Here is a 57671-nt window from a genome sequence, read left to right on the forward strand (position 1 = left end):
CCACGCCCGCCTGCAGCGCCTGCGCGGCGGCGACGGCGTCGGCCTCCGTCCTGCCGCGCAGGGAGCGGGCCATGCCCATCATTCCGAAGCTGAGGATGGTTCCCAGCGACGACGGCGCCGCACCGTTGAATGCCTTGGCCGCTCCGCGCAGCAGCTGGCCGAGGTCGGTCTGCTCCTGTGCGGCCAGGTACTCGGCCAGCGCCCTGAAGCCGTCGTCCATGGAGATGCCCAGGTCGCCGTCGCCGTTGACCTGGTCGAGGGAGACCAGGTAATCCCGGTTGGCCGCCATCAGGGCGCTGATCTGTTCGGCGATTGCCGCCAGTGATTCGCGGTCGAGCATGGCGGCCTCACTTGTTAGCGTTGGTGTAGAAGGGCGTGGAGGCGGGGGCCCGCAGCAGCTCCTTCAGCTCGGCGTCGAGCTTGAAGACGCTCACGGACAGGCCGGACATCTCCATTGAGGTGGCGAACTCGCCCACGTGCGGCATGACCACCAACACACCGCGCTCGGCCAGCAGCGCGTGCACGGAGCGGTAGACGATCAGCTGCTCCTCAAGCGGGGTGGCGCCCAGGCCGTTGACCATGACGGAGACCTCGTCCCCGGCCGCCAGCGGCATGTCGGCCGTGATGGTCTCCAGGACCAGGGCGGCGATCTCCGCCGCCGTCATCATGGGGCGCGCCTCGATACCGGCCTCCCCGTGGATGCCCATACCGACCTCGATCCGCCCCTCCTCGATATTGAAGGTCGGCTCGCCGACCTTGGGGACGATGCACGGGGAGGTGGCCACCCCCATGGTGCGGATGTTGTCCAGGGCGCGGCGGGTGACGGCGGTGACCTCGTCCAGGTTCAGCATCCGCTCCGCGGCCGCGCCGGCGATCTTGAAGGCGTAGATCAGTCCGGCCACGCCCCGCCGCTTTTCGGAGCGCTCCTTCGGGGAGCTGGCCACGTCGTCGCGGCCCAGCAGCTGGCGGGTCTCGATGTCGTCGAACTCGACGTCCTCGCAGGCCATGCGGAAGTTGAACACGTCGCCGTTGTAGTTGCCGTACAGGCACAGCACGCCGGCGCCGCGGTCGCAGGCGCGGATCATGTCGGCCATCTTCTCGGCGGCCGGGGAGGCGAACACCTCGCCGACGGCGCAGCCGTCCAGCATGCCCTGGCCAACGTAGCCGAGGAACAGGGGCAGGTGCCCGCTGCCGCCGGCGGTGACGACGCCGACCTTGCCCTGCGCCGCCGGGTAGCGCGAGACGAGTACCCGCGGGTCGCCGTCGAGCAGGCCCACGCGGTCGCCGTAGGCCGCCTGGATACCCTCCATGGTGTCGCGGACGAAGGTGTCGGGGGTGTTGAGTATCTTCTTCATTGCTTGTCTCCTTGAGGTTGCCCGGCGTTCAGGACTTCGCCGCGAAGGTGATCTCGGAGGGGTAGGCCCACTTCTGGAGCTCCTCGGTGGCGAAGGACTCGGGCTCGACGCCGCCGCTGGCCGCTAGCGCGTGGTGGTACAACTCGGCCAACTCCTCGATGTAGGCGGCCTTGAGGTAGGCCTCGTAGAGGTTGCGGGAGTCGACGGCGACGGCACCGTGCTTCTCCAGCAGCACGCAGTCGGACTCGCGCACCGCTCGGCGCACCGATGCGGCCAGTTCGGGGGTGCCGGGGCGGCCGTAGGGGGCCACGGGGATGCGCGCCCGGGTGAGTCCCAGGTTGGCGACCTCGTAGACGATGGCTGGGATCGGCTTGTTCAGCAGCGCGAAGGAGGTGGCGTAGGCGGAGTGGGTGTGCACGATCGCGACCACCTCGGGGCGCTCCTTGTAGACCTCCAGGTGCATGAGCACCTCACTGGTGGGCCGCAGCCCCGATTCGTTCTCGACCACGCGGGCGTCCAGGTCCATGACGACGACGTCGCGCGGGGTCATCAGGTCCCTATCCAGGCTGGTGGGGGAGGCGACCAGCAGGCCGGTGTCGGCGTCGCGGATGGAGAAGTTGCCGGACTTGTGCTTGCACAGGCCGTCGTGCTGGGCCCGCTTGGCGATCTCGCACAATTCCTTCTTCAGGGTTTCAAGCATGGGTGTCTCCTAACTGGGTGGGGTTCTCAGGTGCTTTCTGGGCAGGCGTCGGCGTGCGACCGCCCGCCGCGCGGATGGGCGTCAGGCGGTGGTCACCGCCGCGGACTCGACGGATGCGGCGCGGGCCCGGTTGCGCTCGGCGATGAGGCTGCGGGAGTACAGGATGAAGCAGATCAGCCAGGCGACGAAGACGATCAAAGGGATGAAGTTCCCGTCCAGGAACTGCATGAGGTGGGACAGCGCGTAGGTGAAGATGGGCGCGTCGATGGAGGAGTTGGAGATCATCTGCCCGGCGGACAGCTCCACGGCCTTGGTGGAGTTGGCCAGCTCGGTCATGAAGGGGGCGAAGGCGGTGCCCACCCACAGGAACACGGGCGCGAAGATCGTGCACTGGATGAGCATCCGGATGATGTTCCCCCTACTGGCGAAGTAGGCGCCCACCGCGATGCAGATGTTGACGATGCCCGCGAAGGGGAGGATGCCGTTTCCGGGCAGGAAGAAGGCGTAGGCCAGCGTCACCGGGATCGTCCAGATGACGGCGATCCAGATCTCGTTGGAGCCGCCGAGAAAGGGCCAGTCCAGGCCCACGAACAACTGCCGGTCGTTGAAGCGCTTCTGCATGAACTCGGAGATGGCGTTGGAGATGGGTTCCAGCGCCTGCATGAAGTACTTGGAGATGACCGGGAACAGGGTCAGCGCCGTCGCCGCCTGGATGCCGAGCGTCAGGATGCCGGCCACGTCGAAGCGGGCCAGGATGCCGAACAGGATGCCGAGGATGAAGCCCAGGACGTGGTTCTCGGCGAAGATGCCCAGCCTGTCGCGCAGGTCGGCGGCGTTGAAGGACCGGTTCAGCCCGGGGATCTTGCGCAGCAGCCAGTCGATCGGATACATGGGCGCGGCCAGGAACACCATGCGGTGGGTGATGGTCACCCCCGGGATGCCGGTCATGGTCTCCACCCGGTGCTGGTGGAAGTCGGCGGCCTTGAGCTCGAAGACCACCTGGATGGCCGCGATGACGAAGGCCAGCCAGACCGCGCCGGTGATGTAGTAGACGGCGACGGCGGTGAAGATCTTGCCCCACACGTTCCACAGGTCCGCGTTGAAGGTCTCGGTCTGCTTCAGCAGGATCAGCACGATGTTGATGCCGATCACCAGCGGGAACATCAGGAATGCGTAGGGCCACGACCAGGAGATGGTGGACATGGTGGTCCACCCGCCGTCGGTGATGGGCAGGTCGACGCCGATGGTCTCCGACATGGCCTGGGCGGCCGGGGTGATTGCCTCGGTCATGTAGGTGATGAGCATGGTCATGCCGGAGAAGGCCACGCCCAGGGTGATGCCCGCGGAGAGGGCGTCCTTGACCTTCATGCGGACGATCAGTCCGGCGATGATGATGATTATGGGGACGAAGATGGCGGCCCCGAGCGATAGCAGGAAGTTGACGGAGTTCTGGAGGACCTGCATGTCATGCCCTCCCGGAGGCCTTGATCGCCTCGATGAGCTTGGCCAGCTCCTGGTCCTGCCCCATGCCGGTCAGGAAGGCGATCCCGTTGATCACCGGGACGGAGCGGGGCTTGTTCTCCCGGACGATGGTGATGTAGGCGGCGGCGTTGGTCAGGTGACGGTCGACGGACTTGAGGTCGACCGCCTGGACGTCGGCGTCCACGCGTGCCTCCTTCAGCAGCCGGCTGACCTTGCTGGCCACGGTCTGGGAGGTGGCGACGCCGCTGCCGCAGGCGACGATTACCTTCGCGGTCATGATGTGTTCTCCTTTGAATGGATGAGCGAATGGGTGAAGGGTGGGCGTGGCTGGTGCCGGGTCATGGGGCCTGGATGTCCGCCATGCCGGAAAGCACCCGGTAGTACTCGTCCGGGGTGCGCGCCCGGTCCAACTGCTCCATGAAGGCCGGATCCTGGAGGTCCTGCAGCAGGACCTGCAGGACCTCCACGTGCCCGTCCTCCTGCACGAAGCCGAGGACGAAGATGAATCGGACCGGGTGGACGACGTCGTCGTTGCCCATCTCGTGCCAGTCGATGGGAGTGGCCAGACGCACCGGCGCGATGAAGGGCTCGACTATGTGCTCCGCGTCCGAGTGCGGGATCGCCACCGCCTCCGGGGCGGTGGGCAGCGCGGTCGGGTACTTGCGCTCGCGGGCGGCCAGGGCGTCGCGGAAGGACTCCCTGATGTAGCCGTCGTGCAAGAGCTCGGCCGAGATCCGGTCGAAGAAGTCGTCCCGGTCGCGTACCTCCCAGTCGAGGCGGACCAGATCGCGCTTGAGCAGATCCAGCTGCATGTGAGCCAACCCCTTGATTCTCGTCATCGAGTACCGGAGCCCGGATGCGCTCCGGACACCCCGGAAGGTAGTGCCTAAGCCCGACGCAGAACACCCCCTCTGCAAACATCCGTTCACCGATAGGCAGGGAGCGACGTTCACAGTCCAGAGAATCAGTTGTGATTCTCATGAATACCCGCGGCCAACACACCGCAACCTGATCTATATAATGAACATCCGTTCATCGTTCATGCGGCTTTCACGGCCCGCCCCGACTCGCAAGCCCGGCACCGACGACGCGCACACTCGCCCCCGCACCGGCGGGCACGCGTGGGGCCCCGGCGATGCGGGCCGACCCCGCCGAGCAGCGCGCGCAACATCACCTACCGCCGTTTGTCTAGCCGTGATACATTTACCTTGATGCAGGACCAGCCGCGAGCGCTTCGCCGGGACACACCACCCCGGCCTCGCCTCACTCGTCGCCGCTGCCCGGGGCGCACCTTCACCACCCGGCACACACGCACCTATGTGCAGCCGGCCGTCTTGCTCGCCCGCCCCGGCAACGTAGATGATGCGTTCAGCACCTCCGGCGGGTTCACCCACCGGCCGGGCGCACACTGACTAAAGCGCCTACCGCACAGACAACCGACAAAGGAGTTTGCCCATGACCACCGAGCCCCTCGCACTCACCGACCTCGACCTCAGGGCCGTCAACGTCGCCAAGGCCCTTGCAGCCGACGCCGTGGAGGCGGCGGGCTCCGGCCACCCCGGTGCCGCGATCTCGCTCGCACCGGTGGCCCACCTGCTCTACCAGCACGAGCTGCGCCACGACCCGGCCGACCCGAACTGGCTGGGCCGCGACCGCTTCGTCCTGTCCGCCGGCCACGCCTCCCTGCTGCAGTACTGCCAGCTGTTCCTGACCGGCTACGACATCCCGATCGAGGGCTTCACCCACTTCCGCTCCTCAGCCGGCCTGCCCGGCCACCCCGAGTACGGCCACACCCCAGGCATTGAGACCACCACCGGCCCGCTAGGTGCCGGCTTCTCCAACGCCGTCGGCCTGGCGATGGCGGCCCGCCGCGAGCACGGCCTGTTCGAGCCAGACGCCGCCAACGGCACCTCCCTGTTCGACCACTTCGTCTACACGATCATGGGCGACGGCTGCATGCAGGAGGGCGTCGCCTCCGAGGCCGCCTCCCTGGCCGGCACCCTGCAGCTGGGCAACCTCATCGCCATCTATGACGACAACGACATCTCCATCGAGGGGGACACCGACATCTCCTTCACCGAGGACCCCTCCGCCCGCTTCGAGGCCTACGGCTGGCAGGTGCTCGACGTCGACTGGAAGGCCGGCGGCACCTACCGGGAGGACCTGCAGGCCCTGCACGAGGCGCTAGTGGCCGCCCGCGCCGAGACCAAGCGCCCCACCATGATCCGCCTGCACACCATCATCGCCTGGCCCTCCCCCACCAAGCAGGGATCGGAGGACTCCCACGGCGCCAAGCTGGGCACCGATGAGGTGGTCGGGCTGAAGGAGGCCCTGGGCCTGGACCCGCAGGCATCCTTCCAGCTGCCCGACGACGTCGTGGCCTTCACCCGCGCTCACGCCGCCGAGCGCGCCGCGGCCGCCCGTGCCGACTGGGACGCCCGCTTCGCCGCCTGGCAGCAGGCCTCCCCCGAGCAGGCCGCCCTGCTGGAGCGCCTGCGCTCCGGAGAGCCGGACGCGGGCCTGGACGCCGCCCTGCCGGTGTGGGAGGTCGGGGACGCCCTGGCCACCCGCGCCGCCTCCGGCAAGACGCTGGCCGCCCTGGCGCCGGTCGCCCCGGAGCTGTGGGGCGGCTCCGCCGACCTCGCTGGCTCCAACAACACCACCATGGCCGGCGAGCCCTCCTTCCTGCCCGCCGACCTGGCCCGTTCCGACGCCGACGGCCCCTACGGGCGCACGCTGCACTTCGGCATTCGCGAGCACGCCATGGGCGGGATCCTCAACGGCATCGCCCTGGACCGCCTCACCCGCCCGTACGGGGGCACCTTCATGGTGTTCTCCGACTACATGCGCCCGGCCGTGCGCCTGGCGGCGCTGATGGGCCTGGGCTCCATCTTCGTGTGGACGCACGACTCCATCGGCGTGGGCGAGGACGGCCCCACCCACCAGCCGGTCGAGCACCTTGCAGCCCTGCGCGCCATCCCCGGGCTCGCCGTCGTCCGGCCGGCCGACGCCAATGAGACGGCAGCTGCCTGGGCACAGATCCTGCGGCGTCCGGAGGGCCCGGCTGGGATCGTGCTGTCACGGCAGAAGCTGACCGTGCAGGCCGACGCCGCCACCGCCCGTGCCGGCGTGCACCGGGGCGCCTACGTGCTGGCCGAGGCCACCGACTCCTCCGGCGCCGAGGTCGCCCCGGCGGTAACCATCATCGCCACCGGCTCCGAGGTGGGGGTGGCCGTGGACGCCCGCGAGGCGCTGCAGGCCGAGGGCACCCCCACCCGCGTGGTCTCCGCCCCCTGCCTGGAGTGGTTCGCCCAGCAGGACGAGGCCTACCGCGCCTCGGTGCTGCCCGAGGCGGGCCTGCGTGTATCCGTTGAGGCGGGTGTCGCCATGGGCTGGCGCGAGATCGTCGGCGACGACGGCGTGATCGTCTCCCTGGACCACTTCGGCGCCTCCGCACCCGGCACGCAGCTGTTCAAGGAGTACGGCTTCACCGGCGAGGCGGTGGCGGCGCGGGTGCGTGACGCCCTCGCTCAAGCCTGACGAGTGCCAGCCAAGGCGCGGGCGGGCTGACACTGTGCCCGCCCGCGCCTGAGCGGAACGTCAGCCCGCCCGCGCGTGACTTGCGCGCCCGCCCGCACTCGCCTGCGCGTCTGCCCCACCGCATCCGCCACCACTCCGGCCGCACACGTCGATTTACGACCTTGGGGTACGTTGCACGACCACCCCGGGGTCGTGCAACGTACCCCAAGGTCGTGTACTGCGGCCCAGGGTCGTGGAATGCGCTCCGCAACGCCGCGCCTCGGGGCGTCGGGGCTTCCCGGAACCCCCCTCAGTAGCAGGCGAGCGGGCCGACGCCGCACATCGTCCTCACGGCGCAGTGATTCTGACACGCCCTAAGCGGTTCACGACGCCGCGGCGGAGGCACCAGCGGTGGCCGTGGCGGCGGCCGAGGCCGTGGCCGCAGCCCGGCCCGCCTCTATCGCGGCGACGATCTCGGGCACGTGGTTCTCGCAGCACCAGGGCAGCGACAGAGGGGAGGCGGCCGCCAGGCTCATGGCGGCGACCTCGTCGGTGACGAACAGGGCCGTGCCCGCGGCAACCGCCGGAATCCGGGACAGTCTGCCCTCGTCCCCGATGGCCTCCACGGCAGCGGCGTCCTCGACCTGGAGCCACAGCAGATCGGCGTTGAGCTGTTCGGCCTCCTCGAGCGGGAGATCCACGGACAGCGCATCCTCTGTGTCCACGCCCGCCGCGATGACGGCCGGCGCCGGAGTCAATCCCAGCTGACCCAGAACCTGCGAACGAGAGTCGGTGGTCGTGTACAAGGCGATGGACGGACCGCTGATGTCGATCTGCGCGGCCGCGTAGGTCGCCCCGGAAAGGACCGGGTTGGCCGTGGCCGTGGAGGTGACGAGGTAGGTGGTTGCCTTGACCAGGGCCTCGGCCGCGGCGGAGCGCCCCAGCGCCCTGCCGACGGCGACCGTCACCGTCTCCCAGGAGGCGCCGTAGGCGATGGCGCCTGTGGGATGGGCCAGCGTGGGGGCGACGGCGGACAACCGCTGGTAGTCCTTCTCGCTCATGCCCGAGTGCACGCCCAGGATCAGATCGGGTTCCAGGGCGGCGATCTCCTCGACGTCGACTCCGTCCGCCGCGGAGTACACCGCCGGGGCGCTCCCGGTATCCCAACCGGCGCCGAGCGCCTCAAGGGCCTCGGTGGTCCAGGGATGGGCGTCCGTGCCGTCATCGCCCGCAGAGACTGCAGGCATACCGATGGGGACCACCCCCAGGGAGATGACCACATCAGCGTCCACCCAGGAGACTGCGGCTACGCGGGTCGGTTCGGCCTCAATGGTGGTGGAGCCGTAGGTGTGCTCGACAGTGAAAGGGAACGATTCCGTGGCACGCTGTGAGGCATTGCCTGCCGCGGCGGAAGATCCCGCAGTGCCGCTGCCTCCGGATGCGCATGCCGACAGCAGCGCGGCGGAGCCCGCGGCAACGGCACCCGCCAGAAGGCTGCGACGGCTCAGATGGCGCGCTCGGGCGGCGGCGCGGCGATGCTCAACGCCGCGAGCGCGGTCGGCGAGGTCCACAGAATCGACTGAATCGGCCAAAGACGGTCTCCCCTTCGGTCGGCGGCCCCGGAGCCGGGCGCCCGGGCCTCGGTCAGGGGCATTTTCCTATGCGATGCGGCCGCCCGGCAAGGTTGTCCTGCAGCGCTGCGGCACCCACAGCATGACCCGTAAGCCCCCACGGAGCGCACCACTATTGACAACAGACTCTTCCGGTTCAGGGGTGGTGGCGTGTGCGCGGTCGGTGGTGCGCGTGGCCTGACGTGCCGGTTCGCGGTCTACCAGACAACCTCACCCAAGACCCCTGCCCCGGGTCCGCACACCCCAGAAACAGCCCCAAAGACAGAAACCGCAAGCTGGCGCCGATTCCACCCGCGACCCGAGTGTCATGACAGGGCTCCCGTGTGCAATGCGGGGCCGGCCGCACACGGGAGCGGCACCACCCACTCCGGACCACGCAGCCATTTCCGCATGCTTCCAATGAAAAACAAGGATCAGCCAAACCCGCTCGGACGGCTCCCGTGTGCAACCACCAAGCGACGCACCCACCCGCACCGACCAACGTACAACACCGAGCCAGGTCTGATGCCACCAACCTCGGCACGCGACTACTGCCGACCTCGACGTGGGCCGTTGGCTGTGGCCGAAACCACCCACCACACCCCCATACCCGAAGAGCCTGATAACAAATCACACACTGCTCGCGCATGTTCCTCTCTTGCAGGACACGGCACCGCGGCGAATACTGGGGAAAGCCCCATCATTACAGTTCAGGAGCTACTTCATATGGCCAGCAAGAAGAACGAGCCCACTCCTCATTCAAAGTTCTACGGGCTCCTCCTCACTATCGCGATCATCCTGGGCGTGCCGGGCGTGGTCGGGATCTACCTGTGGATCTCAAACCACGTCGAGGGATCGGTGCGGATCCCCGTAATACTGCTGATCTTCCCGGTTCTGCTCTTCGTCGCCATCGCCGGCGTCATCGATGACAGCATCCTCAATAGGTCCCCGCGCCTGGTGCGGAACAAGGACCGATACCTGCTGGCCCAGAAGCTCGGGCACGACCCCATAACCGGGGCGCCCCTCAGCGCCGACGGCTACGCCCCGGCGCAGGGTTACCCCGCCCCCGGCGCAGCACCGTATGGCTCCGGCCCGCAGCCGCAGGCCCAGGCCGCCCAGGTGTCCCAGTACGGCTACGGGCAGGCTCAGGCCACCCAGGCCTTGCAGGGGTACGGTCAGGTGCCGGCGGGCTCGCAATCGACCGCACCGGGTCACGGGTACGCCCAGCCTCCGTCGGCGCAGCGGGGCACCCAGGGGTACGCGGGTCAGGGCTATGGCGGTCAGGGGTATGGGCAGGCCCCGCCCCAGGGGCAGCCGGGCACTTACGGCTCCTACGGCTCCGGCGCCCCCACGGCATAGCACCTCAGCGCGACTACGGCGTCGCCTGGGTAGCACTACCCAGGCGACGCCGTTGCCCGTTATCAGACGGAGATCAATACTGGAGAGGTAAGCGACACCCTCACTTCCAGGAGTTCCCTCATGAGCGCCAAGCAGCGCGTCCCCCATTCCAAGTACTACTGGGCCCTGATGACCGCGGCGATAGTCATCGGCATCGCGGGCATCTACATCATCCTCGGAGTGCTCGTAGGCATGCTCGAATTCAGATTCGGCCTGCGCGCGCTGGCGTTCGCCCTGATGTTCTTCACCATTGGTGCCGCCCGCGCCATCGACGAGAAGATCCTCGCCAAGTCCCCGCACCTGGTCCGCTCCAAGGACCGGCAGCTGCTCGCCGCCAAACTCGGGTACGACCCCGTTGCCGGCACGCCGCTGGGCACCGGTAACGGGCAGACGCCCGGGTACACCGCCCCCGGCGCAACGGCTCCCGCTGCCTACGGCTCTGTCGCACCCTCACAGGCACCGGCCGGCAGCGGATACGGTCAGATGCCGGAGTATGGCCAGACCCCGAGCTACTCACAGGGCCAGGCGCCCGCCCAGCCGCAGGCGCCCGCCCAGCCGTAAGACTCCACTCACGCCCGCGGCTCCACGGCACCCCAGCCGGGGACCGCTGCCGCCCGAATTCATGTCGGTGCGCCCCGGTAGCCTGCCTTCATGTCCACCACGAAGACCGCCAAGGCACGCACCTCCTACGTGTGCACCGACTGCGGCTGGACCAGCCCCAAGTGGCTCGGCCAGTGCCGCGAGTGCCGCGCCTGGGGCACGCTGGAGGAGTTCGTCGAGTCCGCCGCGGGCGGCGCCTCTCCGGGACGCCCGCCCGTGCCGGCCGCGGCGATTCGCCCCGCAGTCGCCGCACGCCCGATCGCGGAGGTCAGCGCGGAGGAGGCCCGCGCCCGCCCCACCGGGGTGGGCGAGCTGGACCGGGTACTCGGCAGCGGCGTCGTCCCCGGGGCGGTCGTACTACTGGCCGGGGAGCCCGGCGTCGGCAAGTCCACGCTCCTGCTGGACGTCGCCGCCAAGGCCGCTGCCACCTCCCGCGAGCGTGGGCAGGGCCCGGTGCTGTACGTGACCGGTGAGGAGTCGGCCGGCCAGGTACGGCTGCGCGCAGAGCGCATCGGCGCCATCGACCCGGCGCTGCTGCTGGCCGCCGAGACCGAACTCGGCGCAGTTCTCGGCCACGTCCAGGACGCCGCGCCGTCGCTGCTGATCGTGGACTCGATTCAGACAATCGCCTCCGCACAGGTCGAGGGCGGCGCTGGTGGAGTCACACAGGTGCGTGCGGTCGCGAGCGCGCTCATCCAGGTGGCCAAGGAGCATGCCATCCCCGTGCTGCTGGTGGGCCATGTGACCAAGGACGGCGGCATCGCGGGCCCCCGGGTGCTGGAGCACCTGGTGGACGTCGTCTGCCAGTTCGAGGGTGATCGGCACGCCCGGCTGCGGCTGCTGCGCGCGGTGAAGAACCGCTACGGCCCCACCGACGAGGTGGGCTGCTTCGATCTGGGCGAGCGCGGCATCGTCGGCCTGGCCGATCCGTCGGGACTGTTCCTGTCGGCCGCGCGCAGCGAGGTGCCAGGCACCTGCGCCACGGTGACACTGGAGGGGCGCCGCCCCATGCCGGTGGAGATCCAGGCGCTGGTGGCCGGAACCGCCGCCGGCTCACCGCGCCGCACCACCTCGGGCGTGGATCACTCCCGGGTGGCGATGTCGCTGGCCGTGCTAGCGGCGCGCCTGCGGCTGGACACCTCGAGTGCGGACGTGTACGTCTCCACCGTGGGCGGGGCGCGGGCGGTCGAGCCCGCCACGGACCTGGCGGTGGCGATCGCCGTCGTCTCCGCCGCGCAGAACCTGCCCACTCCCCCGGGACTGGTGGCCTTCGGCGAGGTCGGGCTGACCGGGGAGGTGCGGGCCACGGTCGGTGTGCAACGGCGTCTGGCCGAGGCGGCGCGTCTCGGCTTCGATCGGGCTATCGTGCCGCTGGCCGGGTCCCAGGAGCTGCGGAGCGTCGACGGCGTCCAGGTGCTGCCGGTGGCGCATGTCAGTGAGGCCGTCGGGGCGGCCCTGCCGCGCGGCTGAGAGGCCCCGCAGGGAGCGGTTGCCGGTCCGCCCGCCCGTCGACGACGAGCGGCGCGACCCGTTTCACGGCGTCGGCCCGCCCCATGCGGTTAGCATGTTGCGGCAGCGGTCCGGCGCCCGCGCCAGTGGGCACAGCCAGACCACCCCCAGGAGAGACCCATGACCGATACCCCCGTCAACCTGCTGCGTGAGACGCTCGCGCTCGTCGCCCCCGGTACCGTCCTGCGCGACGGCCTGGAGCGCATTCTGCGTGGGCGCACCGGCGCGATCATCGTGCTTGGCTTCGACGAGACGGTCGAGGCGATCTCCTCGGGCGGATTCCGGCTGGACGTGGAGCTGACCGCCGCCCAGCTGCGGGAGCTGGCCAAGATGGACGGCGCGGTGATCGTGGATCGAGCGAACAATCGTATTCGCCGGGCGAATGTACAGCTGCTGCCCAACGCATCCATCGAGACCTCCGAGGCGGGCATGCGCCACCGCACCGCCGAGCGCGTGGCCCGGCAGACCGGGCACCCGGTGATCTCGGTGAGTCAGTCGATGCGGATCATCTCCCTGTACGTGGACGGGCGCCGGCACGTCATCGAGCCGAGCGAGGCGATCCTGGCGCGCGCCAATCAGGCGCTGGCCACCCTGGAGCGCTACAAGGCGCGCCTGGACAAGATCTCCGGCGGCCTGGACGCCCTGGAGATTGAGGACCTGGTCACCGTCCGGGACGTCACCGCCGCACTCCAGCTGCTGGAGATGGTCAGCCGCATCGCCTCCGACATCGACGGCTACGTAGTCGAGCTGGGCACCGACGGGCGGCTGCTCGCCCTGCAGGTGGAGGAGCTGACCCGGGGGCTGATGGCCGAGCGGGACTTCCTACTGACCGACTACCTGCCACAGGGACTGGATACCGCCACGGTGGACGCCCGCCTTAAGTGGGTGGGTTCTCCGGCCCTGCTGGACCTGGCGATGGTGGCCCGGTCGATGGGGCTGGGCGGGGCCGATGGGCAGGACCTGGACGCCTCAGTCTCGCCAAGGGGGCTGCGGATTCTCGCCAAGATCCCGCGGCTGCCGCTGGTGACGGCGCGCGCCGTGGTAGACAACTGGGGCTCGCTGCAGGCGGTGCTGGGGGCGACAGTCGAGGAGCTGCAGGCGATCGAAGGCGTCAGTGTGCGCCAGGCCCGCACCCTGCGCGATGGTCTGTCGCGCCTGGCAGAGGTGTCTATCGCCGACCGCTACGCGTGAGAGCGGGGCCGTGAGCGCGGGATACAGCGGCCGATGCTAAGCTGAGACCGTTTGGAAACGGTTCGCCCTCGGCCCGCTCGCCTGCCAGCAAGCCGAGCGGGTTTCCACGGGAGGTGTTGAAGGTGACTCTGCAGGTTGTGCCGGAGGAGCTTGCCGCCGCTCGAGCGCGCCTGGATGACGGACGCTACACGCTGTCGCAGTTCCAGGTGGAGTCCGGCAGCGAGGACGTGTTCGGCTCGGCCGTGCTCGCATCGGCTGCGGCGCGGTTCGCCGCTAGCCATGAACAGCAAGTCGACAGCATGGCCACCCGGGCGAATAAGGATGCTGACGGATTGCTATCCGTACAGCAAGGCTACGCGAATACCGACCAAGAGGCTGCCGACGGCGCGCACCGGCTCGAAGCATCGCTCAGCGGGCTGCGTAACCTCGGTGGCGCAGCTGCGGGCGGCGCCGTCACTGGAGCCGAGGCGAAGACCGTCAGTTACCACGGCCTAACCAGCTGAACTGCGGCACCCGTTTCATTCCGCTCACGGGTAGAAGCGTGTTGGCAATGACATCAGTAACCGGCGATCGTGGCGAGGAATCGGCTCCGCAGCCAGAGTCTTCTACCACGGGAACGAGCGCCGGAGCGCAACCCGCCGAACTCGCTCAATCCTCCGGAAAAGAGCACGAAGACGAGGCCATGGCGGTGGCGCTGTTCCGGCGGCGCGTGTTGCGGGTTCTGGCGGGTTGCCTCGTGGTGGCGCTCTTGGCGGCAGCAGGTATCGGCGGCTGGCTGTGGTGGACCAGACCGCTGACGCGAGAGGTGCCGCTGCCCGATGGGATCGAACCCGGGCGTGTCTGGCAGGTCGGCACGAGTGTTGAGCCGGCGAGGACCGAAGCAGGCACGTTGAGAGAAGGACCGCTGCGTTCTGAAAGACATCACTGGATCGGTTCGTTGGAGTGGACCCGTAGTGACGGAGTCGTGGAGATCTTCGAGCTACGCCTGGGGGATACTGTTCACATCGACGGCCTAGGAACCGTGACGCTACTGCGCGTCCGCCCCGAACCACTCCTCCCCGACTGCCGCGCAGGATTCTGGACCTACACGGTGAATGTCACGCTCGACCCCGGAGTAGAACGAATAAGGTAAAAGCTCGCGGATCTACGATTCTGCTCATGGGATTCATCCACCGATGTCGGTGCGGGGCTATGTGGATCGGGGCCTGTCACCCGCGCGTAAGTCGGCGTAGGATCGGGGGCGCATCAGGTTCGGTGGAGGGCAAGGAGCGTGTTGGCGGTGGCATCAGCAACCGGCGAAAGCGACGAGCGGGCGGACGGACAGAGCGCAGTGGACCGGACCGGAGTGGGCAACGAGGTGGCGCCTGCTGGGCGTAATACGGCGAGTTCAGCAGGCGGGGCCGTCTCGGCAGCCCCGCCAAGGCGACGGCTCATGCGGCGCGCCCTGACCGGCTGCCTCGTGGTAGCACTGTTGGCGGCAGCAGGTATCGGCGGCTGGCTGTGGTGGACCAGGCCACCAACACGCTCGGTACCGCTGCCCGACGGTGTTGAAGTCGGACGTCTTTGGCAGCTCGGTCCAAGCATCCCTTCAGTTCGAACTAAGGCAGGCGCGTTAAGAGAAGGACCCCTGCGTTCTGAAAGACATCAGTGGATCGGCTCGCTACAGTGGACCCACAGTGATGGAGTTGCGGAAATCATTGAGTTACGCCTAGGGGAAAGCGTTCACATCAACGGCCTGGGAGTAATAACCTTACTTACCGTCAATCCCGAGCCACTACTCCCCAACGGGGAGGACGGCAAGTGGACATACGAAGTAAACGTTGTTCTTGACAGTGAAGTGACACTTGATCGGTAAATGACAAATTTAGAGGCAGCACAATACACGCAACGTTCACCCCTGCCCAAAAGGACGATCAAGACTCGCCCGGAATTTCCCCAATATCGGTATGTTGAAAATATTTCTCGTAGTCTTCACGAGTAATGCGAATTAACCCATCTTCTTCATCTTCTTCAGGGGGAACATAGCCTCCAGAAGTGTCGTTCCGCGCCCATGGGTTGCGCAGAGTCACATATTTGTCATCTATGGCGACCACGCTGTAGGCATGACCTTCCGCAATCGTGTAGACGCCTTTCTCGTCGCTATCGTCAACCCGCCCGTTATCGTCCGTGTCTGCCCACGCCTCGACAGAGGATCCATCGTCAAAATCGCCATCAGAGGTACCTCCGACAACAGGGCAGCCCGCTTCAACAGCGTCCTCAATTTCCTTCCATTCGGAATCAGTATACTTGTGATCCTCCCTCCACCATCCCAGAAAGCCAGGCGCCCCCTTAGTTTCGACTCTGTGCGCATCTCGCCCGGAGAGATCTTCCATGGCTTCGTTGGCTTTACCGCCCGGAAGGTCGTGATCGCCCAAGTACTGGCCGTAGGCGCGCTCATACACGCTAATCAGGTTGGGCATCTGACGGTCACGAACCTGATCGCCCTGGTTACCGTCGGTGTAGTAGTCGGTTACCTTCACATACACCGGCTTGCCATCATCGTCGTACAGGGTGACTATGAACGCCTGATCCTTCTCACTCCACCGCACATGATCCCGCAGGAACTGCTCCCCATCCTCGGTCCGCGAGTACGCATCCAGGGTCGCCAACAGGTAGCAATCACCAATGTCCCCCTGATGGGCTGAATCCCAGTCGGCTCGTCCGTCAGCCTGCTGCCGCAACCGCCGAATATCCTCAGCACTGAAAGCCGTCTTGGCGCCAGTGTGGTCATCTACTTTCCCCTTGCTGTCATCAGCCACACTGTCCCCAGACGCGCCCACGCCAACACCTGAACCAGCACCATCACCACCAACACCAACCGCGTTCAGGGCCGCCGCGGTACGCATGGCCGCGATACTCACCCGCGCCCGAATCCCCACCGCCGCACCCGCAGCCGCATAGCGCACACCCGCCACCAGCACCGCCGGCGCACCAGCATCCACCGCCTCCAACAGCGCCGCACCCACCAGAGCGCGCAGCCGCTCCAACGCCTCCTGCGCATCAGCCAGCACCTGGGCGTAGGCCTCCAAATGACGCGCCCCATCCAGCAGACCCATGATCGAGGCATCCAGGTCACCCTCCAAACCCCGGGAGGAAGAGCGGAACGCCTCCGCGCTGATCCCCTGCCAGGAAGGCACCGCCAAACGTGAGGACACCACACTGCTGGCCGCCTCATCCAGCACCCGCGCACCAGCCCTCCAGGAGTCCGCCACCGCCAGCACCCCACCGGGCGAGCCCGGAACCTCACCAACCACACCACCCGCAACCGCATCCAGGCTCAAACCCATGCTCACGCCCGCCCCCTCACGGCCCAGCACCCAGGCAGGCCACCAGCACGGCGTTCACCCAGCGCAGCATCACAGCTCACAAACACGCACTGTAACCCCACCGACACCAAAACTCCACCTCCAGCCACAGCACGGACACCGCAGGCAGAAGTCAATACGCGGCGCGGGCCCGGCGTGAAAAACGAGGCCGCGCCGCTACTCGATCACGAAGACACGGTCCTCGGTCAGGTCGGCGCCGTCCAGTTGGATACGCACCCGGTAAGTGCCGGCGGTGGCGACGTTGCCGGACGCGGCGGCCGTGGGCGTCTCCTCGGCGGGAGCGTCCCCGGTCCCCTCAGTCTCCTGCGCGTCCCCGGTCCCCTCCGTCGCGGCACCGTCGGTCGTCTCGGCAGTCGCCTCCGCCGTCGCAGTGGCGGTGGCCGACGCCGTCGCGGTGCCGGCCTGCACGGCGGCGGGCGCGCAGTCCGAGGAGGCGACGTTGCCGTCCCAGATGATGGTGGCGGCGGCGTCGTCACCGGGGGCGACGAGCAGGCGCCGGCTGGTGGGGGTGAAGGGGCAGACCGTCGACTCCCAGATCGTCTGGGTGCCGGAGGTGACGACGGCGCCGATGTGCTCGCCGCCCAGATCAAGCAGGCAGGCCTCGGAGCCGGTGTTGTTCACGGTGATGCTCAGAGTCATCCCAGACCCGGCGGAGACCGAGTCGGGTGAGGTGAGGGTGACGTCCAGGTCGTCGGCGGTGCAGTCCACGGGGTTGGGGTAGGTGGTGGCGGTCTGGGCGGCGGCCCGATCATCCTGGGCGCGGATCGTGTTGCGCGCCCAGACGGCGGCCGACAGGATGCCGCCGGAGACCCCGGCGAGCAGCGCAATACCGAGCACCAGCACCACCAGGCGGCGCAGCCAGTAGCGCGGGCGCCGGGGCGGCGTCGGCCGGTGCCCGGCGGCGCCCGGCCTCCCCCGCCCCTGAGAGCGTGTACGGGCGGCGGAGCGGGCGGCCTGCCCGCGGACGGAACGCGCCGTGCGGGCGGGGCGCCGTCCCGGACGGCCATCCTGGGTGGTGACGGTGCGCTGCGCACGTGCCTGGCCGCGAGGCGCCTGCCGCGCATTGGCACGAGCAGCGCCGGAACGCGCCGAGGTTGAGCGAGCAGAGCCGCCGCGGCCGGAGGCAGGGCCCGATGCGCTCGAGCGGGCGGCACCGCCGCGACCCCGAGCAGCACCGGCGTCCTTCGCCCGTGAAGCGCCACCTCGCCCGGATACGGAAGGAGCGCTGCCCGAGCGCGTTGCACCGCCGCCGGAGGATTTAGGCCTGGCCCCCGACGACGGCGTTCGCCGGGCGCTGCCGGAGCGCCCGGAGGAGGCCCTGCCGCCCGTGCCGCGGCCGCGTCCACCGCCGGAGCCGTCGCCCGCCTTCCGTCCCTGCGCCATGAGACCGACTGTACCGGCGTCCGGCCCTCACCCCGGTCAGCGCCCCGCCCGGGCTGGTCACGCTGGGACGCGAGTCACCGGTTGTGGGCGGCCGGGCTCCGCCGCTTTCACGTCGTCGGCGGGGACCACGCCAACTGAATGGATTGAATGGAGTCGCGGGTGATCAGACTGGCTCGGCCCGCAGGCCCCGGCTTGGGACGCTGACGGTTGAGCAGCGGCCCCTCCTCCGGGTTGCCCGGCAGCATGATGCCGGGGGTGGACAGGTCGGTCAGCGTCTGCATGATCGGCTCGAACAGGGCCCGGCTGGCTCCACCGCTGCGCCGGGTCAGGACCAGGTGCAGGCCGACGTCCTGCCCCTGCGGCAGCAGGGCCTGCAGCGGCAGCAGCGGGTTCATCTGGCCGGTGGTCAGCAGGTCGTAGTCGTCCACCAGCACATACACCTCGGGGCCGTTCCACCAGCTGCGGGTGCGCAGCTGCTCCGGAGTCACCTCCGGCCCGGGCAGGCGCCCCTTCAGGAAGTCCACCAGGCGCGTCATCTCGTTGGCCGCCTGATCGCGCAGGGTCACGTAGGTGAGCATGAACTCCTCGGGGATGTCCCCGAGCAGGGAGCGGCGCGGGTCGATGGGGAGGATGCGCAGGTCAGCGGGGGTGCGGTCGCGGGTCAGCTCGGCCATCAGGGCGCGCAGGAATGACGACTTGCCCTTCTTGGCGTCACCCAGGACGATCAGGTGCGGTTCATGCCGCATGTCAAGGGTGACGGGCTCCAGACGGGCCTCGTTGATGCCGATGACGGGACCATCCGCCGTCGGCACCTGGGCCTGCAGCTCGGCCAGGTCGATGCGGGTGGGCAGCAGCCGCAGCTTCGGCCCGGGCGCGCCCCGGTAGGAGTCCGCAATCGTGCGGCAGGCGTTTCCGACCCCTTCGGAGAGGGTGGCGGGATCGTGTTCGCCGTCCAGGCGCGGGAGGGTGAGCAGCATGTGCCGCCCGGCGGGGTCCAGGCCACGACCCGGACGCCCGGTCGGCACCGACTTGGCGGCGGCGCGGTTGAGCTCGGACTCCGCCGGGTCGCCCAGGCGCAGCTCGATCCGGGTGCCGAGCGCATCCTTGATCGCTGCACGCATCTCCGCCCACCGGGCCGAGGAGATCACCAGGTGCACACCGAATGCGAGCGCGCGCGTCATGATCGCCTGCACACGCTCGGCGATGGTGTCGAAATCCGTCTTGAGGACAGACCAGCCATCGATCACGAGGAACACGTCCCCGTAGCCGTCGTCCGCCTGCCCGGCCGCGCGCCGACGCCGGTAGGTCTGGATGGAGTCGATCCGGTTGGCTTTGAAGTAGCTCTCCCGATCAGCCAGCAGCGCCTCGATCTCCGCGATGATGCGAGCGATGACGTCGGGATCGTCGCGGGTGCCGACGCCGGCCAGGTGCGGCAGGTCCATCATGGTGGAGAAGGTCCCGCCACCCAGGTCAACCACATAGAACTGCACCTCGGTGGGCGCGTGGGTCAGCGCCAGCCCCATCACCAGGGAGCGCAGGGCCGTGGACTTGCCGGACAGCGGGCCGCCGACGACGCCGACGTGACCGCCCGCCGCGGACAGGTCCACGCTGTACTGGTCGCGCCGTTGCTCCATCGGGATGTCGGTGATGCCCAGCGGCACCACCAGGTCCCCGCGAGCGCGCCACGAGGGAGAGATGAGCCCGAGCTGGGGGTCGACTGTGAGATCGTCGATCAGCGAGTCGAAGGTCTCGGGGACGTCCAGCGGGGGCAGCCAGATCCGGTGCGCCGGGTTGCCGTGACCGGTCATGCGCGCCACCGCGATGTCCATGGTGGACATGTCCGCGTATGCGGCATCCCGGGCGGAGACCTCCGGGGCCTCCTCCGGTTCCGGTGCCACGTCGAGCTCCACCTGAGCCTGAGGGGGCAGCGGAATCTCCGCAGTGGTGAAGGGCAGCACCAGCGGGGCGGCGGCCGCGCCGGGGGCCGGCGTCTCGGGCGCCGGGAGCGCAGGCCGGTCCTGGGCGCGTCCGGCGCCGGTGCGCTCCGGCGGCGGCCCCGCCACATAGGCGGCCCGGAAGCGGGTCATGGTGCGGGTATCGCTCTTGAGATAGCCGACCCCGGGGTAGGGCGGCAGGTCGTAGGCGTCGGTCACGCCCAGGACTGTGCGCGACTCCGAGGCGGAAAAGGTGCGCAGGCCGATCCGGTAGGACAGGTGCGACTCCAGGCCGTGCAGCCTCCCCTCCTCCAGACGCTGCGAGGACAGCAGCAGGTGGATCTGCATGGAGCGACCCAGGCGGCCAATAGCGACGAAAATCTCGATGAAGTCAGGTTTTGCGGCAAGCAGCTCGGAGAACTCGTCGAGGATGACGAACAGCGCCGGCAGCGGCTCGCCATTGTGCTTGCCCGCGCGGCGGGCCGCCTCGTAGTCGGAGACGTTGGCGTAGTTGCCCGTGTTCAGCAGGATCTCCTGCCGGCGGTTCATCTCCCCGCGCAGCGCCTCCTCCATGCGATCCACCAGCCCCAGTTCGTTCTCCAGGTTGGAGATCATGGCGGACACGTGCGGCAGTTCGGACATGCCCGCGAAGGTGGCGCCGCCCTTGAAGTCCACCAGCACGAAGTTGAGCTGGTCCGGGGAGTGTGTAAGTGCGAGCGCCAGCACCAGGGTGCGCAGTACCTCCGACTTACCGGAACCGGTCGCCCCCACCAGCAGCCCATGCGGGCCCATGCCCCCCTGCGCCGACTCCTTGATGTCCAGGACCACCGGCGTGCCCTCGGGGGTGACCCCGAAGGGAACCCGCAGGCGGTCGTCGCCCAGCCGCGGCGTCCAGCAGCGCTCCGGTTCGATGTCACGCACGTCTCCCAGCCCCAGCAGGTCCAGCAGGTCCGCGGAGCGCTTGGGGTCGGAGATGCCCACGGGGACGGCCACCGAGTCCTCCCCGACCTCGGTGAACCTGGCCGCCAGGCGGCGAGTCACGGCCTCGGCTGTGACCGCGTCGAGCGTGTCTGCCACGAGCGGTATGGGATCGTTGCCGACAGTGGCGATCTCCATCGGCACACTCATTGGCGCGCCGGAGTCGCCCGCAACGTCCGGCTGTGGCGGGTAAACCACCAGGCGGGCCGTCGTCGGGGAGGTCAACAGCCCCCACTCCGTCGGCAGGTTAATCACGGTGACGCCGCGCACTCCGGCCGTGGAGCCCAGCGGCGAGGTATCGGGCAGCCGCCCGCCGTCGACGACGATGAGAACATGCGGCGTGGGCGCCTCGGCCGCGCCGGCGGTGAAGGTGCCGCGGTGCTCAAGCCCGTCGGGGAGTTTGTCTATGAGCTGCTCCAGGTCGGTGGCTATCAGTCGTGCCGGGCCGACGGCGTCCCGCACCGAGTCGGACCAGGCATGCGGGGCCCATTTGAGCCAGTCCCATTCCGGCAGGTTCTCCTCGCCGGCGAGCACCGCCACCCGCAGCAGACTCGGCGGGGTGAGGGCCAGCAGGTGAGTGAGCAGCGCCCGGGTGTGGGCGCGGGCCACGGCACCCTCCCCCACCACCTCCAGGTGGGAGAGGTTGTTCAGCGAGATCGCCCACGGCACCCCGTCCACCTCCGCATGTGTGGACACGAACCGGGTCATCGCCGACAGGCACACCGGGTCCGGCTTCGCCAGCGCGTCGAGCTTCTCGGCCTTGAGCTCGGCGGCCAACTTGACCGTTCCCCGCCCCAGGCGCGCCGCCAGTGGATCGTCGGCCGCCTCACTGCGTTCCCAGACGCGTTGGCCCTGCTGCACGAAGTAGGGAAGGGAGACGGGGTCGGGAAAGTCGCGCACGGAGTCGCTGCGTTGCTGCCGGGCGGCGTTGCGCACGGTTTCGCGCATTTCTGAGAGGTAGGCCAGATACTCACGGCGCTGGTCGGTGACGTTGTTGCGATGCTGGCGGATCTGCCGGTAGATGTTGGCGGCCACCATCGACAGCATTGCCACCACCATGCCCCCGCCCATGAACAGCATCCTGGTGTTGGAGCTGTTGGAGATCGCCATGAACACCATCACGCCCATGGAGCCGGTCAGCGGCAGGACGGAGGCGAGAACACTGGTGGCATCCTGCGGGGTGACGGCGTCCGGCGGCGCCTTGACCTCAATGGTCCCGCCGGGAAGCTCGGGAGTCTGGCTGTTGGCATTCATGGGACGGGCGGGCACCTTCCAGTCGTGATCCGGTGCCCGGCCTGAGGACCGTTGAGTTCAGGACTGCGCATCCCAGACCTCGGTCAGGCACTGTTGGGGCCTCGTCACAGGACCCACATCATCGCGTCGTTATACTATCTGCATCTAGAGTAGCCCTGTCATCAACGTACCGCCGGGCGGTCGTAGCGGGCCGTCCCGTACCCGGAGCAGCGAAGCGGCATGAACTCAACGGCCATTCACGTCACCCTTGTCCACGAGGGCGGCACCGTTGACGTCGCGGCCCCGCCGGGCATGAGCATCGACGAACTACTGGCCTCCCAGGACCTCCTCCCGGATGCGCGGGGGACGTCCGTCTCCACGCCGTCGGGAGCCCCGATCGGAACGGGTGGCCGACTCGGACGGGAGGTGGCCGAGGGCGCGGTGCTGGTCATCACCGGTGCCGCCGCTGAACATCACGACCCGGCCGGCGCCCGCGCAGCGTCCCGAGCCACCCGGCGGGCCCCCTTCTGGCTGGCCGAGGCGACGGCGGTTCTGCTCGCCCTGCTGATGCTCGTCTTGGTCCTGTCCGCGGCCGTCACCGGCGCTCATGCGCTGCCGCTGCCCGCGCGAGCGGCCGCTGCCGTTATACTGCTCGCCCTGCTCCTCGCGCTCGGGCTGCCGCAACGGATGCCGCGTCCACCGACTGCGGCGGCCCTGCTCGCGCTGTCGCTTCCGCTACTGGGGGCGGGAGTCGGCGCCCTGCTGGTCCCTCCCACCAACCCGGACTGGGCGCTGCTCGCGATTCTCGTCGCACTGTGGAGCGCCGCGGCTGCGGCGGTGGCGCTGTGGCTGCTGCACCGGCTCCCCAGCGACTCCGTCGGCGCTGTGGTCTGGTCCGGCGCGGCGGCGGTGGTTACAGCGAGCGTGGCACTGGGGATATCGGGCACCACGCTGGGGCTGTTCGTGCTTGCGCTCGCGGCGCTCGGCGGCCTGCTGGTTCCGGGGGCCGCGTTGGCGTCGGTGCCGGACCGCCAGCTGCTGGACATGACCGGGCAGCGGGCGGCGGGTCAGTCGGTGCGGGCTCCTATCACGGCACCCGCGGTTCGCGTCACCCGGGCGCGCACCCGGCGCACGGTGGAGGACGCCGAAGCCGTCTCCATCACGCTTGAGATCGCCCTGGGCACGCTGGCCGCGATGTGCCTCCCGATCGTCACCCGGGTGGCGGCGGGGCCGGGGCTGGAGGCCTGGGGGGCGCGGGCGGAAATCTCCTTCGCGCTGGGGCTGCTCATGCTTCGCCCACGCACAGCGCGCTCGCATGCCGCCCGCATCATTCCGCGATTGTTCGCCGGCACCGCCGTCTGCGTCAGTGCGTTGACCGCAGCGGCGACGGGGGCGGTTGCGCCGTGGCTGGCGGCGTGCATGGTGCTGGCGCTGGCGGGGGTCTCGATCTGCGTGGGCGGGTTCACCCTGCTCCGGCGCTCGGCGTGGTGGGGGCGCCTGGGTGACATGTTCGAGCGGGTTTCCGCCTTCCTGGTACTCCCGGCGGCGGTGATCGCCGCCGGACTGATAGAAGTGATGAGGCATCTGTGAGTCAATTCGCCATAGTCGGCCAGCCGCAGGCCGAGCCGCCAAGTGTGGATCGGCCGCAGTCCGATCGCGGTGAGGGACGCCCGCTCGACCTCGCAGAGTCTGCGGTGGCCGCGCTCGTGGACCTGCTTCTGGTGGTGGTCCCGGCGGCGCTGACGCACCTCCTGCTGGATTGGACCGTGCTGGCGTGGATAGTCGCCGGCGAGATCGTGGTGGTGTTGGCGCTCCTGCTGGCCGCGGTGGGCCGCACGCCGGGCCTGGCAGTCGTCTCCGCGGCCACGGCCGCCTCCTTGACGGGCACCACGCCACCCGTCGGCCGGTCCCTGCTGCGGGTGGTGCTGACGCCCCTGCTGCCGTTCGGGCGGCGGACGCCCGGCGCCACGGGCGCCGTCGCGGGCAGAGAATCCCTGCTCGACTCGCTGACCCGCACCACCACGAGGACCAGCCGCCCGTGGAGGCACACTCCCGCGCAACTCGGCGACATCAGTGGGCAGAGCACGCCGACGGCGCTCGCAGCGTCAGGGCACGCCATGACCGCTGCACCTTCCGTGCCCGCCGCGCCCACGCTGTCGGCGGCACCCGCCGCAACCGCATACGGGCTGCAGCCCGTCAGCACCGGAGCCGCCACGCCCCCGCCGACCACGCCGCCCGCTCCAGGTGCTTTCTCCGCCCCGGCTCCGGCGGCGTACACCCAACCGCCCTACTCAGCGGCTGCCGAGCCTCCCTCCAGCAGCAGGCCCGCCACGCCTCAGCTGCACCCGATCCCCGCGAGTCCCGCGCCGCCCCCGCCCGCGGAGGAGCTGCCGCAGTCCTTCCCACCCGGTGCCGTCACGGCTCCGCAAGAGCCCGCCGCAAGTCCGGCACTCGCCCCTGCGGACACCGGCCGGATTCCCGCCCCACCGCTGCCGACCATCGTCGTCCCGGGCGACGACGCCGTCGGCACTGCCAGCACCCATACTCCCCCGCTGTACCGCATCGTCATCGACTCGACTCGGCGCCTGCCGCTCGAGGGGCAGTGCGTGCTGGGGCGGGCCCCGCAGCGACTGGCCGCAGCCGACGTGCAACTCGTTGAGCTGGACGCGTCCACCGCCGTATCCCGCTCGCACCTGCGCATTGGCGTCGCGGGCGCCGGCGCCTGGGCGGAGGACCTCGGCTCCGCCAACGGCAGTGTGCTGGTGCGCGCGAATGGCACCCGAACCCCGCTGGAACCCGGAGTGCGCACTCCGCTGGGACCGGGCGGAGTCGTGGTGCTGGCGGAGGGGGTAACGGTTGCCGTAGAGGCAAGTCGACGGGCCCGGCGCGCACAGGCGCGCTAGGCCGGAGGGAACGGCCCTGAGCACGACCGGCCCGCCCCGTGTCTGCACCATCACCGCATGAAACCCCGCGGGCCCGCCCAGGATCCTGAGATCCCGGGCGGGCCCGCGAGTGCGTGCGGCGCGCTTCAGGCGCCGAAGTTGCTGCTGCTGCGCGTGTCGGTCGCGCTGTAGTTCTGCGAGGAGGACGTCACGTGCGAACTGAGCTGAGAGAGCAGCGCGTTCATGTCCGCCAGCGACTGGCTCCACTCGGCCTTGGCGGCCGTGTACTGCGCCTGCGCCTCACCGCTCCAGTCGGACTGGGTGGGACGCAGCTCCGCGTCCATGTCCTCAAGGTCGGAGCTCATCGCCGCGGACGCCTGGGACAGTGCCTCGGCCGCGGCCGACATGGATCCGTAGTTCACCAGCATGTCGCTCATTTTTTTCTCTCCTAAGTCGTAAGCGTGGTGTGAGCCGGTTGTGGTCTGCGCCCGCGGCGTCAGGCCATCATCCCGTGGTAGCCCTGGGAGCTCGCAGCGAGGTTCTGGACGTTCGACGCCGTCTCCTCCTCGGTGTTCTGGTATGCGGAGTCGGTGTTCCGCAGCCCGGACTCGAAGCTGCTGAGCACCCGCACGATGCTGCGCGCATCCTCCAGCCACCGGTTGGTGGCCGAGGTGAAGGCGGCGCCGCCGGTCCCCTTCCAGCCAGGGCTGAGCTCCTGCACGGCGTTCTCGACGTTGCGCAGGATGCTCTCCTGCTGTCCGCGATGGGTAGCCACGACGTTCGCGGCATTGACTAGGGTGCCGCTCCCGGCGGCGAGGTTGGTACTCATGGTCGATGACCTTTCGTAGGGTGGTTGTGCAGTGTCGGGTTGTCGTGCGTGGCGCCGGGGAGGGAACCGCGAGCGCCGTCCCGCCCTCCGCCCGGGAGACTCGTCCCGGAAGAGGTTCGGTAACGAATCAAGACTAACCCCTTCACGCCGTCCGCCGTCTACAGCATTGACGAATCTCGCACTAAAACCACATGATTCCGGATGGGGAGAAGTCCCCACCCAATCCGAAAGCACACAGTTCAACGGCCGTGACACGCGCAGCCGGATGTGCCACGATGGCACGGTCTTACCCCGCGGCAGGCGGGAACCCCGCCATCCCCTCCCGGTTACCCCATCGGGTGCCACCGGCATGGGCCCTCCCGCCTGGACCGCGGATCGTTCCCGTTGCAGGAGAGTGAGCTTGAGTCCGTCGAGCAGTTCCGTACGCGCCGTAGGCACGGTGCCCCTCACCGTCCTGTATCGCAGCGTCCCCGCGGACGTAGCGTTGCCCGCATGCCTGCCTCTGGCCGAGATCCTGCCCGCTCTCGCGCAGCGCCTGGACGCACTGGGGCCAGACGGCGCGGTCCACGGCATGCGCCTGGTGACGGCCAGCGGCGTCGGCCTGGAGGATTCGCGTTCCTTGGCGGACCAGCACGTGGCTGCCGGTAGCGTGCTGACCCTGGAGGTGCGCGACACGGACAGCAGCGAGGATCGCCATGACGATCTCGTTGAGGCGGTCGCGACTGCGGTTGAGCGGCAGGAGGTCGCGTGGCGGCCCGCGGACTCCACCACGATGTCCGTCATGTCCACCTGCGCGCTGTTCCTAGTGGCCGGGCTGCTGTTACTGCGCCAGGGCGGTCCCGCCCTGTTCGCCCCGGCGGCCGCGGGGACGGCGACGCTCGTGCTGGTACTGGCCGCATACGCGCTCAGGCGGCTGGGCAGGGACTACGGCTGGGCGCTGGTGCTCACCGCCGGGGCGCTGGCGGCGGTAGCCGCCTACACGGCCCTGTCCAATGCCTCCGGCTCGCCCATGGGCCTGCGACTTGCCGCCGCGGGCGCAGCCCTGGCCGCGACCGTGCTCGGGGGCATGCCGCTGCTCGGAGACGAGAGGCAGCTTGTCGCCGGGCCGTTGCTGGTCGCCGTCGCACTGGCCAGTACCGGGGCCGGCCTTGGGCTGGCGCACCAGGAGCTGCACCACCTGCTGGCGATGGTGTCCGCCGGCGCCGCCATCGTCTCCCTGCTGGCACCGTGGCTCGCCCTCGCCTCCATACCGATCGACGTGAGCCTGCCCGACCGCACTGAGACGATCAGGCCGGAGCCGGACACAAAGGTCGCGCCGTCCCTGACGGCTCGGGTGATGAGCGCGCGCGGGCTGGTGCTGTCCTCGCGAATCGCCTGCTCGCTGATCGTCCTGGCATGCGTCCCGACGCTCGTGTCTCACGGGTGGGCCGGCACGGCCCTGGCCGCAGCGATCGCGATCGCCTCGTTGCTGGGCACGCGGGCGGTGCGCTCCCGCGCCGACGTCGTGGCGGGGATCGTCGGCGGGATGGCGATCCTGGCGGCGTTGGTGACGTCGGTCGCATTCATCCGCACCGACCTGGTCGCGCCGGTCGCTGGGATGGTCGCAGTGGCGGGCATCGTCGTGCTGTTGCTGAATGTGCTCGGGCCGACGTACCGGCCGCGGCTGGCACGGGTGGCCGACGCCGCCGAGATTGTCGTGCTGCTGACCATCCTGCCGCTGGCGGCACTTGCCTGCGAGGTGCTGTAGGTGGCTTCCAACAAGGACATCCTGGACGCACAGCGGTTCAATCGCCGTCGCCTGGTCACGGTGTTCGTGGCCGGGGCGCCCGGTGGCCGCGAGCTCGAGCCGCGCAGCATGACGCGCCCGCTCATCGGCGGGATCGCCCTGTCTCTGGTCATCGTGCTGGTGTCATGGGTCTCAGGCCTGTTCGTCAGTTCCCTGCCGGACAACTGGGAGAACAACACCCTGGTGGTGGTCAAGGACGAGGGCGCCCGCTACCTGACGATCAACGGCAGGCTGCGGCCGGTCAAGAACCTGGCCAGCGCCATGCTGCTGTCCGAGGCCGGCTCGTTCCAGCAGGTCTCCGTGGATGCCTCCGTCCTTGACGGCATCGAGCGTGGCTCCGAGGTGGGCCTGGACGACGCCCCCGAGCACCTGCCCGAGTCGGATCGGCTGGTGGCCGACGGCTGGTCCGCCTGCTCCGCCGCAGACGGAAGCACTATGACCTACCTGGGCTCCTCCCCCGCAGGCCTGAGCAGCGTGCAGCATGCGCTGGTCTCGGTCGGCGAGACCACCTACCTGGTGGCCGACGGCGTCACCCACGAGATACCGGCCGATCAGCTGAGCACCACCCTGCTGGCGCTGGGACTGGAGTCTGAGCCCGTGGTCGCCGCCGACGCCGCCTGGCTCAACCTGTTCGCCCGCGGCAGCAAGCTGGAGCCCTTCTCCGTCCCGGGTGCGGGCACCCCCGTGGACGGGCTGTCGGCGGCGATAACCGATCCGGTCGCGGGCATGCTGCTGTCGGTGACTGACGCGTCCGGCTCAGAGCGGTACTACGTGGTGCAGCAGGACGGGAGCCTGAGTCGCCTCAGCGACGTGGCGGTGACCATGTACCAACTCGGCCAGGGCGCGGACACCGCTATCCAGGAGGTCAGCGTCTCCGACCTGACGAGCGTTTCCCCCAGCGGTGGCGCACCATCGGACTGGCCCGACTCCCTGACGACTGGCCTGTCGGACGACGACTCCGTGTGCGCCGTATTGGGCGCCGATGCCGCGGGAGCAACGCAGCCAACCGCCCTGGCCGCGGCCGACACGATCGCGACGGGCGGGGTGAGCGTTGACGGAGGCGCGGGGGCGCTGGTGCGCTCCGTATCCGGCGGCACGATGGGGCCGGTGTTCCTCATCACCGACGCGGGCCGCGCCTGGGGCCTGGGCGGGGACCTGAGCGACACGGTGCAGCGACTGGGATACACGGAGGAGCAGATCACCGCGGTCCCCTCGCCGTGGCTGGCGCTGTTCCCCACCGGCCAGGAGCTCTCCAAGGACGCGGTCTGGCAGGGGGTCGCGGAGGAGTGACCCGCACCGACGCTTTGAGCGGACCCAACGCGCCCGCGGGCTCACACCGGTTCCGTGGCCCCTTACGTAGCCTCGGTACGCTGCTCGGCCTGTTCGCCACCGCGACGATTGCGTTGGCGACAGGTCTGCCGGCGGGCGAAACGGCCTCCGCCGACGAAACGCCCGCGCCGGTGCAGACCGGCGCCTACACCGCCCGCACCACGGCCCCCCAGGGCAAGCAGATGGAGACGCCGACGCCGCTGCCGGAGCCCGCGACTGAGGCGCCGGTGGAGGAGCCGGTGGAGCAGGAGACTGCCGCCCCGGAGCCGACGCCGGAGCCGACCGAGGCGTTTGTGCCGGAGCCGGAACCTACCACCGAGCCGGACCCGACCACCGCCGCCGAGGTCTCCGACTGCGAGCGCGGACAGGATGCGCTGGTGCAGACGGTCCCGTCGGTGATAGCGCAGATAGGCATGGAGCGGGCGTGGGCGGTGTCCACCGGACAGGGAGTCATCGTCGCCGTCGTCGACTCCGGTGTCGATGCGACCAACCCGCATCTGACACATGCGCTGGTCGACGGCGTGGACCTGACCGGCGTCGGCGAGGCGACCGCAGACGTGGACGGACTGGGGACCGCCGTCGCCGGGGTCATAAGTGCACGCGCCGTCTCCGGTTCCGGGCTGACCGGACTGGCGCGCGACGCCGCGATCATGCCGGTGCGAGTGCTTACGGACACCTCGGACGGCGCCGTCGAAGCCGGTACGGGCCCGCGCGCCGACCGCACCGCCACCGGCATCAACTGGGCGGCGGACCACGGGGCGCGGATCATCGTGGTGCCGCGTGCGCTTAGCGAGGGCTCCGCAGAGCTGGCCGCCGCCGTGGAGCACGCCACCGCCGCCGGAGCGCTCGTCGTCGCCTCCACCGGCGACCGGCCGCAGGAGACCTCCGCTGCCACGGCATCGGCGCCGCCCACCGCAGCGGGCACCGGGACCGTCGGGGCCGACGACGGTGAGGGCCAGGATGATTCGCAGACCCGCTATCCCGCCGCCTACGAGGGCGTGCTCGGAGTCACCGCCCTGGATTCTCAGGGCGCCGTCTCTGACGCCCTGTTGCATGGCGACGCCGTAGACCTCGCCGTTCCGGCGCAGTCGGTGCTGACCGCCTTCTTCGGCGACGGCGACTGCGTGGTGTCCCAACAGGCGCCGTCATCGGCGCTGGCCACCGGATACGCCGGTGCGGTCGCGGCGCTGGTGGCATCGGCGCACAACAAGGAGTCGCCGGCGGACTGGGCCTACCGACTCACCGTCACTGCCCTGCGTACTTCTCCCGCGGCGCACAGCGCCACCACCGGCTGGGGGCTGGTGGCGCCCTACGCCGCCATCGAGTTCATCAACGACGGCACGGCGCTCGGACCGGCCAACCCGCGGGGCAGCCGCACGGCCGCATCCCCGGCAGTAGCCCTGGCCGTGCCGCCGACCACCGACCCGGCCCCCGCTCGGCGCCGACGGCTGGCCGCAAGCGTTGGAGCAGTGGGCGCCACCGTGCTGGTGACTGCCCTGGTGGCGTCCAAGGCGGGCGGTAGAGCACGGCGGACGGCGACGCGCAAGTGAAGAAGTACCCATGCAGTCCCCTGGCCACTGTGTTGCGGTTTTGGTATGTTCCATTTCAGTTACACACATCAGGAGGAGTTTTGATGGCCGACGACATCGATGACGCCGCGGCGCGGGCGCATGCGGATATTGATGGCTGGGTGCGTCAGGCGCAGGAGCGGGCGGAGGCGTCACAGCGTCTGGCGAAGCAGGTGGAGGCTTTGCGTGAGACCGAGGTGAGTCGGGATCGGGCGATCAGTGTGACGGTGGATGCGGCCGGCAGGCTGGTGGACCTGAAGCTGCGCGAGCCGGCAATGGACTTCACGCCCGGTGATCTGGCGGCGGCGATTATGCGGGCGGTCCAGAGGGCGTCCGGGCGTGCGGGCGAGAGGACGGCGCGGATGGCCGCGGAGGTGTGGGGTGAGGACTCGGCGGTTGCGCAGCGGGTTCGGCAGGCCTACACCGGCGGTGAGGACGGCGCGGCGCCGCAGTCGCAATCGGGGTCGGGGTCGGGCCGGCGGCCTGGGGCCTCCCCGCGGCGGCCTGGGCGTGGGGGCCTGATCGACCCGACCGGTTCGCTGGGGAGCTTTGGGCAGAGCGGTGACGGACGTGGTTCAAGGGGTGGTTGGTGATGGCCGACCTGGAGGTCTCCCCGGAGGTGTGGCGCACCCACGCCGCGCACGTTGCCTCGGTAGGCGACGGACTGGACACCATCGACCAGGCGTCGGACGCCGCCCTGAGTGGCCTGCCCTTCGGGGTGATATGCACGCCGCTGTTCGCCCCCGCCTACACGGTCGCCAAGCTGGCCTTCGACTTGGGAACCTCATTGCTCAGTGGGCAGCTGGACGACGACGCGCAGTCCCTGCGTAGCGTGGCCACCGACTTCGAGGAGACCGACTCCCAGGCCGCCACCGACGCCAACAGCACCTACCCGGCGGGCTGAACCCGCCCCACCCCGCACACCCGCCGTTTCGCTCGTATTAGCTCACCCCTGGAGGTCTCTCGTGACTGTCGCTAACCCACTGGTCGCCGCACAGCAGGAGTCGGAGTCGTCGTTTTGGGCCGGTACCGGTGTCGGTGAGGACATCTCCGATTTGAGCCAGGCCATTGGCGAAGGCTCCTGGAGACAGGGGGCCTTGGCCGGCGTGGGGCTGGCCGGGGACGTGCTCTTTACCGTCACCAACCCGATCGCCGCCGGGGTCAGCGTGGTTGTCGGGTGGATCATTGAGCACATCTACCCGCTGGACGAGATGCTGGAGCAGCTCACCGGTGACGCGGACGCGGTGATGGCCGGGTCGCAGACCTGGACGAACATCTCCAACGCATACACCCAGCAGGCCACAGACCTGCAGGACTACCTCACCGCGGACATGGCGGATCAGGCGGGGTTGGCCGCCGATGCTTGGCGGGCCCGGGCTGGCAAGCTCACCGGCGGTATGAATGCTATGTCAAGTGTGGCGGCGAACATCGCCAAAGGGCTAGAAATTGCCGCGGCGATCGTGCAGTTCGTGCACGACATGGTGCGCGACGCCATCTCCGAGGCGATCGGCATGTTCTTCCAGGCTGCCGCGGAGGAGATCTTCTCCCTGGGCCTGGCTACCCCGCTGGTAGTGGGCCAGATCAGCACCTGGGTGGCGGACAAGGTGAGCATGCTGGCTTCCAAGGCCAAGGACCTGATCAACTCCTTCGAAGCGCTGTCCGGGCTGCTGAAGAAGATCGAGCCGGGCATCACCAAGCTCATGGAGGGCCTGAAGAAGCTCGATCTTTCCGACTGGGCTGAGAACAAGGGCACCCAGGTGGGCCGCAACATCAAGAACCGCATGGGCGGCTCCACACCCAAGCACCACGCCACCACCCTGTCCGCCAGTCACACCAGCACCTCGGGTGGCGGAGCCACCAACGCCTCAACTACCAGCAGCCACTCCACCACCAGTACGAGCTCCAGCCACTCCACCAGCAGCAGCCACTCCACCACCAGTTCCGCCAGCAGCACCGGCGGACACTCCACCACCAGCACCAGCAGTTCCGGCGGCGCGGGCAGCGGTCCCGGCGGATCCGATGCCAGCTATCACGGTATCGACCCCATCCACGGCGACACCACCGGTACAACGCCCTCGTCTTCCGCTCACAGCTCTACGAGCTCCTCGGCAGGCTCGACGCACGCGTCCTCGTCGTCCCCAGCAGCATCGACGTCCTCGACCCCGGCGTCCGCGAGCATGACTGATGCCACTGGTAGTAACCACACCCGGGCCGGCACCGCTACCCCGCAGGCCGATACCCCCGCCGCAACCCCGGCGGCCCCGACGACCGATGCCAGCTACCACGGCATCGACCCGATCCACGGCGACACCACCAGCACCCCCTCCACCCACAACACCACACACGCCGACGCCGGTAGTGGCGCTGACTCCCCACGTACAGGCAACAGTGGCTCGGAGGGCGCTCGCACCAGCAGTCCCGACACGGACACCGGCCGGGCCGAGGCTGGCGCCCCTGACGCCGGGCCCAGCCGCACAAACGACACCGACACTGGACGCGCCGACTCTGGTAGTGCTCCGGCCGAGGCCGACGGCACCCACGCCGGCGACGGCGCCGGTGCGGACGCCTCCCGACCGGCGCACGACACCACCGACGCCCCGGACGCCAAGCCCGCCCGGGCCGATGCCGACCGCCCTGACGGCAGTGCTCGCGACGGGTCCAGACCGGAGGCCGACCAGGACGCCGGTGGCCGTGGTGGCCGGGCCGATGCCGACCAGCAAACCGGTAACGGCACCGGCAGCCGTGACGGCTCCGGCCGGCCCTCCGAATCTGGCCAGGACACCGGCCAGCCCGAGCGCCCGGGCCAGCCCGCACCCACGGGCGACAGCACAGGCCCACACTCCTCCCGCACCCACGCTCCCGACGGCGAGGCACCGGACACCAACAACCCGCACTCCGACCGCGCCCCCGAGGGCCACCAGCCCGACGCCCGACGCACCAGCGACAACGGCAACGGCAAGACCAACCCTGACGGCGAGCCCGAGCCCACCAGCCGCAACGACTCCGACACTGATACAGAGCCCCGCGGCCGGTCCGGTACCGGCGGCGACCCGGATGCCCGAGACCGGTCAGGCCACGACGATGCAGAGCAGCCCGATCAGCACCGCAAGGACGTTCCCGACGAGCACCCCCGGAACACCGACACACCGGACCCCGAGCACCCCAAGAGCCAGGAGCCCGAGCCCGAGTCCGTTCCTGCTCGCAGAGACCCAGAAGACAATTCCCACCCAACTACCGCGGCAACTGACAGCACAACCCCACACAACAAGACCGACGACACACCAGACCCCACCAACCACAACAGCGACGACGGGGACACCGGCAACGAGCACGCACACGACGACAAGGCTGAAGGCGGTGATGATCGGGGTCATGATGACGGTCACCACCACGACCAGGACGAGGACGGCCCCGATCATGAGCGAGACCAACACGATAATGACGCCGCTGACTCCCACAACGGCGACGTCGACACAAGCGATGACGGCGACGGGTTCGACGTTCACGACAGCAGGGATATTCCCGCCCTGTTTGAGCACCGCGAAGAGCTGATTGACCATCGCAACGCTCTTGAGCAACAGCTGGATGAGCAGATGCCCGAGGGCCTCACCAGCAAGGACTTCAACGCCGTCAACCGCAAGAATACGATTCGTGATCTCAGCAGTAGCGGGTATGACCCCGACGATCTAGACGATCTGCAGACAACCGCCAAGGATCTCACAGACACGCGTCGTGAGATTCGGGATACGTCTGCTCGCATTGGTGAGGTCGGGGGTGAGAAGTATTTGGCGGAGCAGGGTACGCCGGTGCTCGATGAGTGGGCGATCGACAACAACAAGGATCTCAACAACGGTACGGTGCCGGGCGGTTACACCGATGGCGCCTCCCGCTCCGCGCCCGACAAAGACGGACACAGCAGCGACTTCTATATTGAAGAGTACAAGGGCGCCGACGCCAGGACCTCAAGCAGAGAAGTGCAGACGCACCACGAGAAAATGGCGAAGCAGGGCAGTGACGCGTATGCGCGTGACCACCTGCTCACCGATCCCAGGTTCGCCCAGTACTTCCACGACCACCCCAGGTTGTGGGAGGACATCAAGACTGGTGACACGCAGTTGCACTACCGGGTGATCTCCACCCGCACCCCGGACGGTCCACCCCACGTGACAGACAAGATCTTCAAGCTCGTCGACCCGGAGAACAACGTAGGCCCGGAAGTACGCGACCACCTACAGCGGATGATCGACGAGATCCGCACCCAGGGTCAGCAGCCGCCCACGCCGTAGAGCGAGCAACTCCCCACGGCGCGCGGATTGACGTCACACACCCCGCCTACCATGTACACGAACAGGCCAACGATCACGACCCCGCACCAGTCAGGAGGACACGATGACCGACAGCACCGGCAACCAACACACAGACCCCACCTACGAGCGCCGACTGCCCGACGGCACCGTCTACCGGGTCGTCCCACCACAGGTCGGAGTACCTGTCATACGCAAGTGGCTCGAACACGACTGGCCCATGACCGCCCAGCAGGCGCTCGCCCTACGCGACGAACTCGGATGGACACCCTCACCGAGAAAGGAAACACTGGTCACCACCAACCTCGGCTCCGGCAGACCCAAGGACGCATCAATCACAATCATCAAGAACAAACTCGACTCTTTCCATATGTTTCTTGCATCATTTGCACCCAGCACATTTGACCATTCCACCGCACCGCTGGCTCGCGAGACATACGATGAGTATGTCAGACTGCTGTCGCACATTTACGGGAAGGGAAAGGTGGAGCGGACCAAGGTTCGGAACGGCATTGTAGATGCTGTGACATGGACTTTACCAAACCGCTCGTCACTGAACATCGGCGTGCTCGGCAGTGTTCTTGATGTAAACATTGATTCTCCTGCTGCTAATTATGCTGCTGCGGCTGAGGCTGAGTTGTTGGAGTGGGAGGCCACGGAGGAAGATGAGGATGAGTGACCGCCCCAAGTCGTCCGGTGTTGTAGAGGAGCTGACAGCTATCTACTAGCGATAAGCGCCAGGTCGGCGGGTGCCGGATCGTTCCCGGATGATGGCGCCACGGGCTCGTCGGCCGGTTCTGGGGCGGCCGTGTCAGCTCCGTCCTCCCCGGTGGTGTTGCCGGAGAGGGTGATGTCGGTCCCGGTGGCGCCGGCGCCGCCCCCGGCGGGTCATCGGCCTCCGGCGGGTCCGGTACCAGCTATCACGGCATCGACCCGATCCACGGCGATACCCGCGCACCTTCTTCGGCCCACAGTGCCGCGCACGCCAACACCGGTACTACCGCTGACTCCCCGCATGCGCGCAGTGGCTCGGACGGCAGTCGCACCAGCACCCCGGATGCGAGCACCGCCCGGACCGACGGCGGCGGCTCTGACGCTGGCACCAGCCGGGCCGGCAGTGGCAGCGTCCCGGCCGAGGGCGGCGATGCGGGCTCCGCGAGCGGCACCCACGCCGACGACGGCACCGGTACGAACGCCTCCCGACCGGCGCACGAGACCACCGACGCCCCGGACGCCAAGCCCGCCCGGGCCGATGCCGACCGCCCTGACAGCAGTGCTCGCGACGGGTCCAGACCGGAGGCCGACCAGGACGCCGGTGGCCGTGATGGCTCCGGCCGGTCCTCCGAGTCCGGCCAGGACACCGGTCGCTCCGAGCGCCCGGGCCAGCCCGCACCCACGGGCGACAGCGCCGGCCCGCACTCCTCGCGCACCAGCAGTCCCGATGCAGACGCCCCGGACGCCAACAGCCCGCGCTCCGAGCACGTCCTTGAGGGCGACCGGTCCGACGCCGAACGCGCCAGCGACACCGGTGATGGCAAGGCCAACCGTGATGGTGAGCCTGAGCCCACCAGCCGCAACGGCTCCGATACCGACACCCACGGCCGGTCAGACTCCGACGCGGACACTCACGGCCGCTCCGGCGCTGACGCCGACCCGGACAGCAACCGGCCTGCCGACCATAACCCAGAGCGGCATCAACCTGATGAGCACGGCAAACAGGCTCCCGACCAGCGACCCAAGGATCCGGAGTCGCCGGACCCCGAGCACCCCAAGGGACAGGAGCCCGAATCCGTGTCTGCTCGCAGGGACCCAGAAGACAACAGCTCCCACTCGACTACCGCGGCGGCTGACAGCACAACCCCACACAACAAGACCGACGACGCACCCGACCCGGCCACCAGCCACAAGGACGGGCCAGACGGCGACTCCACATCCAGGCACTCGAACGACGACGGGGACGCCGACTCTCACCGCACCCGTGATGGCGAATCGACCTCGGATGCTGATTCTCCAGATGCGAAGGACTCGCCTGACGCCGGGGACGGCAAGCAGCACTATGACCCGGATCAGGATGCCTTTAACCAGGAGCACCGGCCCGACATCAAGCACAACGTCACGGTTGGCGCCGACAGCCCCTTGGCGCCTAAGACGACCAAGCCCTTCGGCGACGGCGTCGACCTGCAACCGAACACCTGCTACGACGTGGCCGAACGCGGCAAGTTCTACACCAACGAGCATGGCGAGATCGTGCACGTGGAGACCGAGTCCGCGGCTCTGCGCCAGACGTGGTGGCACCATGATGGTTCCCCGTTGAACCCGGACCTGATGGATCCGTTGCCGAACGCCACCTATACGGTGGACGGCAAGTTCCACTACACCACCGATGACTGGGGCCGTACCGTGCGCGTCCAGGTGGACCGCTTGGATGTGGTGGAAGACGGCCTGCGCTATCGGTCTCAGTCCGTTCAGGAGCGGATCGGGCATTACGGGGACGGAATCGCCGAGCACACCTACGATGGCGGACACACCATCGCCTCGAAGAACGGAGGCCCGCCCGAGGACATCAACGAGGCTCCCATGCACAAGGACCTCAACCGCGGAATCAACGGCACCTACCCGAGGAGCTACAAGAGGTTCGAGGACCAGATCGCCGGCAGCCCCGGCAACTACAGGGACATCGACATCCGCATCGAGTACGACGGCCCGCCAGCCAACGCCGACTCCGTCAACCGCCTAAGCGACGTCAACCCCACAGACAGAGTACCAACCAAGTACAGGGCTGAATGGACGGACGGCAGCGGAATGCCGCGGTCTCAACGATTCGATAATAGAAACCCCCAACAGCATGATGTAGACATCGAGGAGAGTTGACACTATGAGACATGTAGATGCAGACGAGTTGTGGCAGCGCGTTGAGCGGCAGTTTCAGGTTTGGCTCGCTGACACCGGCGCGGACAGCGCCACAATCGAAACCATAGGGATCGGCCGCGTGCAGCGTGACATCGCCTGGCTCATGCGTAACGGTGTCAAGGAGTGGGTGAGGATCCCGTGGGAGTTGAGCTCACCTCAGGGTGATCTTCGGCAAGCGCAGGCTACGCCTGCTCGTGGTGCGTGGACGTGGTGCCAACTGTGGATGAATGCCTCCGACGGGGTATTGCATCAGGAGAGCGACTGGATGCGCGAGCCGATCTTCGACGAACCTGGTGGTGGCCCCCCGGGATCGCGGGAGTGTTGGATTGAGCTGGATCTGTATCCGCGTGACGATGAGTTCATCCCGGACTGGCTGCGCAAGGGCTACGAGGCCGAGCTCAAGCGCCAGCAGCGCAACGCTCGTCGCCGCGAGAACTACCGCCGCAAGCGCGAGCAGGAGCGCGGCGACTGACCGCAGCCGTTTTGTGGGCGTCGACCTATATCACTGATTGAGATTAGGAAGCCCAGAATCGGCAACGTCCGGGAATACGGACGTGCCCGAGCGATACACACGGCATCGGCGACGTCCCACCGCCACCCAGCCCGACAACGACAACGCCACCTCGCACCTAAATACGACCACACATCGCAACCCCGCGCAGGAACCGCTGCGCCCTCAAACCGGGAGAGCCGCACAGCCATGTTTGATTTGATTGGCGACGACGGAGTGCGTCGTCCGTTCACCGGCGATATCCGTGACCTCCGCCCAGGCGTCGTGCAACACCGTTTGCGTATTGATCAGGAGGAGGCCACGCGCCTGGGGCTGGGGCAGATCCCTGACGATCTTGAGGACCAGTACTGGGACCGACGCTGGTACCCCATCCGCCCTGAGGACGGCACCATCGACTACGACTGTATAACCAAAGACGAGTTCTTTGAACGCGACGCGGAGAATCTTCGCCGCAACCGGCTGCGCCACGCACAGTTGCATTACACGGTCACCGAGGACGAGCGCGGCAGGACCCGTGCACGCCAGGTCCCGCCGAAAAGACCCCGCTGGGCGGATGACCCGACGGGGCTGAAGATGCTCCCGCCCACCTGCAGCTTCCGGTTGCGACGGGGCTTTCTGACCAGCATCCGGCTCGACGCCGACCAGCCAGAGCCCGACGTCAACCAGTGGTATGACAGGCTTAACCGTCAGGAGCAGGATGCCTGGATCGTGGGACTGTTCCATACTGACGCTCCTGAAGGCCAGACCACGTTGGTGCTGGAGTACTACGGGCAGGCATGGGCGGCAGCCCGCACCGACGGCGTCCCCTGGCCCACCGACCTGAACTCCACCGAGCTCAGCATTCCGACACTGTGGCTGCCCGTGACCCTGACACCGCTGCCCGCCATCCCCAACGACCCGGGCAGCCCAGTATCCATCCCCCCATCCGCCGAGACCGTCGCCGCCCAGGTCGCCACCGACCACGCCATATTCGGCCCCTGGTGGAGTGATGGAGACCCTATCCTGCCGTACCGGCCCCAACCATGGATCAAGCCCGCACCAAACCGTGAACACTTCCGACAAGCACTGGGCCACAAAGCCGAGCGCTCCTACCGGAAGGCCCAGGAACACAAACACGACGAGTCCCATAACCAGGAGGAAACTGGCCAATGACGACACCCGACCAGCCCGTTCCCGATCAGCTCACGCCCGAGGAGCGCTTCGAGCGCGCCGTCGCGGGACTGCGCGAGCTGCCGCCCACCGGGGCGGTCACCTTCCGGGGCATCACCAGCCCCTCCGGCACCCAGCCAGGAGTGGTAGTGCCCCGGGGCATCACCGCCACCAGCCGTGACCTCGTGGTAGCCACCGCGGGAATGACCAGCCCCGGCATCGCCGTCTTTGTCGTACATACCGGAAGGGATGTGGGGCCGGTGTCGGCCGTTCCCCAGGCCCAGGAGGTCGCGCTCCTGCCGGGTACCGTCTTGTACACCGGCCGCTTCCTCCAGGTCGCCGGGCACACCGTCGAACTGGTTGAGCAGCTAATGCCCACCGACGACCAACAGTGGGCCAGCCAACTCACCAACGACGCCGTCGCCCGGCTCATGCGCGCCGTAGCCACCACCATCACCAACGCCCAGGGACAAACACCCCCGGTCGACCCCGCCTACTGCGCCCGCTTCGCCGCACCAATCGCATGAGCGACAGTCCAGCACATGCCGGAGTGCCGCTTTGACGGGTTGACCAGCCGACTGCCAAGCCGAACCCGCACATGCTGCCCGGCTCGTAGCAGCAGTCGATCACCGCAGCCCGAAGCGCCGCTCCTGACTCTCACGCACCACCTGCTGCGCCTGCCAGGTGATACCCGACAGCGGAATGTACTCACCCGTCTCCTGCGTGTAACCACGCGCCACCGCCCAGTCCCAAATACGCGAGCACTGGGCCACCGCCTTCGCCTCCAGCGACGGAGGCCATGCCCCCATCCAGGTCAGCCCCATGAGCGCCACCGCCTGCCCGTCCGGCATCACCATGCAGGCATCCGCGCTCTTGACGACCTTCCCGAACGTGAGGCGGGCGAACAGGCTGGTGCGCGACGTCGGCCACGGGAAGTCGCGTGTGCGCCCGTACACCTGCAGGTGAATCCCGGTCGCATCCATTACCGTGCGACTGCGCCGCATGAGGACGACCAGCGCCAGCATCACCAGGCCCGTGAGCAGCGCCACCAGCATGTAGCCGACCCTCTCCGGCTCATTCACCAAGTACCACCCGGCGCTGTACAGGCAGGCGACGCCGAAGCCCGCCACCAGCCAGAAGCCGACACCGCCGGTGGCCGTGAGGCTCGGCTTGAGCACGAGCCGCTCCTGCGAAAGCGGAATGGGCTTCAGCTCAACCTTCAGGGGCTGCTCCGCGCCCGCCATTCCCGGATGCTGGAAACCCGCGGGATACGGCTGCCCGGCCGACGGCGTCCTCGCCCCCTGGCCCGGTGGGGCACCCGGCTGCACGTAGCCGTAACCGGACTGCGCGGGGGCGTGTCCATACTGACCGTTCCCGGGTACCTGCCCGTAGCCCTGCGAACCGCGGTCAGGGGCTCCGCGCCTGCCGGGCCGACCGTACTGGTCGTAGCCCTGCGCGCCCGGGCTCAGGCCGTAGCCCTGTCCCTGCATCTCCTGGCCCTGACCATGGCCCGGCGTCGGCTGCGTCATCTCAACCCTCCTTGTCACGGGATGATCATGGTAACGGCTGGGACTACTCGACGGAAACCGCGCAATCACGCGACGGCGAGGCAAACATCACTGCCTTTCACACCCACCTTGTGGTGACAGTCCGGACACGACTGGCGTAGCGTGTTCGTAACGTGGAGGTGCTCAGCCCCCTCGCGTCCGACGCTTCTGCGTCGGCGCGCCGGGTGGGGAGCACTCCCCACCTTCAGGCGTTCAGATCCATGCCCTCACCGGCTACGGTGAGTCATAAACAACCTAACCACTACAGACTTGCCACCCGCCCCTGCGAACAGTTGGAGACACAGTGTCCGGCAGATTCTCCGTCGACTACGACACCGCGACGAGCAACTCCTCCAAGATGGCCGCCGCCTCCGACGACTACGCCTCACCCGCGGCATCCAGCGTCGGCTCCGTCACCGCCAACCAGTCGTCCACCACGTGGTCCACCCACAGCGAGGCCTACATCTGCATGCGCGCCTACACCTCTGTGCTCGATCAGCTCCAGGCCTGCATCGCCTCCACACGTAAGGACCTGGACACCCTCAAGCAGGACTACGACGCCGCCGTCACCGCCTTCACCGAGCAGGACGAGCAGAGCAAGGAAGACGCCGTTCAGACCCTGAAGAACTGGAGTCGCAACCGGGCCGAGATCCCCGATACGTCAAAACCCAGAGGCCTGCCCGCCGGTGGTCCCCGCGCCACCGCAGAGTAGCCCCCGCGGACTGCACCGCCAGATGCGGGCATACGCCTGGTGAAGACGAAGAAGACTCAGAGGGACGCCGAAGGACACGCAGTATGGGAACCAACTCCGCCGAGCTGAAGAAGATCCACGATCTCGACCTTGACGACTACGTGGATGATGCCACTCTCGCCGGTATCCAGTCCGACCTGGTCTCCTGCGATGACACCATCCGCACCATCGCCGCCAGCCCCGCCTTCGAGGGCGAGACCCAACTCGCCGTAAACGGCGCGCTCGCCCAGCTCCAGGCAGAGGTGCGCAAGTGGCACGCGGCGGTGGCCCTCATCAAGTCCGCGCGCACCACTGCCCGTGATTCCATGCGCACCGCCAAGCCCAAGTACGACGAGCTCGCCGACTTCACCACGGACAACATGAGCGAGGATACGGTCGCCGTTGAGAACCGGCGTGAGCGGCAGGCCGCCGAGGCCCTCGCTCCCATGGACGAGACCCTGACCGCATCCACAGACGCGTTGCGAGAAATCGACCTGTCGCGACCCGCCTTCGACCCGAACCGACAGGTGGACCAGACACCACTGGATGAGCTGCCGGGCTCCAATTCTGCCAGCCCCGGCGCAGGAGGCGGCTCCGGCTCGGGAGCGGGCTCCAACGGCGCAGGTGGCGCCGGCTCCGGCGGCGGGGGCGCCGTAGGAGCCGCCGCGGCCGCTTACGGTTCGGGGGCCACGGTTCCCCTTGCGACGTTCGGCACCGGCACGACGGCGATCGGCACCGCAGCCGTGACGTCGGTGTCGCGTCTGGTCGCACGCCCCCACACGGGCTACTCCGTCACCCAGGTGGACCGCTTCACCAGTAGCGTCAACGGCGCCGACTTGCCGAAGGGTACCGCCTTCGCGACGGGGCGCTACACGGTTGAGAATGGCCGACTGGTGCCGCTCGGCTCCTCAGACCAGTCCCGATCCGGAGCTTCCGGCAACGCAGGACTCGTCATCGGGGCGGCAGGAACCACCGCGGCTGCCGCCGCCGCTGCCGCCGCTGTACGCGGATTGAGCGCAGCCTCAGCCGCCGCCGTACCCGGGCTGAACGGTGTCGCCACCGCCGGGTCCACAGCAGCACTTGGGGTCAACGGCAGCACCGGAATGGCGACCACCACCGCGGGCGGCACCTCCGCACAGGGCAGCGGAGCAGCTGGATCCGGCGCGCAAGGTGCAGCCGGGCGTCCCGTCATGGGCGCCCCGGCCGGCGCGCGCGGCGCGGGCCAGTCGCGCAACCGTCGGCGTCCCCACGGCACCTATGACATCCCATTGCTGGAGGACGAGGTGCAGGAGGAGTACATCGGCGACCCGGGCCCAGCCGCACATGCAGGTTCGCGGGAGACCATCACCACTCCGGAGTGGACACGGGAATCCGACACCTGGTGATCCCCGGCCGCTCTCAGTCGTCCAGCTCCAGCAGCATGCGGGTATTGCCCAGGGTGTTGGGCTTGGCGCGGGCCAGGTCTAGGAACTCGGCGACGCCGTCGTCATGGCTGCGCAGCATCTCCACGAAGATGTCGGTGCCCACGGGCGTGCCCTGAATCTCACGGAAGCCGTGGGCGGCGAAGAAGTCCACCTCGAAGGTCAGGCAGAACACCCGCCGCAGCCCCAGCGTGCGGGCGCGGTCGAGCAGGTTGCTCAGGATCGCGTGGCCCACGCCGTGATGCAGGTAGTCGCGGCGCACCGCCAGGGTGCGCACCTCGGCGATGTCGTCCCACATGACGTGCAGGGCGCCGCAGCCGATCAGCCCGGACTGATCGGCGCCGTCGAGCCTCCCGGCGCCCTCCGCGACCGTGAACTCCTGGATGTCCTCGAAGTAGTTGATCAGGTCCTTGCCGATCAGGATGCGCCGCTCCGCATAGGGGCGCACGAGTTCGGCAATGGCGCGGGCGTCGGCGGGGCGTGCCGGCCGCAGCACGGTGCGCCAGGCGGCGTCCTGGAAGCGGTCGGGCAGGTGAGCGGCGTCGTCGGTGGTGGAGACGGCAACCGGCGCCGACGTCCGCCCGGAGGACGGCGCCTCGCCGACGGCGTCCTCGCCCGCCACGCCGACCAAGGCGTCCGGCTCAGCGCTGGCGGTACTGCCCGTGTTGCACATGCTGCCCATAATCGCGCTTCTCCTTCCGTGCGGCCAGCGCCAGCACCGCGCGCGCGGTCGCGTCGTCGACCACCAGGTCGGTGGCCACGCGCGCACGCAGCGCCGCCAGCAGGGCGCGCGCCTTGCCGACACCCGCCACTACGCACAGTCTGCGTGGAATCCGGGACAGCTGCGCAGGGGTCGGACCGGTTGCCCGCCCATTGAGGGCAACATCACGCCAGGTGCCGTCCTGGCGCAGCATCACCGTGCACACGTCACCGACGACGCCGTCGCGCCGCAGCAATTCACGATCCTTCTCGGTCAGGTGTCCTCCGCTGTAGACCTGGCTGGGCAGGGCCGCCGCCGGATCCAGGGAGCCGACGCCGAACACGGCCGCGCTGGCACGATCCGCTAGCGCCAGGATGCGCCGCACTGAGCGCTCGGACCACATGGCCTCGCGGGTGGCGGCATGGTCGAAGAATGCCGGCACTGGGAAGGCGACGGCGCGCGCGCCGAGTCGCTCGGCGAAATCGCCCAGCACCTCCCCCACGTTCGGGCCGTCCCCCTCGGGGGCGGTGGCGCCGTTAAGCTGCACGACTGTCAGCCCCGGCACGCGCCGCCGAGGCAAGGCGGCGGAAACCTCCGACATGGTGGTGCCCCAGGCAGTCCCCAGCACCCCGTTCTCCGGGGCGAGCGTCACCAGCTCCTCGGCAGCGACGGCCGCAACCTGCTCCAGGCGGTGAATCTCCGTGGTGCCCTCACGCACCGGCACGATCCGCGCGGAGACGTTGAAGGTGTCGTGCAGTGCCGCCTCCAGGGTGCCGGCTCCCCCGGGAGCGGTCAGGGTGATGCGGACGATGCCGTCGGCGCGCGCCCTGGCCAGCAGCCGGGAGACCGTGGAGCGCGATACGCCCAGGTGGCGGGCGATCACGTCCATGGTCTCCCCCTGCACGTAGTACATAGAGGCCGCCTCGTAGCACCGGCCGAGCGGAACCGTGCCGCCGGTCTCCTCCGTCATCCACTCTCCCCCGTCGCACGACGACCTGCACGTTCGTGCACAATCGTTGCTCATTATCGCACGGGGTCAGTGGAGCCAATAGCGACGCCCTCTTACGGGACGATGACAACACTATCAAGGCGCTTGTTAGTGCGCTTACGCATAACACACCTCTCCGCGGCCCGGCGTCCAACCCACCCGGTTCGGGGAGGGTGCTCGACGCCGATGGTCAGGGGCGGCGCTCCGGCTTGGGCTCGATGCCGGCCAGGCGGGACAGCCCGTAGGCGGCGTGCAGCACCCAGATCGGGTGCACCGTCTTCACACCGCTGGACTGCTCGATCTGCCAGCGGCAGGTCTCGGTGTCGCACACGGCCAGGTTCGGGTTGACCTCGCGCACGACGTCGAACAGGGGCTTGCCGACCGCCTGGGCGACCTCGTACTTCTCCCGCTTCAGCCCATAGGTGCCGGCGATGCCGCAGCAGGCCCGGCCGGACTCGACCACGTGGAAGCCCGGCACCAGCTCCATGAGCTCGATCGCCGGCATACCCATGTTCTGCCCCTTGAGCTGGCAGGGGGCGTGGTAGGCGACGGTGGCCTCAATGCGGCGGAAGTGGTGGGGCAACTCGCCGGCGTCGTCGAGGTCGCGCAGGAACTCCGACAACTCCACGGTGCGCGGGGAGACATCGGCGAGCGCCTCGGCGTCCACCCCCATGATCTCGTGAGCCTCGTGCTTGAGCATGCCCGCGCAGGAGCCGGAGGAGGACACGATGGTCAGGTCCTTCCCGGCGGCGACCAGCTGCTCGCACAGCCGCACCACGCTGGCGGAGGCCTGCCCGTACAGCCCGTTGGACTGGGCGGCCAGGCCGCAGCAGCCCTGCTTGGGGACGATCACCTCATAACCGATGTGCTCGAGCACCTCGATGGCGCGCTTGGAGGTCTCCACCTCGAAGTACCCGCCGGCACAGCCGTGGAAGAACACGATCGGGCCGCGCGAGCCGGCCGGAACCAGCGTGTGCGCACGCTTGGCGCGACGCCTGAGCCACTCGGCCAGCGACATCGGCTGGGCGTGCGGCATGGGCGCGTCGCGGTGCACCCCGACCGTCTTCTCCATGAGCACCCGAACCGGCTTGTTGGCCAGGGCGGCATTGGCCAGCGGCGCAATCGGGGTCATCACCTTGCCCATCAGGGTGGTCTGGGTGATCAGCCGGTCGCGCACGGGCACCTGGCCGTGCTGGGCGCGCATGACGGCGCGGGCCTGGTTGTTCAGCTCGGCGACCTTAACGCCCTGCGGGCACACCCGCGTGCAGGTGCCGCAGGAGGAGCAGTAGTCGATGGAGTGGTCGACGCTCTCCCCGTTGCGGAAGCGTTCGGCCTGCGGGCCGACGAACTTCGGCCCGGGGAACAGCTCGGTGACCTCCATGACCGGGCACATCGTCTCGCAGATGGTGCACTTGACGCAGCAGTCCAGGCTGGCGCGGGCCAGCGAGTGGGCGGCGGTCTCGACGGCGGCGGCGCCGCTCCTCACCCGCGCCCCGCCCTTGCCGGGCAGCGGCAGGTCCCAGCGCTGGGCCAGGGTGTCGACGTCGAACATCAGTCCTGCTCCTTGCTCTTGTCGGGCCCGGCGGCCCCCGTGGATCTACCGGCTGCGGTGCTCTGCTCCGGGGGGACGGCGCAGCCGAGCTCGGCCAGTACGGCGTCGCCGGCGGCCTCGGCCGACCCGAGGGCGATACCCTCCCCGGACTTCTCGCTCCAGCGGACGGCGCCCGCCAGGACGCCGCCGACGGCATGGACACCGACCAGGGCAGGCTCGCCGTCGGCTCCGAGCGGCCGCATCTGCGCATCGACCGCCACGCCGACGCGGAACAGCCCCTGCGGCGCTCCCCAGTAGTCGTGGTGGATCAGGCGGCGCAGATTCTCGGCGCCGTCTGCGGTTACGCCCGCGAGCGGCAGGCCGAGGACCGTGTCGGTGACCCGCCCGTGGGAGTCCATGTTCAGGGCCCCGGACTCGAAGCCGCCCGCGGCCAGCACGAAGGTCGCGGCGCGGTGCTCGCGGGGCCGTCCGGCGGCGGCGGTGGTGACCGACACCAGGCGGCCGCGCTCCACGCGGCTGTCGACGACGCGCGCGCCCATGACCACGCGCACGCGCTCGGCGGAGGCGAGCCGGTCCAGCCGGTGCTCCAGCCGCAGCCCGGGCACCGACGGCGGCACCAGGGGGATCTCGCCGACGGGGGCGCCCAGGCGCTCGGCGAGCTCCTGGAAGACGCCGGGGCGGTCCAGGCCGAGCACGGCGGGCAGCAGTACGGTCTCGCCGTCACGCACCTTGCCCTCCAGCAGGCGCGCCAGCCGGTCGATTCCGGCGGGGTCGTCCAGGGCGCGGGCGTGTCCGACGGCGTTGGTGTCGCTCTCGCCGGCGCGCGCCTCGAAGTCGACCGTCAGGGCGCGCGCCTGCACACGCCCGCCGTCCGGCAGCTCGCTGCGGCTCAGGTTCCCGGCGACCATGCCCGCGGTGAAGTCCTTGAGCCGGGCCAGGCCGACGACCAGGTAGCGGCCGCCGTCGCGCAGCACAGCGGCCTGCATGGAGGGCTGGACCAGCAGTGTGGGGCGCACGGCCCCCACTGCGGTGGGCAGCCACAGGTTCGCCGGGCCCGCCGCCGAGTCGTCACCCCCGGCTGCGCCCGCGGCCGTGTCCGGCCGCGCGGTGAGCAGCTCGGGGCCGACCAGGGCGGCGAAGCGGTCCACGCCGGCGGCCGTGGCGCGCCGACCGATCACGCGGTAGGGGTGCCCCTCGGGCAGCAGGTCGGCTGCGGCGATGGCGGCATAGGGGCGAGTGACGGCGCGGCGCGCGGACCGCTCCTCCGCGGTGGTTCCGGCGCCCGGCCCGGCGGGGCCGGCGGCGCCCCCGAGACGCCCGAGCACGTCGACCGTGCCCGGGGACAGGGCGAGGGAGCCCATGCCCTTGGTGACCAGGGTGACGGTGGCGCCGGCCCGGCGCAGCCGCAGGGCGGCGGCGTACCCCGATATTCCGGCACCGATGACGACGACGTCGCTGCTCATGCGCGGACCTCCTGTTTCTGGTCGGTGGCGGCGCGGGAAGCACCCGCCAGGGCTGCGGCGTCGGGGTCGAGCCGGGGCGGGGCGGCCAGGGCCGCCATGGCCGCAGCCATCTCCTCAGGCAGCTCCTCGCCGTCCTCGGCGTCCGCGATGGGCGTGGCCGCGGCGGCGGGGCGCGCGGCAGTGGGAAGGTCCTCGACGTCGAGGGTTCCCTGCAGCATCCAGAAGTCCAGCGCCGCCTCGCGGACCTGTTCGCCGTGCAGGATCGACCACAGCCCGATCCAGCGGTGCCGCAGGAAGGTGCGCAGCAGCTCGGTGGCGTCGGCGGCGTCGGCACGCCCCTGGCACACGTGCACGCCGGCGACGCGGGCGGCGCAGAAGCCGCCCTGGCACGGGCCCATGCCGATGCGCAGCTGGCGGCGCAGGTCGTCGAAGGACGCGTCGGGCTGCTCATCCATCAGGTCGGTGAGCATCTTGCGGGTCACCAGCTCGCACTCGCATATCGTCTGGTTCTCCAGCCGGTCCTGCTCGCGCGCCGCCAGGCGGTGGGTGACGCGGTAGTTGCGGCCGTGCTCGGAGCCGGGGACGGCCTCGGCGTCGGTGGTGCAGGGCCTATCGACACCGAGCTCGGCGCAGACGGCGTCGACGGTGTTCTTGGCCATGAGTCGGTAGGTGGTGAGCTTGCCGCCGGCCACGGTGATCAGCCCGGCCAGCCCCTCGGCCTCGCTGTGCCGCAGCACGGTCATGCCGCGGCTCATGTGCCGGGTGTCGGTTCCGGACACGCGCTTGTCGCGCACCAGGGGGCGGGCGCCGGCCCAGGCGTGCACGGTGCGGGTCTGCCTGAAGCCGGGGATGAGCACCTCGCCGGCGTCGAGCATCTGGGCGACTTCCTCGCGGGGGATGAGCAGGTGGTCGGGGTCGGGCACGCGTCGGTCGGTGGTGCCGATGATGGAGACGGTGTGGTCGGGGACGATGATGTCTCCGTCGGAGGGCTGGACGCAGCGGTTGATGACGTGGTTCACCAGGCGGTGGTTGACGGCCACCATGATGCCCGCGCCGGCGACGATCTCAACGGCCTCGGAGCCGGCCATGGCGGCGAGCCGGCCGCCCCAGGGGCCGGCCGCGTTGACGACCATGGCGCATGAGATGGTCAGGTCCTCGCCGGTCTTGAGGCCATGAGCGCGCACGGCGACGACGCGCCGGTCGGCCCCCTCGCCCTCTACCACCAGGTCGGTGACCTCGTGATAGGTCAGGATCTCGGCGCCGTAGGCCCGGGCCGAGCGGGCGGCTCCCCAGACCATCTGCCAGCCGTCGACGGCGCCGTCGTTGACGGCGAAGGCGCGCTTGATACCGGGGTTGAGGCGCGGCTCTATGCGCAGGGCCTCCGACAGGCTGAGCTCCTCGCAGGCGACGCCCGCCTGCTGCGCACCGACCAGGAACTTGTCGGAGAAGGCCAGGTCGTCCTCGGGGGTGACGACGAACAGTCCCCCCGTGCACTCGATGGCGTCGGCGTGAATGCGGGAGATGATGGTGTTCTCCTCGGCGCACTCGCGGGCCGAGCCGGGATCGGAGACGACGTAGCGGCCGCCGGAGTGCACCAGCCCGTGGAAGCGTCCGGAGGTGCCCTGGGCGAGATCGGCTCGTTCCAGGAGCACAACGCTCATACCGCGCATCGCCGCGTCCCGGGCGACACCGACGCCGGTGGCGCCGCCGCCGACGACGACCACGTCGGCAGTCATGGCTCTCACTGGGGGACCTCCTCGTCCGTCGAGGCGGGGCGAATGCCCGGGCCTGCCTGCACCTGCGGCGCGCTCTTGGCGCCACCGTCTTTATGACTACACGCCAAAGAGAGCTCGTGCACGCGGAATGCGCAAACGTTCAACAGGCAACACCGCGCGACGCACCTATTTCCTGCTACAAACGCCCGAACCGGGACCTTTACCTGAAACCACAACGCTTTCCGAACTTAGCTTGGCCTCAGCAACACGTAACAACAATGGCGCGGCACTGCGTATTCGTGTGTGACCTCGAGTACTTTTTGATTCGTTCGGGTGCAGCCAGGGCTTCACCCGTTCCTTCGTGGAATGCGAACGGCGACATGCCGCTCGCCCTACGCATCGAGCACGCTGTCGTGCAGAAAGTGAGCAGGCCATGAGTCTCGCCCAGATCTTCCTCTCGGAGTTCTTCGGGACCTTCATCCTCATTCTCTTCGGAGCCGGCGTCTGCGCCGCGGTAAACCTCCCCAAGTCCAAGGCCCAGGCCTCCGGCTGGATCGTCATCGCCTTCGGATGGGGACTCGCGGTCTTCATGGGTGTCTACGCCGCTTACGCGACCGGCGGTCACCTGAACCCGGCGGTCACCATCGGTCTGGCGGTTGCAGGCAAGGACCTCGCCGCCGGCGTCCCTGCGACGGCGACGAACATCATCGTCTACATCATCGCCCAGATGCTCGGCGCCTTCCTCGGCGCCGTGGCCGCCTGGCTGGCATACAAGAAGCACTTCGACGAGGAGGCGCCCGCCGACGCCAAGCTCGCCTGCTTCTCCACCGGTCCCGGCATCCGCGCCTACGGCTGGAACATCGTCACCGAGGCCATCGGTACCTTCGCGCTGGTCGCCTGGGTGCTCTACAACGGCAAGTCCCCCTCCGAGCTCGGCCCCCTGGCCGTGGCCTTCGTGATCGTCGCCATCGGCCTGTCCCTGGGCGGTCCCACCGGTTACGCCATCAACCCCGCCCGTGACCTCGGCCCGCGCATCGCGCACGCCGTCCTGCCCATTCCCGGTAAGGGCTCCTCCGACTGGGCCTACTCCTGGGTGCCCGTGGTCGGACCGCTCATCGGCGGCACCGTCGCCGGCCTGCTGATCCCCAACATGGCCGGACTGTTCTGACGCCGGCCCCGCATATCACAACGAAGTGAAGTGAAAGGACTCGTCCATGACTGAGACAACCGAGACCGAGAAGTTCGTCCTGGCGATCGACCAGGGCACCACCTCCAGCCGCGCGATCATCTTCAACCACTCCGGCGAGGTCGTCGCCATCGGCCAGAAGGAGTTCACCCAGATCTTCCCCAACCCCGGCTGGGTCGAGCACGACCCGGTCGAGATCTGGGAGTCGGTGCGCGCCGTCGTCGCCGAGGCCCTGCAGAAGGCGGAGATCAACCGCCACTCGCTGGCCGCCGTCGGCATCACCAACCAGCGCGAGACCACCATCGTGTGGGACAAGAACACCGGCGAGCCGATCTACAACGCCATCGTCTGGCAGGACACCCGCACCGCCCCGATCGTCCGTGAGATCGCCGCCGGCGACCCGCTGGGCACCGAGCGCTACCGGCAGATCACCGGCGAGAACATCTCCACCTACCCCTCGGCCACGAAGGTCAAGTGGATCCTGGACAACGTGCCCGGGGCCCGCGAGAAGGCCGAGGCCGGGGACCTGCTGTTCGGCACCCCCGACACCTGGGTGGTGTGGAACCTGACCGGCGGCGTCAACGGCGGCGTGCACGTCACCGACGTCACCAACGCCTCCCGCACGCTGCTGATGGACGTGCGCACCCTGCAGTGGCGCGAGGACATCTGCGCCGACTTCGGCATCCCGATGTCGATGCTCCCCGACATCCGCTCCTCCTCGGAGATCTACGGCTACGGCCGCAAGAACGGCCTGCTGATCGACACCCCGATCTCCGGCATCCTCGGCGACCAGCAGGCGGCCACCTTCGGCCAGGCCTGCTTCGAGGTCGGCACCGCGAAGAACACCTACGGCACCGGCTGCTTCATGCTCATGAACACCGGTGAGGAGCCCGTGTTCTCCAAGAACGGCCTGCTGACCACCGTGCTGTACCAGCTCGGCGACGCCAAGCCGGTCTACGCGCTGGAGGGATCGATCGCGGTGGCGGGCTCCCTGGTGCAGTGGCTGCGCGACAGCCTCGGCATGATCGAGAAGTCGAGCGACATCCAGGCGCTGGCCGAGACGGTCGAGGACAACGGCGGGGTGTACTTCGTGCCCGCCTTCTCCGGCCTGTTCGCCCCCTACTGGCGCGACGACGCCCGTGGCGTGATCGTGGGCCTGACCCGCTACGCCACCAAGGGCCACATCGCCCGCGCCGTGGAGGAGTCCACCGCCTTCCAGTCCGCCGAGCTGCTTGACGCGATCAACGCCGACACCGGCGTCCCGCTCAAGGAGCTCAAGGTCGACGGCGGCATGACCAACGACGACCTGGTGATGCAGTTCCAGGCGGACCTGTGCGGCGTCGACGTCATCCAGCCGGTGGTGGCCGAGACCACCGCGCTGGGGGCGGCCTACGCGGCCGGCATCGCGGTGGGCTTCTGGAACGGCACCGAGGACGTCGTCGCCAACTGGCAGGAGGGCAAGCGCTGGACGCCGTCCATGGACGCCGCCGAGCGCGACCGCACCTACCGGCTGTGGAAGAAGGCCGTCACCCGCACCTTCGACTGGGTCGACGACGACGTCAAGTGACCGCCCGCGCCGCACGGGCGGCCTGAACGTCGTCCGTACGCGACTCGTGCGATCACCGCGGCGGACTGACGCAGAAGCGTCCCCTCGGCGGTAGCGCATTGGGGCCCGGCACCACCACGGTGCCGGGCCCCATGCCATGCCGGGGCAGGTCCGCCGCCGAAGTGGTGGGGAATCCACACAGGCCTGCCGAGCCTCACACGTCGAGACCGAAAAGATGAGATGATCCGCTCGTCACGGCCGCGGCAACCGACGCCCTGCGGTCCCGACACCGACGCCCCCGACCCGTCCGGAACCCACCATGACACTCACCGCACCACTGCTCGCAACGGCATTCACCCCCTCAACGACCGCCGTCGGCGGCAATGTCTTCATCACCGCGATCGTCGGCCTGCTGCCGCTGATCGCGTTCTTCGTGCTCATGGGCGCCTTCAAGGTCGCCACCCACTGGTGCGCGATCATCTCCCTGGCGCTCTCGGCCGTGATCGCCGTCGTGGCCTTCCACATGCCGGTGGGGATGACGGCGCTGTCGGCCACCCAGGGCCTGGCCATGGGATTCGTGCCGATCATCTACATCATCATCGCGGCCGTCTGGCTGTACAACCTGACCGAGACCTCCGGGCGCAGCCAGGACCTGAAGGCCGTGTTCAACACGATCGGCAAGGGCGACCAGCGCGCCCAGGCCCTCATCGTCGCCTTCTGCTTCTGCGGGCTGCTGGAGGGACTGGCCGGCTTCGGCGCGCCGGTGGCCATCACCGCAGCCATGCTGGTGACCCTGGGCGTGCCCAAGATCAAGGCGGCGATCGCCACGATCGTGGGCAACGGCATTTACGTCGGCTTCGGCGCCATGTCCATCCCGACGACCACCGCCGGGAACCTGGGCGGCGAGGACCCGGTCTCGGTGGCCCAGAACATGGGTCACCTGACCTCGATCATCTGCGTGCTGGTGCCGTTCCTGCTGCTGTTCATCCTCGACGGCGCCCGCGGCATCCGGCAGCTGTGGCCGCTGGCCCTGGTGGCGGGGATCGCGGCCGGCGTCGGCCACTTCGTCACCCCCGGCGTCTCCTACGAGCTGACCTCCGTGGTGGGCGCCCTGCTCGCCTTCGCCGCCTGCTACCTGTTCCTGCTGGTGTGGAAGCCGACCACGCCCGACGAGTACCACTCGGAGATCGACGGCGCGGACAAGCCCGACCGCGAGCGCGTCGTCCTGGCGCTGCTGCCCTACGTGCTGGTCGTCGTCATCATCGCCATCACCAAGCTGTGGAAGTTCGGCGTGGACCTGTCCGCCGTGCTGTCGAGCACCGACGTCAAGATCCCGTGGCCGGGCGTCTACGGGGACCTGCTCACCGCCGACGGCGAGGCCTCCACCTCCGCCATCTACAACCTGCAGACGCTGTCCAACCCGGGCACCTGGATCCTGCTCACGGCGGTGATCGTGTGCGTGGTCTATGGCACCCGCTCCTCGGGCGGACGCTTCCAGACCTCCATCGGCGCCATGTTCGCGGTGCTGCCGCGCACGATCTTCACGCTGCGCATGTCGATCCTCACCATCGCCTCCGTGATGGCGCTGGCCTACGTCATGAACTTCTCGGGCCAGACCACCGCCGTCGGCGCCGCCCTGGCGACCACCGGCGCCGCCTTCGCCTTCCTCTCCCCCGTACTGGGCTGGATCGGTACGGCGGTGGCGGGCTCGGCCACCAGCGCCGGCGCGCTGTTCGCCAACCTGCAGGCGACCGCCGCCGCGCAGGCGAACCTGGACCCGCGCATCCTGCTGGCCGCCAACACCATCGGCGGCGGCCTGGGCAAGATCGTCTCCCCGCAGAACCTGGCGGTGGTCACCACGGCCGTGGACGCCCCCGGCACCGACGCGGAGATCCTCAAGAAGTCCGCCCCCTACTCGATCGGCCTGCTGCTGGTGCTGTGCTGCCTGGTGCTGGCCGCCTCCCAGGGCTGGCTGGGCGCCTACATGCCGGCCTGACGGTGGCACCGGAGAGTTCGACCGGGGGCCGTTTGTCGGATACGGCCGCTTCCTCCCCAGCCACTCCGCGTTCGCGGTGGCCTCGGGAGGTGGGGGCCGTATCCGGGCTCCCACGGTCGTACTCGGGCCGGCGGGTATGCGCCCGACTCCCGAGGTGCGGGCTTCTCAGCGCACTGGCCGTCTGCACGGCTCTGCTCCTTGCAGCCTGCTCGGTTACTCCCCTCCCGGGTCGGGACGCCCAGCCGGACAGCACGCAGGATGCGCGTTTCGCCGAGTTCACGCAGTACGTGCCCGATCCGCTGACCGTGCAGACCTCCCTGGACTCGGTCACCAGCCGCATGCCGGCCATGGGCGCCACAGGCACGCACTTGGTCATGCAGGAGAGGGTCAAGAAGAACGAGTCCCGGCTGCCTGAGCCCGACCGGCCCTACTGGTTCCACGCCGTCATCGAAGTCGACCAGGCCACCAGCCGGGCGCTGGGTGACGCCGCGACCACCGCTCCCGACCTGCTGCCGCCGATCCACCCCGACCTGCACCAGTACGTCCCCCAGGAATGCACCTTCGTCACCGTCCCGGAGTCCGACGCGAACCGGATTCTTGACACTGAGAACGCCGACCTCGTGGGCGGCTCGGAGCGGTTCACCGTGGATGAGCTGGCACTGTCCACCGACTGCAACCTCGTCGTCATGGTCGGCACCGGGCACTACTCCTGACAGCTCCCGGGGCCGCCGACCCGGCGAACTCCTGGCGGGCCACAGCACGTCCTCGACGACGGACCCGCGTGCTCAGTGCCAGAACTCGATCTGCCGCTGGCGTTACTCGCTTGCCATGCCGGCGCACCAGTCGGCACAACAGAGGGGAGCCACCCGGCTGGGACCCGGATGACTCCCCGACGCAAGCGGCTCAGCTGAACCACTTGCTGAGGGCATCCACAAGGACACCGATGGCCCGGATCATTTGAGCCAGTGATTGGAACAGTTCGCCCAGCTTCCGGGCCACTCCCTTGCCCCTGCGGACTTCGGCATGTCGGCCTCTCGGCTCGGACACGGCCCCCACCTCCTACCTGGCTCCTACCTTCTCGGCCAAGGACTGGACTGTTCCGAGAGTAGGTGCCGAAGCAGGCTGTTCCAGCCTAGGTGACAGCAACGACACGAATCGGTACGGTCTGGGCGGTCAACCGCCTGGTGGTGCGCTCACCCGCACAGAGCCGGGAACACCATCGGGATTTGCTGCCGCCATCTCCCGCAGCCCGCTCTCTACTACGCCACTTCGGTGTTGGGTACGCCGGTTAGCGGTTGGTTGAAGGCCTCACAGGCATACAATCAACCGCTAACCGGCGTAGTAGAGGTCGATCCGGCGTAGCAAAGAACGGCGTCCCCGACGTCCAGCGACCAGGAGCCTCGGCCACGCCATTGGCCACCACCATCCCGCCGACCGACAGCGGTCGGCTCCATCCCACCGGGGCGTCAACACAGCCACCCGCCAGGACTCCCGCGCCTGCGCCGCTTCGCCTTGGCGCCGGCTTGGCCGCAGGTGAGGAAAACCGAAGGCCGGGCTTGCGCAATGCGACCCCCGACATACCCGTGGCATCGCCGGAACCGGCCGCGCCGCAACCCCCACAGTTCCCACTTTCAGGCGTGATACCAGGCTTCCCCGAGCGATCACCAAGGTTCCCCATACAGGCGGTGGAGCGACCCCGGTCACTGCCCTAATCTGGTCACGGTTACGCCAAAGCTGTCGTGGAGGAAAGGACCCCATCCCGTGCGCATAGCACTATTCGCCACGTGTCTGGCAGACACGATGTTCCCCCAGGCCGCGCAGGCCACCGTCACCATTCTCGAACGTCTCGGCCACGAGGTCGTCTTCCCCCAGGGGCAGGCCTGCTGCGGCCAGATGCACGCCAACACCGGCTACTTCAAGCAGGCCGCCTCCATCGTGGAGAACCACGTCAAGACCTTCGAGCCCGTCCTGGACGGGGAGTGGGACGCCGTCGTCGTCCCCTCCGGATCCTGCGCGGGGGCCGCCCGGCACGAGCAGCGGCTGGTGGCCGAGCACGTGGGAGACACCGCCCTGGTCAAGCGGGTGGACGCCCTGAGCGAGTACACCTACGACATCTCCGAGTTCCTCATCGACGTGCTCGGCCTGGAGGACGTGGGCGCCTACTTCCCGCACACCGTCACCTACCACCCCACCTGCCACTCCATGCGGGTGGCGCACGTCGGGGACCGCCCCTACCGGCTGCTGCGCGCCGTCGAGGGACTGACCCTCATCGAGTTGCCGGATGAGAAGGTCTGCTGCGGCTTCGGCGGCACCTTCTCCATCAAGAACTCCGATACCTCCACGGCGATGGTCGCGGACAAGGCCGCCAACGTCATGTCCACCGGCGCCGAGGTGCTGTGCACCGGCGACTACTCCTGCCTGATGAACATCGGCGGGGCCCTGTCCCGCGTCAACTCCGGCGTGCGCGTCATGCACCTGGCGGAGATCCTCGCCTCCACCAAGGAGACCCCCTTCGAAGGCCACGCCTCCTTCCAGCCCAGCAAGGACCAGGTGAGACTGTAATGACCCAGACATTTCTAGGTATGCCGGCCGCATCCCCCGACGAGCAGCCCCACACCGGCGGCTGGCGCACCAACGTTGAAGTCCCGCAGGACACGCTGCGCTGGGGCCACACCTTCCCCGAGGGCGCGCACAAGACCCTCGCCAACACCCAGATGCGCCGCAACCTGGGCCACGCCACGCGCACCATCCGCAACAAGCGGCAGCTGCGCGTCGACGAGATGCCGGACTGGGAGGACCTGCGGGAGGCGGCCGAGGCCGTCAAGTTCGAGGTGGCCTCCCGCCTGCCCGAGCTGCTGGAGCAGTTCGAGGCGAATGTGACCGCCAACGGCGGCATTGTCCACTGGGCCCGCGACGCCGCCGAGGCCAACCGGATAGTCGCGGACATCATCAAGTCCAAGGGCGTCGACGACGTCGTCAAGGTCAAGTCCATGGCCACCCAGGAGACCAACCTCAACGAGTACCTGGCGGACGAGGGCATCACCGCCCACGAGACCGACCTGGCGGAGATGATCGTCCAGCTGGCCGACGACATGCCCTCCCACATCGTGGTCCCGGCGATCCACCGCAACCGCTCCGAGGTGCGCGGCATCTTCCTGGATCGCATGGGCGACGCCCCCGAGGACCTGTCGGACAAGCCCGAGGAGCTCGCCGGCGCCGCACGCGCGCACCTGCGCCGGAAGTTCCTCCACGCCAAGGTGGCCGTCTCCGGCACCAATATGGGCATCGCGGAGACGGGCACG

The 57671-nt window shown here is 68.9% G+C and carries 46 protein-coding genes (2 of these 46 cut by a window edge); 28 read left to right on the forward strand and 18 right to left on the reverse strand.

Annotated elements, in window-relative coordinates:
* The 6 genes from BLR49_RS05195 to BLR49_RS05220 form a co-directional block, all read right to left on the reverse strand.
* Positions 1 to 340: the 5' portion of a dihydroxyacetone kinase subunit L gene (locus BLR49_RS05195; RefSeq protein WP_092534515.1), read on the reverse strand. The gene continues 299 nt to the left of window position 1, outside the view; the window shows 340 of its 639 coding nt (coding positions 1-340); its start codon is at positions 338 to 340; the stop codon falls past the left edge of the window.
* A 7-nt stretch (positions 341 to 347) separates the two neighbouring features.
* Positions 348 to 1355: a dihydroxyacetone kinase subunit DhaK gene (locus BLR49_RS05200; protein ID WP_092534517.1), complete on the reverse strand. Its 1008-nt coding sequence runs from the start codon at positions 1353 to 1355 to the stop codon at positions 348 to 350.
* Between the two features lie 28 nt (positions 1356 to 1383).
* Positions 1384 to 2055, reverse strand: coding sequence for a class II aldolase/adducin family protein (locus tag BLR49_RS05205; protein WP_092534520.1), 672 nt, complete (start codon positions 2053 to 2055; stop codon positions 1384 to 1386).
* Positions 2056 to 2136: 81 nt separating this feature from the next.
* Positions 2137 to 3519, reverse strand: a complete 1383-nt coding sequence (locus BLR49_RS05210) for a PTS galactitol transporter subunit IIC (RefSeq protein WP_092534523.1) — start codon at positions 3517 to 3519, stop codon at positions 2137 to 2139.
* Between the two features lies 1 nt (position 3520).
* Positions 3521 to 3814 carry a PTS sugar transporter subunit IIB gene (locus BLR49_RS05215; protein WP_092534526.1) on the reverse strand — a complete coding sequence of 98 codons (294 nt, stop codon included), beginning with the start codon at positions 3812 to 3814 and terminating at the stop codon, positions 3521 to 3523.
* Between the two features lie 61 nt (positions 3815 to 3875).
* Positions 3876 to 4349, reverse strand: coding sequence for a PTS sugar transporter subunit IIA (locus tag BLR49_RS05220; protein ID WP_092534529.1), 474 nt, complete (start codon positions 4347 to 4349; stop codon positions 3876 to 3878).
* A 643-nt stretch (positions 4350 to 4992) separates the two neighbouring features.
* Here BLR49_RS05220 and tkt point away from each other — a divergent pair.
* On the forward strand, positions 4993 to 7077 hold the full coding sequence (tkt, locus tag BLR49_RS05225; RefSeq protein WP_092534531.1) for a transketolase: 2085 nt from the start codon (positions 4993 to 4995) through the stop codon (positions 7075 to 7077).
* Positions 7078 to 7439: 362 nt separating this feature from the next.
* On the opposite strand, the gene BLR49_RS05230 is transcribed toward tkt, so the two are convergent.
* Complete coding sequence (locus tag BLR49_RS05230; RefSeq protein WP_092534533.1) at positions 7440 to 8648, reverse strand: ABC transporter substrate-binding protein; 1209 nt, start codon at positions 8646 to 8648, stop codon at positions 7440 to 7442.
* Between the two features lie 744 nt (positions 8649 to 9392).
* Between BLR49_RS05230 and BLR49_RS05235 the strand changes: the two genes are divergently transcribed.
* The 6 genes from BLR49_RS05235 (at position 9393) to BLR49_RS12990 (ending at position 14496) form a co-directional block, all read left to right on the forward strand.
* Positions 9393 to 10025: a hypothetical protein gene (locus tag BLR49_RS05235; protein ID WP_092534535.1), complete on the forward strand. Its 633-nt coding sequence runs from the start codon at positions 9393 to 9395 to the stop codon at positions 10023 to 10025.
* A gap of 120 nt (positions 10026 to 10145) precedes the next feature.
* Positions 10146 to 10625 carry a hypothetical protein gene (locus BLR49_RS05240; protein ID WP_092534537.1) on the forward strand — a complete coding sequence of 160 codons (480 nt, stop codon included), beginning with the start codon at positions 10146 to 10148 and terminating at the stop codon, positions 10623 to 10625.
* Positions 10626 to 10715: 90 nt separating this feature from the next.
* Positions 10716 to 12134 carry a DNA repair protein RadA gene (radA, locus tag BLR49_RS05245; RefSeq protein ID WP_092534539.1) on the forward strand — a complete coding sequence of 473 codons (1419 nt, stop codon included), beginning with the start codon at positions 10716 to 10718 and terminating at the stop codon, positions 12132 to 12134.
* Positions 12135 to 12293: 159 nt separating this feature from the next.
* Positions 12294 to 13364 (forward strand): DNA integrity scanning diadenylate cyclase DisA, encoded by a 1071-nt coding sequence (gene disA, locus BLR49_RS05250; protein ID WP_092534541.1) that lies wholly within the window; start codon positions 12294 to 12296, stop codon positions 13362 to 13364.
* Positions 13365 to 13486: 122 nt separating this feature from the next.
* Positions 13487 to 13867, forward strand: coding sequence for a hypothetical protein (locus tag BLR49_RS05255; RefSeq protein ID WP_092534544.1), 381 nt, complete (start codon positions 13487 to 13489; stop codon positions 13865 to 13867).
* A 47-nt stretch (positions 13868 to 13914) separates the two neighbouring features.
* Entirely contained in the window at positions 13915 to 14496 is a 582-nt protein-coding gene (locus BLR49_RS12990) for a DUF2892 domain-containing protein (protein WP_143013703.1), read from the forward strand.
* 781 nt (positions 14497 to 15277) lie between these two features.
* On the opposite strand, the gene BLR49_RS13855 is transcribed toward BLR49_RS12990, so the two are convergent.
* The 3 genes from BLR49_RS13855 to eccCa form a co-directional block, all read right to left on the reverse strand.
* Positions 15278 to 16690 (reverse strand): C2 family cysteine protease, encoded by a 1413-nt coding sequence (locus BLR49_RS13855; protein WP_281241799.1) that lies wholly within the window; start codon positions 16688 to 16690, stop codon positions 15278 to 15280.
* A 195-nt stretch (positions 16691 to 16885) separates the two neighbouring features.
* Positions 16886 to 18112 (reverse strand): hypothetical protein, encoded by a 1227-nt coding sequence (locus BLR49_RS12995; RefSeq protein WP_143013705.1) that lies wholly within the window; start codon positions 18110 to 18112, stop codon positions 16886 to 16888.
* Positions 18113 to 18219: 107 nt separating this feature from the next.
* On the reverse strand, positions 18220 to 22278 hold the full coding sequence (gene eccCa / locus BLR49_RS05270; RefSeq protein WP_092534553.1) for a type VII secretion protein EccCa: 4059 nt from the start codon (positions 22276 to 22278) through the stop codon (positions 18220 to 18222).
* Between the two features lie 219 nt (positions 22279 to 22497).
* Here eccCa and BLR49_RS05275 point away from each other — a divergent pair, with 219 nt between their 5' ends.
* Positions 22498 to 23847: a hypothetical protein gene (locus BLR49_RS05275; RefSeq protein ID WP_092534556.1), complete on the forward strand. Its 1350-nt coding sequence runs from the start codon at positions 22498 to 22500 to the stop codon at positions 23845 to 23847.
* Positions 23844 to 25160, forward strand: a complete 1317-nt coding sequence (locus BLR49_RS05280) for an FHA domain-containing protein (RefSeq protein WP_092534559.1) — start codon at positions 23844 to 23846, stop codon at positions 25158 to 25160. Before BLR49_RS05275 ends, BLR49_RS05280 begins: the two co-directional genes overlap by 4 nt.
* A gap of 125 nt (positions 25161 to 25285) precedes the next feature.
* Here BLR49_RS05280 and BLR49_RS05285 read toward each other — a convergent pair whose 3' ends face one another.
* Both BLR49_RS05285 and BLR49_RS05290 read right to left on the reverse strand, forming a co-directional pair.
* Complete coding sequence (locus tag BLR49_RS05285; RefSeq protein ID WP_092534562.1) at positions 25286 to 25576, reverse strand: WXG100 family type VII secretion target; 291 nt, start codon at positions 25574 to 25576, stop codon at positions 25286 to 25288.
* Positions 25577 to 25635: 59 nt separating this feature from the next.
* Positions 25636 to 25968 carry a WXG100 family type VII secretion target gene (locus BLR49_RS05290; protein WP_092534564.1) on the reverse strand — a complete coding sequence of 111 codons (333 nt, stop codon included), beginning with the start codon at positions 25966 to 25968 and terminating at the stop codon, positions 25636 to 25638.
* A 394-nt stretch (positions 25969 to 26362) separates the two neighbouring features.
* Between BLR49_RS05290 and eccD the strand changes: the two genes are divergently transcribed.
* The 11 genes from eccD (at position 26363) to BLR49_RS05340 (ending at position 40052) form a co-directional block, all read left to right on the forward strand.
* Positions 26363 to 27715, forward strand: a complete 1353-nt coding sequence (gene eccD, locus BLR49_RS05295; RefSeq protein ID WP_245690477.1) for a type VII secretion integral membrane protein EccD — start codon at positions 26363 to 26365, stop codon at positions 27713 to 27715.
* The gene (gene eccB, locus BLR49_RS05300) at positions 27716 to 29044 is read left to right on the forward strand and encodes a type VII secretion protein EccB (RefSeq protein ID WP_092534570.1); all 1329 of its coding nucleotides are present in this window, start codon (positions 27716 to 27718) and stop codon (positions 29042 to 29044) included.
* The gene (locus BLR49_RS05305) at positions 29041 to 30633 is read left to right on the forward strand and encodes a S8 family serine peptidase (RefSeq protein WP_143013706.1); all 1593 of its coding nucleotides are present in this window, start codon (positions 29041 to 29043) and stop codon (positions 30631 to 30633) included. The genes eccB and BLR49_RS05305 overlap by 4 nt, the downstream gene beginning before the upstream one ends.
* An 83-nt stretch (positions 30634 to 30716) precedes the next feature.
* Positions 30717 to 31244 carry a YbaB/EbfC family nucleoid-associated protein gene (locus tag BLR49_RS05310; RefSeq protein WP_092534576.1) on the forward strand — a complete coding sequence of 176 codons (528 nt, stop codon included), beginning with the start codon at positions 30717 to 30719 and terminating at the stop codon, positions 31242 to 31244.
* A complete protein-coding gene (locus BLR49_RS05315) occupies positions 31244 to 31555 on the forward strand; it encodes a type VII secretion target (protein ID WP_143013707.1) in 312 nt (103 codons plus the stop codon). The genes BLR49_RS05310 and BLR49_RS05315 overlap by 1 nt, the downstream gene beginning before the upstream one ends.
* Positions 31556 to 31616: 61 nt before the next feature.
* Entirely contained in the window at positions 31617 to 34937 is a 3321-nt protein-coding gene (locus BLR49_RS05320; protein ID WP_143013708.1) for a hypothetical protein, read from the forward strand.
* A gap of 103 nt (positions 34938 to 35040) precedes the next feature.
* Complete coding sequence (locus tag BLR49_RS13000) at positions 35041 to 35634, forward strand: DUF6301 family protein (RefSeq protein ID WP_143013709.1); 594 nt, start codon at positions 35041 to 35043, stop codon at positions 35632 to 35634.
* A gap of 1112 nt (positions 35635 to 36746) precedes the next feature.
* Positions 36747 to 37826 carry a DNA/RNA non-specific endonuclease gene (locus BLR49_RS05325; RefSeq protein ID WP_092534585.1) on the forward strand — a complete coding sequence of 360 codons (1080 nt, stop codon included), beginning with the start codon at positions 36747 to 36749 and terminating at the stop codon, positions 37824 to 37826.
* Between the two features lie 4 nt (positions 37827 to 37830).
* The gene (locus BLR49_RS13005; RefSeq protein WP_143013710.1) at positions 37831 to 38337 is read left to right on the forward strand and encodes a hypothetical protein; all 507 of its coding nucleotides are present in this window, start codon (positions 37831 to 37833) and stop codon (positions 38335 to 38337) included.
* Positions 38338 to 38565: 228 nt separating this feature from the next.
* Entirely contained in the window at positions 38566 to 39528 is a 963-nt protein-coding gene (locus BLR49_RS05335; protein WP_092534591.1) for a hypothetical protein, read from the forward strand.
* Positions 39525 to 40052, forward strand: coding sequence for a hypothetical protein (locus BLR49_RS05340; RefSeq protein ID WP_092534594.1), 528 nt, complete (start codon positions 39525 to 39527; stop codon positions 40050 to 40052). Before BLR49_RS05335 ends, BLR49_RS05340 begins: the two co-directional genes overlap by 4 nt.
* A gap of 99 nt (positions 40053 to 40151) precedes the next feature.
* On the opposite strand, the gene BLR49_RS05345 is transcribed toward BLR49_RS05340, so the two are convergent.
* A complete protein-coding gene (locus tag BLR49_RS05345) occupies positions 40152 to 41054 on the reverse strand; it encodes a hypothetical protein (RefSeq protein WP_245690478.1) in 903 nt (300 codons plus the stop codon).
* 322 nt (positions 41055 to 41376) lie between these two features.
* On the opposite strand from BLR49_RS05345, the gene BLR49_RS05350 reads away from it, so the two are divergent.
* Positions 41377 to 41784: a hypothetical protein gene (locus tag BLR49_RS05350; protein WP_092534597.1), complete on the forward strand. Its 408-nt coding sequence runs from the start codon at positions 41377 to 41379 to the stop codon at positions 41782 to 41784.
* An 83-nt stretch (positions 41785 to 41867) separates the two neighbouring features.
* Entirely contained in the window at positions 41868 to 43187 is a 1320-nt protein-coding gene (locus BLR49_RS13245; RefSeq protein WP_176765790.1) for a hypothetical protein, read from the forward strand.
* A gap of 13 nt (positions 43188 to 43200) precedes the next feature.
* On the opposite strand, the gene BLR49_RS05365 is transcribed toward BLR49_RS13245, so the two are convergent.
* The 5 genes from BLR49_RS05365 to glpA form a co-directional block, all read right to left on the reverse strand.
* The gene (locus BLR49_RS05365) at positions 43201 to 43905 is read right to left on the reverse strand and encodes an amino-acid N-acetyltransferase (RefSeq protein ID WP_245690480.1); all 705 of its coding nucleotides are present in this window, start codon (positions 43903 to 43905) and stop codon (positions 43201 to 43203) included.
* A complete protein-coding gene (locus BLR49_RS05370) occupies positions 43865 to 44893 on the reverse strand; it encodes a sugar-binding transcriptional regulator (RefSeq protein WP_092534606.1) in 1029 nt (342 codons plus the stop codon). The genes BLR49_RS05365 and BLR49_RS05370 overlap by 41 nt, the downstream gene beginning before the upstream one ends.
* A gap of 208 nt (positions 44894 to 45101) precedes the next feature.
* The gene (locus BLR49_RS05375) at positions 45102 to 46463 is read right to left on the reverse strand and encodes an anaerobic glycerol-3-phosphate dehydrogenase subunit C (protein WP_092534609.1); all 1362 of its coding nucleotides are present in this window, start codon (positions 46461 to 46463) and stop codon (positions 45102 to 45104) included.
* The gene (gene glpB, locus BLR49_RS05380; protein WP_092534612.1) at positions 46463 to 47926 is read right to left on the reverse strand and encodes a glycerol-3-phosphate dehydrogenase subunit GlpB; all 1464 of its coding nucleotides are present in this window, start codon (positions 47924 to 47926) and stop codon (positions 46463 to 46465) included. The genes BLR49_RS05375 and glpB overlap by 1 nt, the downstream gene beginning before the upstream one ends.
* Positions 47923 to 49671: an anaerobic glycerol-3-phosphate dehydrogenase subunit GlpA gene (gene glpA, locus BLR49_RS05385; RefSeq protein ID WP_092534615.1), complete on the reverse strand. Its 1749-nt coding sequence runs from the start codon at positions 49669 to 49671 to the stop codon at positions 47923 to 47925. Before glpA ends, glpB begins: the two co-directional genes overlap by 4 nt.
* 403 nt (positions 49672 to 50074) lie before the next feature.
* On the opposite strand from glpA, the gene BLR49_RS05390 reads away from it, so the two are divergent.
* The 6 genes from BLR49_RS05390 to BLR49_RS05415 all read left to right on the forward strand — a co-directional run.
* Entirely contained in the window at positions 50075 to 50809 is a 735-nt protein-coding gene (locus tag BLR49_RS05390; RefSeq protein WP_092534618.1) for an MIP/aquaporin family protein, read from the forward strand.
* 46 nt (positions 50810 to 50855) lie between these two features.
* Positions 50856 to 52394 carry a glycerol kinase GlpK gene (glpK, locus tag BLR49_RS05395; protein ID WP_092534621.1) on the forward strand — a complete coding sequence of 513 codons (1539 nt, stop codon included), beginning with the start codon at positions 50856 to 50858 and terminating at the stop codon, positions 52392 to 52394.
* A gap of 298 nt (positions 52395 to 52692) precedes the next feature.
* Positions 52693 to 54369 (forward strand): L-lactate permease, encoded by a 1677-nt coding sequence (locus tag BLR49_RS05400; protein ID WP_092534624.1) that lies wholly within the window; start codon positions 52693 to 52695, stop codon positions 54367 to 54369.
* Between the two features lie 287 nt (positions 54370 to 54656).
* Positions 54657 to 55082 (forward strand): hypothetical protein, encoded by a 426-nt coding sequence (locus tag BLR49_RS05405; RefSeq protein WP_092534627.1) that lies wholly within the window; start codon positions 54657 to 54659, stop codon positions 55080 to 55082.
* 1048 nt (positions 55083 to 56130) lie between these two features.
* A complete protein-coding gene (locus BLR49_RS05410) occupies positions 56131 to 56931 on the forward strand; it encodes a (Fe-S)-binding protein (protein WP_092534630.1) in 801 nt (266 codons plus the stop codon).
* Positions 56931 to 57671 carry the beginning of a LutB/LldF family L-lactate oxidation iron-sulfur protein gene (locus tag BLR49_RS05415; protein ID WP_092534633.1) on the forward strand. Its footprint extends 840 nt past the window's final position, so only the first 741 of its 1581 coding nucleotides appear in the window; it begins with the start codon at positions 56931 to 56933; the stop codon falls past the right edge of the window. The genes BLR49_RS05410 and BLR49_RS05415 overlap by 1 nt, the downstream gene beginning before the upstream one ends.

Source organism: Actinomyces ruminicola (assembly GCF_900103885.1).
GTDB classification, from domain to species: Bacteria; Actinomycetota; Actinomycetes; order Actinomycetales; family Actinomycetaceae; genus Actinomyces; species Actinomyces ruminicola.

Coding starts and splice junctions, on each gene's coding strand:
- BLR49_RS05375 (WP_092534609.1), bottom strand. CDS start 46,463: ATGTTCGACGTCGACACCCTGGCCCAGCGCTGGGACCTGCCGCTGCCC.
- BLR49_RS05400 (WP_092534624.1), top strand. CDS start 52,693: ATGACACTCACCGCACCACTGCTCGCAACGGCATTCACCCCCTCAACG.
- BLR49_RS13855 (WP_281241799.1), bottom strand. CDS start 16,690: ATGGGTTTGAGCCTGGATGCGGTTGCGGGTGGTGTGGTTGGTGAGGTT.
- BLR49_RS05240 (WP_092534537.1), top strand. CDS start 10,146: ATGAGCGCCAAGCAGCGCGTCCCCCATTCCAAGTACTACTGGGCCCTG.
- BLR49_RS05390 (WP_092534618.1), top strand. CDS start 50,075: ATGAGTCTCGCCCAGATCTTCCTCTCGGAGTTCTTCGGGACCTTCATC.
- BLR49_RS05310 (WP_092534576.1), top strand. CDS start 30,717: ATGGCCGACGACATCGATGACGCCGCGGCGCGGGCGCATGCGGATATT.
- disA (WP_092534541.1), top strand. CDS start 12,294: ATGACCGATACCCCCGTCAACCTGCTGCGTGAGACGCTCGCGCTCGTC.
- glpK (WP_092534621.1), top strand. CDS start 50,856: ATGACTGAGACAACCGAGACCGAGAAGTTCGTCCTGGCGATCGACCAG.
- BLR49_RS05205 (WP_092534520.1), bottom strand. CDS start 2,055: ATGCTTGAAACCCTGAAGAAGGAATTGTGCGAGATCGCCAAGCGGGCC.
- BLR49_RS05335 (WP_092534591.1), top strand. CDS start 38,566: ATGTTTGATTTGATTGGCGACGACGGAGTGCGTCGTCCGTTCACCGGC.
- BLR49_RS12990 (WP_143013703.1), top strand. CDS start 13,915: ATGACATCAGTAACCGGCGATCGTGGCGAGGAATCGGCTCCGCAGCCA.
- BLR49_RS05200 (WP_092534517.1), bottom strand. CDS start 1,355: ATGAAGAAGATACTCAACACCCCCGACACCTTCGTCCGCGACACCATG.
- BLR49_RS05365 (WP_245690480.1), bottom strand. CDS start 43,905: ATGGGCAGCATGTGCAACACGGGCAGTACCGCCAGCGCTGAGCCGGAC.
- tkt (WP_092534531.1), top strand. CDS start 4,993: ATGACCACCGAGCCCCTCGCACTCACCGACCTCGACCTCAGGGCCGTC.
- BLR49_RS13245 (WP_176765790.1), top strand. CDS start 41,868: ATGGGAACCAACTCCGCCGAGCTGAAGAAGATCCACGATCTCGACCTT.
- radA (WP_092534539.1), top strand. CDS start 10,716: ATGTCCACCACGAAGACCGCCAAGGCACGCACCTCCTACGTGTGCACC.
- BLR49_RS05340 (WP_092534594.1), top strand. CDS start 39,525: ATGACGACACCCGACCAGCCCGTTCCCGATCAGCTCACGCCCGAGGAG.
- BLR49_RS05315 (WP_143013707.1), top strand. CDS start 31,244: ATGGCCGACCTGGAGGTCTCCCCGGAGGTGTGGCGCACCCACGCCGCG.
- BLR49_RS12995 (WP_143013705.1), bottom strand. CDS start 18,112: ATGGCGCAGGGACGGAAGGCGGGCGACGGCTCCGGCGGTGGACGCGGC.
- BLR49_RS05235 (WP_092534535.1), top strand. CDS start 9,393: ATGGCCAGCAAGAAGAACGAGCCCACTCCTCATTCAAAGTTCTACGGG.
- BLR49_RS05215 (WP_092534526.1), bottom strand. CDS start 3,814: ATGACCGCGAAGGTAATCGTCGCCTGCGGCAGCGGCGTCGCCACCTCC.
- eccCa (WP_092534553.1), bottom strand. CDS start 22,278: ATGAATGCCAACAGCCAGACTCCCGAGCTTCCCGGCGGGACCATTGAG.
- BLR49_RS05290 (WP_092534564.1), bottom strand. CDS start 25,968: ATGAGTACCAACCTCGCCGCCGGGAGCGGCACCCTAGTCAATGCCGCG.
- BLR49_RS13005 (WP_143013710.1), top strand. CDS start 37,831: ATGAGACATGTAGATGCAGACGAGTTGTGGCAGCGCGTTGAGCGGCAG.
- BLR49_RS05285 (WP_092534562.1), bottom strand. CDS start 25,576: ATGAGCGACATGCTGGTGAACTACGGATCCATGTCGGCCGCGGCCGAG.
- BLR49_RS05345 (WP_245690478.1), bottom strand. CDS start 41,054: ATGACGCAGCCGACGCCGGGCCATGGTCAGGGCCAGGAGATGCAGGGA.
- BLR49_RS05370 (WP_092534606.1), bottom strand. CDS start 44,893: ATGACGGAGGAGACCGGCGGCACGGTTCCGCTCGGCCGGTGCTACGAG.
- glpB (WP_092534612.1), bottom strand. CDS start 47,926: ATGAGCAGCGACGTCGTCGTCATCGGTGCCGGAATATCGGGGTACGCC.
- BLR49_RS05220 (WP_092534529.1), bottom strand. CDS start 4,349: ATGCAGCTGGATCTGCTCAAGCGCGATCTGGTCCGCCTCGACTGGGAG.
- BLR49_RS05275 (WP_092534556.1), top strand. CDS start 22,498: ATGAACTCAACGGCCATTCACGTCACCCTTGTCCACGAGGGCGGCACC.
- BLR49_RS05210 (WP_092534523.1), bottom strand. CDS start 3,519: ATGCAGGTCCTCCAGAACTCCGTCAACTTCCTGCTATCGCTCGGGGCC.
- BLR49_RS13000 (WP_143013709.1), top strand. CDS start 35,041: ATGACCGACAGCACCGGCAACCAACACACAGACCCCACCTACGAGCGC.